Raw genomic sequence first — 57,671 nt, 5'->3', positions numbered from 1 at the left:
CTTAATTCCATTTTTCATGAGCATCTATTATTCATTCACTGAATGGAACGGCGTCACGACGAACGTGAAATTCAATGGCTTGGATAATTTTAAACAAATTTTGTTTGAAGATAAAGATTATCGCAATGCGTTCTGGTTTACTACACGTATGACAGTAACGAACGTAGTTCTCACGAATGTTGTTGGTTTTTTACTGGCTTTGTTGCTGACACAATCATTGAAAAGCCGAAATGTTCTGCGTACCATCTTCTTTATGCCTAACGTCATTGGCGGATTGCTGCTTGGTTTCATTTGGCAATTCATCTTCGTTAAAGGCTTTGCAACGCTCGGAAGCTTGACGCATATCGGATTTTTTGAGCTTCCATGGCTGGGGGATGCAACAACTTCCTTCTGGGCGATCGTCATTGTGAGCGTCTGGCAAGGAGCTGGGTACCTCATGATTATCTATATTGCCGCATTGTCCAATGTACCTAAGGATATGATCGAAGCCGCCTATATTGATGGTGCGAGTCGTGTGCAAGTGCTGCGCAGCATCATAGTTCCTCTGATCATGCCAGCTGTAACCGTTTGTCTGTTCTTGACGATCTCGTGGTCATTCAAAATGTTTGACTTGAACTTCTCCTTGACTAGAGGGGGCCCGTTCAACTCAACGGAATCGCTGGCCATCAATATTTATCAAGAAGCGTTCCGTAATAATCGGTATGGTCTAGGAACTGCGAAAGCGTTCATCTTCTTCATTGTCGTCGCCATTATTTCGACCATCCAAGTGATGTATACGAAACGCAAGGAGGTTGAAGTATAATGGATTCTGTCAAAAAATACACCGGACGCCTGTTTACGCTGGAAGTACTGGGCATTATCATTGCCCTGTTGTTCTTGGTTCCGTTCTACTTCGTTATCGTGAACTCGCTCAAAACGTTCCCTGAGCTGGCTGCAAATACCGCGAAATTGCCAAAAAGCTTATACTTGGATAACTATACAAAAGTATGGACGATTATGAAGTTCCCTACGGCATTTCTGAACTCTCTAATCATAACCGTACTTAGCAATATTGGACTTGTGATTATCAGCTCCATGGCAGCCTATCGCATGGTCCGCAAAGCAAGCAAATTTAATAATCTGGTCTTTCTTGCTTTCGTAGCGGCGATGGTTATTCCATTCCAGTCCATCATGATCCCACTAGTTCGCGTGGCTAGTCAAGTTGGGCTTATGGATAGCAAGCTTGGTTTGGTCGTTTGTTACTTTGGTTTCGGTGTTTCGCTCAACGTATTCTTATATCATGGTTTCATCAAATCGATTCCGCTCGAAATCGAAGAGTCGGCAACGGTAGATGGCTGTTCACCTTACGGTGTTTTCTGGCGGATTGTATTCCCGCTTTTGAAACCGATGTCCACAACCATTATTATTCTAAATAGCTTATGGATTTGGAACGATTATCTGCTGCCTTCGCTTGTGCTGAATAATCCGGATTTGAGAACGATCCCGCTGGCGACTTTCTCCTTCTTCGGACAGTATACGAAGCAATGGGATTTGGCTCTGGCAGGTTTGACACTAGGCGTACTGCCTATCGTTCTTTTCTTCTTGGCGATGCAGAAACATATTGTGGAAGGAATTACAGCAGGTTCCGTAAAAGGTTAACAGATCTGCTATTAAGTTCAAAATCTTCCACCTTTATGTTCAATATTGTCCGTGTTAAGGGTTTAAGAAAGTGTTTACAATACAAATATAAGCTGATAACGAGCTAATAAAACCTTCGTCATCAGGGTAAGCTGAGTACACACAAAAAAGGGAGGCTTTACCTCAATGAAAAAATTAACGATGATCAGTATGGCTGCTGTATTATCACTTTCCGTCGTTGTTGCAGGCTGTGGCAAGAAAACAGAAACTACACCTTCGCCATCTGCATCCACGGGTGCTGCTGCAACTACAACTCCAGCTGCTGGCAAACCAGTAACTATTAAAATGTTCCAATTTAAAGTAGAAATCGCTGACCAATTGGGCAAATTAGTGCAAGAATATCAAAAATTAAACCCTAACGTGAAAATTCAAGTTGACACTGTTGGCGGTGGCGCGGATTATGGCGCAGCTTTGCTGGCGAAGTTCAACTCCGGCGACAAACCGGATATTTTCAACAACGGCGGATTTAGCGATCTTGACAAATGGATTGACAACCTGGAAGATCTTTCCGATCAACCATGGGTGAAGGATCTTGTAGATGTTGCGAAAGAGCCAATGACCAAAAACGGTAAATTGTATGGTCAACCGCTGAACCTCGAAGGTTATGGCTTCCAATACAATAAAGACTTGTTCGCACAAGCTGGCATCACTGAGCTGCCAAAAACGATAACACAACTGGAAGATGCTGCTAAAAAGCTGCAAGCGAAAGGAATCACTCCTTTTGAAACAGGCTATGGCGAGTGGTGGGTACTTGGCAATCACTTCGTAAACCTTCCGTTTGCTTATCAGAAAGATCCAAATGCTTTCATTGACGGCTTAAACAAAGGCACAGCAAAAATTCCTGGCAACGAAGTATTTAACCAATGGGTCAACCTGTTTGATCTGCAATTGAAATATGGCAACAAAAACCCGCTGCAAACCGATTACAATACACAAGTTACTGATTTTGCAACAGGCAAAGCGGCTATGACGCAACAAGGCAACTGGACACAAGTTCAAATTTCCAAAACAAATCCAGATATCAAAATTGGCTTCTTGCCAATGCCGATCAACGATGATGCTGCATCCAATGATAAATTGTTCGTAGGTGTTCCAAACAACTGGGTTATCAACAAAAACTCGGCTGTAAAAGACGAAGCGAAAAAGTTCTTGAACTGGATGGTTAGCTCCGATGTAGGTAAAAAATACATTACAGATGAATTCAAATTCATCCCAGCGTTCAAAACGATTCCTGCTGACGAAAAAGTTCTTGGACCTTTAGCAGCAGACATTATCACTTACAGCAAAGCTGGCAAAACACTTAGCTGGAACTGGTTCAAATTCCCAGGCGGCGAAGCTTCCAGTAAAAAATTCGGCGATATCATGCAAGGTTATGTCGCGAAGAAGTATACAAAAGATCAAATGCTGGATGAATTCCAGAAAACTTGGGATAGTCTTAAGAAGTAAGCCTCTAATGAGCGGTAACAAAGCCTCAGCGCCAATGCTGAGGCTTTTTGCTGTTTAACAGGAACGGCAATGGCTGTTACAATAAAGAGAACGACTGGGGGTCTACGACTACGATGAATATTCGAATAAGGAATTGGCTGCAAAGCAGAGGAAATTCTCTTCCGCGTGAGAAACAGTTATCTTCAGAGGCAGTTATTTCACTTATTATCCATTCTACCTTTCAATTCGGCGCTTCGATGTCGGGGGTTTTTTTGAATTTGTATTTATGGCGGTTGACGCATAGTGTTGTTGTGAATGGTACATACAGTATGATTGTTTACATCTTAACCCCGATCGGTTTTGCGATTGGCGGGTGGATGATCAAGAAGAAAGACCGCATGGTTTCCTATCGGCTTGGCATTATGCTGGTCGGTTTATTTTACCTGAGCGTTATTATTGCCCAAGAGCGATTAGTCGAATATTATGTGTTGTTTGCTATTTTTAACGGTTTGGCAAGCGCTTTCTACTGGGTCGGCTATTTAACCTTGATGTACGATGTGTCAACCGAGCAGAACCGGATCCGGTATCTCGCTTTTAATATGATTTTTTTCACAGTGGCGACTTTGGCAGGGCCTGCGCTTGCAGGGTTCATTATCCGTTTAAAAGAGGGGCTAAGCGGGTATACCATTGTATTCGGTATTGCTTTTGTCATGTTCTTACTGGCTGCATTGATTTCTTTGAAAATAAAAGCCTCTGGCGGGCATCATCGCGTATATTATTTGAAGCTGACAGGCCTTCTCATGAAAAAAGAACGGGCATGGCTCAAAGCTTTGCTTGGTTTCTTCGGGATTGGATTGCTGCAAGGTACGATGCTTTTCCTGCCCAATATTCTTCTATTTAAAGTGATGCCGAGAGAAGATATCGTAGGTTACTTGGGCGTGCTTTACTCCAGCTTAAGCATCGTAACGGGCATTTTCATATCGAAATACGCGAATGCGAGCAAAGCTCGTTTTTACTTAATCATTTCGACCGTAGGCTACTTGATTGGTGTCTCTTTGCTGATGGGAAGTATTAACGTGTGGTCGGTAGTTGGCTTTATGATCTTATACTCGATTTTCTCCCCTCTGCAAGGGAATACGATGACCGGATATTACTACGGTCTGATCGCTAAGCTTCCGCTGAAAGGAGAATTAAAGGTCGAAAGTGTCGTTGTTCGCGAGTTTTTCCTGAATGTCGGTCGTGTCATTTCGATTATTTGCTTGATTTCTTTTGGCAGCAATTTGGATGGCGGTTTAATTCCTTGGATTCTAATGATCGCGGCGATGACGCAGATCGGGTTAGTGTGGTCGATTAATAAATAGCCAAGAGCATGAAAGCGTCATAACACGGATATCCTAGGTAAGAGTATAGGAGAAGAGGGACGCAGATATGGAACAATACGACAGTCTGATTGTTGGCGGCGGCATAGCAGGACTTCAAGCAGCTATTCAGCTGGGCAGGTATGAACATCGTGTTCTTGTTCTTGACGCCGGTTATGGGCGTTCTACGCTTTGCAAAAGCTATCATAACTTATTAGGTTGGCCGGACGGCGTATCCGGAGACGAGCTTCGCCGGCTGGGAAAGCTTCAAGCCGAGAAGCTGGGAGTCTCGTTCGTTATAGATGAAGTCGTTCAGGCCGTGAATAAAGGAAAGCCTGGCGATGGTTTTGAGCTTTGGGGCAAGTCGGGCAAGAGCTATGAAGCCCCAACTGTGCTTCTCGCAACAGGCTTAATGGATCGAATGCCGGAGCTGTCCAAGCTGAAGGCATGTCTTGGTTTGACCGTCTATGTATGTCCGGACTGCGACGGCTATGAAATTAGAAATAGGCAAACGATTGTGATGGGTTCAGGAGATGCCGGAGCGGGAATGGCTGTGAAGCTTAGCGATCGTACGGACAAGCTGATTTATGTGAATCATGGGCATCGTGTCATCAGCAAAGAGCTGCTTGAACAGCTGAGGCAAAAGAGAATTACCTATGTTCTAGAAGATATTCAAGAAGTTATTGCTGAGGAAGGTCAAGGTGCTTTCCGCGGAGTACTGCTGACAAATGGCGAACGAATCGAAGCTGAGCGAGGCTTCATTGCTTTCGGCGGGAATGAAGTGAAATCGGATTTGGCGCGGCAGCTTGGCGCGGAGCGCATGGAGAATCGCCACATCATGACCGATCCCCGGAGCAAAATGACAAGTGTGCCATTCCTCTGGGCTGCCGGCGATGTGGGCGTTCATGCGGAGCAAGTGACCATCGCCATGGGCGAAGGCGCACAAGCTGCTATCTGGATGAATAAGGCACTGACGATGCTGAAAGAAGAAGCGAATGTAAATCGGGTTATTGTCCGCTCTTAGAGCGTCGGACGGATGGCCGAGTCACCCGTTGCTGCCGAATAAGCTGCAACAACATGCGCATATTCGTTTAAGGCTTTCTCACCTGCTGGCGTAATATGATAGATGCCGCGGCTTTGGCGGATAAACCAGCGGTAGTAGTTTTTTTGAAGCAGCGAGCTTACGGCTTTATTACTCGTGAAATCGCGTAATTGACGGGGACTTAAAGGGCCGTGCTCGCGCATCAGATAGGCACAGTGGAGGGACTTTTCACGGTAGGCGGTCATCAGCTTCTGCTTCGAGCTGCCGCCGACATTGTAGTCGCCGCTGCGTTCATGAAACTCCGTAACGACACGCAAAGCCGCCCGCTTATTGTGGCGCAGCATATAGGGACTAGGCTCGCAGACGAGGTCAACTGCGGGCTTTTTGCGTTTGTAGAATTGAACGGTCAGAACGCCTAAGCCGAGCATTCGGCACAGACGCCTTACATCCTCCCATTGCAGACGATGAGGGGCGCGGCCTTTGTTGGGCAGCTCAAAAGCGACATACACTTGCTCTGTCAGACGCAAGCGGTCAATGCCTTGCACAAGAAGCGGGATATTGAAGCTTTTTTTGAGTTCTACAACGATTGGCGGCTCGTCCCCGCGTATCGCGACTAAATCGCAGTGCTTGATCTCAGCCCGAACCGTATAGCCCTGCTGTTCGAAATATTGTTTAATCGGAGCATATAGCTCCGTTTCTGTTTGTATGGGCATCTAGCTACTCTCCTCTCACTGCTAGTTTGGCAGTCAGAATGTGTATCATTATAGCATGGAATTTGCTAGAATAGGGGGTAGATTTGGTTGTACGTACATGTTGGAGAAGGCTCGGGACTTTTCAAATGTTCAGGTGGAAGGAAAGTGTGCAGATGAGTGAGATTTTAAACACGTGGCTGGGAAGAAAGATAGATTGCGAATGTGGGCAGCAGCATGAGATTTCGATACGACGTATCGTGATAGAACGTGATGCCATGAAACAGGTGGCTCATTATTTGAACGAAAACGGCTATCGTGAAGTTACGCTCGTTGCGGATGCTAGAACGTATGAGGTTGCAGGCGGGAAGCTGCGGGAATGGCTGGAGCATGCGCAGATCAAGGTTAGCCTCAGCGTGATTCGTCAGAACGCGATGGGGGAAGTCGCTGCGGATGAAGAAGCGATCGTCCAGACATTGCTGGATACGCCGCTCTCATCAGAGGTATTGATCGCCGTAGGATCGGGGACCCTCCACGATATTGTGCGTTTCGTTGCCCATCGGACGAAGCGGCCGTTCTTGTCCGTCCCGACGGCTCCTTCCGTCGATGGCTTCGCGTCTGTAGGGGCGCCGCTGATCGTTCGCGGCTTCAAGATGACGATACCCGCAGGCGCGCCAGAGGCGATCTTCGCCGATCTCGCGCTGCTGGCGCAGGCGCCGCAGGCGATGATCGCGGCCGGCTTCGGCGATATGCTCGGCAAGCACACCTCGCTAGCCGATTGGTCGCTTGGCCGCGTTTTGCTTGACGAGCACTACTGCGAGCTGAGCGCTCGTTTAACTCGGGAAGCCGTCGAGCTGTGCACGGCTCACGTGGAAGAGATCGCGCAGCGCACCGATCTCGGCTTGTTAAAGCTGATGGAAGGCCTGATCCTATCCGGCCTTTCCATGCTCCTGGTCGGCCACTCCCGGCCGGCCTCGGGGGCTGAGCACCATCTCTCCCATTATTGGGAGATGGTGCTTCTGCAGCAGCGGCGCCGGGCGCTGCTGCATGGCGCGAAGGTCGGCGTCGCGACCGTGCTGATGGCGCAGCGCTACGAAGCGCTGCTGGACATCACGGCGAGCGAAGCCGCCGCGCGCCTAGCGCAAAGCCAGGCCCCCAGCGAGCTTACGGATGCGGAGCGCATCCGGCAAGCCTATGGGGCCATGGCCGAGCAAGTCATCGCCGAGAATTTCCCGGCGAATGGCAAAGGCGTTGATGCGGCAGCGCTGAAGGCGCGCATCGTCCAGAAGTGGGGCGATGTGCAAGCCATCGCCCAAGCGGTCCCAGCCTCCGAGCAGCTGAGTGTTTGGCTCGAGGCTGTGCAGGGACCAGTGACGACCGAGCAGCTCGGCGTAGAACCCGAGCTCGTAGAGGCGTCACTGCAGGATGCGCTGTTCGTGCGCAACCGATTTACAATTCTACGCTTACTGCGTTTGTTGTAGCGTTCGTTCATTTTTCCGGCTCCAGCCCCCACCGTATTGGCAAAGAGTAGTCTCGAGCGAAGGCCTAGGGTTAAACTTGCCTTTCTGTTTATTCACACTTTCATGGTAGGGTGGCTTGAGTCGCTTGAGTGGCTTGATTGGCTCGATTCTGCTCATGCTGGCAGATTGCCTCGGGCTCGTCCGCATATTTCGCATAATTCCTGCAAATATGCATCCTTTTCGTCTTGGGAATCAGCAAAACAGTGAAAAGCCTGCAAATATGCATCCTTTCGAGGCCATTTTTCGATTCTAGGAGGGGAAAACATCGAAAAGCCTGCATAATCGCAGGCTTTTCGATGTTTTCACACGATTTGATCGAGAAAGCCTGCACTTTTGCAGGTTTTCAAAATCGGTGAGGCGCGGATGGTGGTTTTGGGGGTGTACTGTTAGTTGGGACGCGTTCAGTTCATGTGTGGATCCCCCTGTGGAACAGTCCCTACACCAGCATCATCATCATCAGCACCCCATCAACACCATTACCAGCTATCCCCATCATCATCAGCACCATCACCACGCATCACTTGCATCACCAGCATCACCAGCATCATCACTAGCAGTATCACCACCACCATCATCATCATCAGCACCCCATCAACACCATTACCAGCTATCCCCATCATCATCAGCACCATCACCACGCATCACTTGCATCACCAGCATCATCACTAGCAGTATCACCACCATCATCATCATCAGCACCCCATCACCACCATTACCAGCTATCACCATCATCATCATCAGCACCCCAGCAGCACGATTACCAGCTATCACCAGCATCATCCCCCCCCACCACCATCACCATCATCAGCATCATCATCACCAGCATCATCACTAGCAGTATCACCACCATCACCACGCACCACGCACCATCACACCATCATCATCATCATCACCATCACCATCATCATCACCACCACCAGCCCACCCGAGTGCTGGTTCTGTAAGTGTTTCTACACGTGCGACTCATTCATAGACTAATCCCCTTTCATGACAACCCTATGGCCCCGCAACCCGCATCTTTCTTCGCAAATAAACCGCCGCCCCAGTTGTTGAAAAAAGCTCTCCCGCTTGGTGAAAAGTGTAAAAAACCACAACCTCACTTAATTTTTGCCATGCCGTATTGTGGAATTGTTTTCTATACTGAGAACGTATGCATGCAAAATGATCCAGCCAAGATGAGAAATGGGAAGTCAATGAGGAGGGCAACATGAAATTTTCGAATGAGAAGGTCAGCGAAATTCAGATCGCTTATATTGGTGGCGGCTCGATGTATTGGGCCAAAAATTTGATTGCCGATCTGGCGCTTGATGATCAACTGTCCGGTACGATTCGTTTGTATGACCTTGACTATCACAAGGCCAAAAATAATGAGAAATTGGGCAACTCGGTTTCTGACTACCCAGAAACGAAGTCCAAATGGACGTATAAGGCGTATCCGACGCTCCAAGAGGCGCTGAGCGGATGTGACTTTGTGTTCATTTCGATCCTTCCTGGAACGTTCCGCGAAATGGAGTCGGATGTTCATGAACCGGAGAAATATGGGATTTATCAAGCCGTGGGGGATACAACCGGTCCCGGTGGACTGGTCAGAGCGCTGCGGACGATTCCCATGTATGTGGAAATTGCCCAAGCCATTGAGCGATTCTCGCCGGATGCCTGGGTGTTCAACTATACGAATCCGATGACGCTGTGTACGCGCACACTGTTTGAGGTATTTCCTAAAATTAAAGCGCTTGGGTGCTGCCATGAAATTTTTGGAACGCAAGGATTGTTGATTCGCATGCTGCGCGATATGGAAGGGATAGAAGGCGTACATCGCGATGACGTGAAAGTGAATGTGCTAGGCATTAATCATTTTACATGGATCGATCAAGCGACTTATCAGAATATGGACTTAATTCCCATGTATCGGAAGTTTGTAGATAAGTATTTTGAATCGGGGTTCGAACACAACAAAGATGCGTGGATGACGAACACCTATACAGCCGCGAACCGCGTGAAATTTGATTTGTTTCGGCGTTATGGTGTCATTGCAGCGGCAGGAGACCGTCACTTGGCGGAGTTCATGCCTCCTTGGTATATGAAAGATGCGGAGACGGTTCGCGCATGGAAGTTCGGATTAACGACGGTTCAAAGCCGTGTCGAAAAGCATGCTGCAACAGAGCTATTTTATGGCAAGCTGCTTAGCGGCGAAGAAAAGCTTCCACTTAAGGCATCAGGAGAGGAAGAAGTTAGACAGCTGAAAGGTCTGATCGGCTTGCAGCGTTTTGTTACCAATATCAACGTTCCTAATGTGGGGCAAATGAAAAATATGCCGTTGGGCGTTGTTGTAGAAACGAATGCTGAGTTCTCCGCGAACAGTTTGCGCCCTGTTTATGCAGGTGAGCTTCCGATGGAAGTGAATAATCTGGTGCTTCATCATGCGATGAATCAGGAGCTTATTCTGAAGGCTGCTCTCCAAAAGGACAAAGGGCTGGCGTTTCATGCATTCATGAATGATCCCTTGGTGAATATTGATGTGAATCAGGCTGAGGTGCTGTTCGATCAGATGCTGCGCAATACGAAAGCTTACTTGCCTGGATGGAGCATCTAATGGCGGGTCGGCCATGAGTTCAGGGTTAAAGTTCGATAAGAGCGAAGCCGTTACGATTGATCCACAAGATGAAAAAGCTGTTCGTCGGATCATTTTTGGGCTGGCGGGTCCATCTTTGGCAGAGATGCTGCTAATAAATATTACGCAAATGGTGATGATGATTCTGGTTGGTCACTTGGGAGCGACTGCTGTTGCGGCAGTTGGCTTAACGAGCCAGCCTTATTTATTAATGACTGTCGTTTTTGCGGCGCTCAATACGGGGACGACGGTTATTGTTGCCCGTTCCACTGGAGCGGGACATAGGACGGATGCGAACCGAGCTGCTGGGCAATCGCTCCTGCTCGGTTCCCTACTGTCTATTGTCATCGTACTGCTTGGCGTAACTTATGCGGAGGATATGCTGCGCTTGATGGGAGCGAATGCGGAGGTTGTCCAATATGGATTGACGTATGCCAGGTTGATGTTTCTATCCATTGGCTTTTCTTCGATCTCATCCGCTTTGTCCGCTATCTTACGAGGGGCTGGGGATACCCGGACTCCGATGAAAATTAATGTACTATCGGGCTGCCTTTCCATTTCTCTCGGATTTGTGCTGATTTATGGGCACCTTGGAGCATCGGAAATGGGCGTCACCGGGGCTGCTATCGCCACTTTACTGGTGCAGGCCGGGGCTATGGTCTGTTTCATAGCTGTCATGTTCAGCGGGAAATTTGCCGTCCGTATCGGTTTGGCAGATATTAGCCGTTTGGATACCGAGATGGTTCTCCGTATGTTGAAGATTGGCATCCCGACGAGCCTTGAGCAGCTTATTATGCGTCTGGGCATTATGACCTTTGTCAAAATTTGCGCAGGACTGGGGACGGTTGCGGTTGCAGCGTCACAAATTGTGACGAGCATCATCGGCATCTCTTTCATGCCGGGGGCCGCATTTGCTATAGCGGCTTCCACATTAGTTGGGCAAACGCTTGGCGTGGGCAAGCCTGATCTTGCCGAGCGGTATGTATGGCAAGTCAGGAAGTACGGCATGATACTGGGCGGCATCATGGGAGCTGCATTTATCATCTTCGCTCCTCATATATTTAGACTTTATACGAGTGACGAAACGATCATTCGTGAAGGATCGTGGGCACTGCGGATTGTCGGCTTCATTCAAGTTTCTCAAATCTCGCAGTTTGTTCTGGGTGGAGCGTTGCGAGGAGCCGGAGATACGCGTTATCCCTTGTATTCCACTTTAATTGGCGTATGGGGAGTAAGGGTCTTACTCAGCTACTTGTTTGTTTATATCTTTGAGTGGGGCATGTTCGGCTTATGGAGTGCTGTGGCTTGCGATCAATATCTGCGTTCAAATTTGATTTATTTTAGGTTTAAACGCATGGCTTGGAAACATGTGAAAATTTAACAGATACGAAGGAGATTGGGGTATGGGGATTGTCTTCGATGCGGCTTCACAAACTTTCCATCTTCAAGGAAAGTCATCCAGCTATATCATGCAATTGATGAAATCCAAATATCTTGCTCACGTTCATTGGGGACGCGGGGTAAGGGGAAGCCATTTGGGAGGCTTGCTGGCTATACGCCGCCGCTGTTCATTCTCGCCTTCGACCGACCCGAATGATCTAACGCTGTCGCTGGACACGCTGCCGCAGGAATTTCCAGCATATGGTGGCAGTGATTTTCGTGTTCCCGCCTATCAAGTTCAGTTGGACGACGGAACGACCGTCAGCGAACTCCTCTACGAGTCCCACCGGATTTACGCTGGCAAGCCACAACTGGAAGGATTGCCGGCAACCTATGTAGAAGATGAACGAGAAGCGGAGAGTATGGATATCACTCTGATTGATCAAGCGATTGGCTTGAAAGTAATTCTTACGTACACCGTTTTTCGCGATTTCGATGCAATAACACGTTCTGTAAGGTTTGTAAATGTGGGGAGTCGGCCGATCAAGCTGCTCAGAGCCTTAAGTTTCGGCATGGATCTATCTCATTGCGACTTGGATATGCTTCACTTGTCAGGCACATGGGCACGCGAGCGTCATATCGAGCGCCGCCCCATTGTAACGGGCGGGTCGGTGATTGAGAGCCGCCGGGGGAGCAGCAGCCATTCTCTGAATCCCTTTATGGCGCTGCTTTCTAAGCAAGCGGATGAAGACCATGGCGATGTCTACGGCTTCAGTCTGGTGTATAGCGGCAGCTTTGTTGCCCAAGCTGAGGTGGATCCCTACGGAACAACGCGCGTTGTCATGGGAATTAACTCGTTTGATTTTGCGTGGCTCCTTGAAGCGGAGCAAGCCTTTCAAACGCCTGAGGCTGTTCTCGTTTATTCAGCGGAAGGCATAGGCGGGATGTCGCGCACCTATCATAAGCTGTACCGCACACGATTATGCCGAGGGGAATTCCGTGATCGTCACAGACCGATTCTCATTAACAACTGGGAAGCGACTTATTTTAACTTTCATGCGGCTAAAATCGAGGAGCTTGCCAAGGTTGGCAAGGAGCTTGGTCTTGAGCTTCTCGTACTGGATGATGGCTGGTTCGGCCAACGAGACAATGATAAGAGCTCGCTTGGTGATTGGTTCGTTGATCACAACAAGCTTCCAGAGGGGCTGACGGATTTGGCGAACCGCGTGAATGGTCAAGATTTGGCATTCGGTCTATGGTTTGAGCCAGAGATGGTATCCCCAGACAGCGATTTGTATCGCGCACATCCAGACTGGTGCCTACATGTGCCTGGCCGGCGCAGAACGGAAGCGAGACAGCAGCTCGTCCTGGATTATTCGCGTCAAGATGTAAGGGATTACATCGTAACGGTTATGACCGATATCCTGGCAAGCAGCCGCATTACTTATGTCAAATGGGACATGAACCGAAACATGACGGAAATCGGCTCCGCTCAGCTCCCGCCGGAGCGGCAGCGCGAGACTGCCCACCGTTATATGCTTGGGCTTTATGAGGTCATGGAGCGGGTAACCTCCGCTTTCCCGAATGTGCTGTTCGAAAGCTGCTCCGGCGGCGGCGGTCGATTCGACCCTGGCATGCTCTACTATATGCCGCAGACGTGGACGAGCGATAATACGGATGCCGTAGAACGGTTGAAAATTCAATATGGAACGAGCATCGTTTATCCGATCAGCACGATGGGCGCCCACGTTTCCGCAGTGCCTAACCATCAAGTGCATCGCACGACGCCGCTGGATATAAGGGGACATGTGGCCATGTCGGGCAATTTCGGCTACGAGTTGGATCTGACCACTTTGACAGAGGCAGAAAAGGAAGCCGTGAAGCGGCAAGTTGCGCTTTATAAAGAACTGCGGCCATTGATCCAATTCGGAGAGTTTTACCGATTGAGTTCTCCCTTTCAAGGAGTCGATGCTGCGTGGATGTTTGTTTCAGAAGATCGGAAGGAAGCTTTGGTTGCATATTTTCAAGTGCTGTCAGAACCCAACGCACCGCTTAAAAAGCTGCGGCTTAAGGGCTTGGAAGCAGGAAGCAATTATCAGTTGTTCGATGCAGATGCTGTGGATGAGACAGTAGAATGCTTCGGCGGCGACGAATTGATGCATATAGGTCTTAATTTGCCAATCTGGAAAGGCGATTTCCGAAGCCGCCTTTACCGTTTGAAAATGGAGGAATGACCCATGAAAAAACTGCGTTTAAGTGATTTGCAGGAGAAGAGGAACGGCCATATTTTGCAGGATGTTTTGCCAGGCTCCTATTTATCTTCAGGCGGTCTTTCTTTCGCGAAGCGAGGAGAACGCAGTCATACGAATGACGGGCCGGATGGAAGGGACTATCATGTCCATGGAGATTGTGAAGCGTTCGTCATTATGCAAGGAACCGGAACGATGGAGATTAACGGCGAGCATATTGTGGTGACTACCGGCGATATCATCATTGTTGAGCCTGGAGAGGATCATCACCTCCATTCAAGCGAGGATGATCCGATTGTCACGATATGGTGCCATGCAGGCCCGAACCGTCATAAGAATCAACAGCATGGGGAAACGGTTTGAGTCTGGTCTTCCGCATTCGGTGCTGCAAGGGAGCTCGTCTATTTCTGGGAGGTAAATCGAATGAACTATTTGGCTAATGAAAATCGCTATACGGAAATGCCGTACAATCGCACGGGACGAAGCGGCCTTAAGCTGCCGCCAATATCCTTCGGGTTATGGCATAATTTCGGGGGCGTCGATGTGTTCGAGAACAGCAGAGCTTTGGCGCGGCATGCGTTTGATCTGGGCATCACGCATTTTGATCTTGCGAATAATTATGGACCGCCGACAGGCTCGGCTGAAGAGACCTTTGGGCAAATTATGAAAAAGGATCTTCTTCCGTACCGCGATGAGCTGATCATTGCGACCAAAGCCGGCTACCGCATGTGGGACGGCCCTTATGGGGAGCGCGGCTCTCGTAAAAGCATGCTCGCCAGCCTCGACCAAAGCTTGAAAAGACTAGGCCTGGACTATGTCGATATTTATTATTCGCACCGCTTTGACGCCGAAACGCCATTGGAAGAAACGATGAGTGCCTTGGATCAGGCTGTTCGTCAGGGAAAGGCGCTTTACGTTGGGGTGTCCAACTATAATGCGGAGCAAACGGAGGAAGCCGTTCGTCTATTGAAGAACCAAGGGACCCCTTTCATTATTCACCAAGTTCACTATTCGATGTTCGAACGACGTTTGGAGCAAGGCCTGCAAGAGCTGTTGGCTAGAGAAGGTGTTGGGTCGATCGCTTACAGTCCGCTAGCTCGGGGGCTTCTGACGGATCGGTATTTGGATAACATTCCGGCGGACTCCCGTGCAGCGGGGGGAAGTGTCTTCTTAAGACCAGAGGATATTACCGAAGAAAAGATAGCCAAGTCGCGTCTTCTTAACAAATTAGCTCAAGAACGAGGGCAAAGTCTGGCTCAAATGGCATTGGCCTGGGTTCTTCGCAAGGGGCATGTGACTTCTGCGTTAATCGGAGCAAGCAAAGTGAAGCAATTGGATGATAATGTAGCGGCATTGAAGCAGCCGAATTTTACCCAAGAAGAATTGAACCTCATTGATCAAATTCTTGCAGGGTGACGATAGCCAATCAGAGAACACCAATCGGACTTGATGTCCTATTGGTGTTTTTTTGTTTTCGCCCTTTTACACCACCAACACCATAAAAAATCACAACCCTGCGGAAGTTAGCCCATGGTACAGATAATGCCCTCATTGTACCATCAGGTAATAGTTGTAATTAGAGGAGGCAAAGGAATGAGTAACGGGATAAAAACGAGTAAAGAAACGTTCGCGGAGCATATCATGGGACTGCCTGTTTTGGATACACACACTCATCTCGTGGGGGATCGGCTCTGTGCTGCAGATTTTTGGGAGATTGCCCACTATTTCTGGCTCTTTCGGGAGATGCAGGCCGCAGGCTATCCGGATGACCCGATGGAGCTTCCCGAGGAAACGCGGATAGCAGCATTTTTGGAAGCTTACCATGGAACACGAAACACTTTGATGAATATAGCATTCACCCATATTTTCAAAGATTTGTACGGGATTGTAATCCGGGACGCAGCCTCCATTCGGGAAGCCGACGCTGCTGTTCAGAAGTCCGCACGAAGCGCCAGCTGGGCGCAAGAGGTGGCAGATCGCATGCATGCGCGCAGATTCGTTGTGAACATCCCAGAGCATGCGGAGTTCCAGGGAATGAAGCAGAATGCCATTCTGATCCCGCGCATTGATGGGAAAATAGGCGGCTGGGTCAAAGAGATCGCAGCGTCAGATGATCCAGCAGCGGCATTCACGCGTGCGCGTGAGAAGCTGGCGGAACTGTTGGACAAGTACAAAGATGACGGCTGCAAGGGCATCATGACGACGCTGCCTGGATATGAAGCGAGTGCCAATCGCAAAGTAGTCATTGAGCAAGGCAGCACCAAAGACGAGATTTTAATGATGCTTCTGCACGAGGTATGCGCGGCTGTCGAGCAAAGAGGCATGCTGCTTCAATTGTTTCTTGGGGTTGAGCGCTCGTGGTGTGGAACTGCTGTTCCAGCGAATGACCCGTCTCGTATTCTGAAGCTGTCGGCCTTATTTGAAACGTATGCCTGCACGTTTGAGCTAGTGGTAGCCACTGAGCTGAACAATCTGGATATCGTGCAGGCGGCATGGAATTTCCCGAATGTGCATGTCGGCGGTCATTGGTGGTTTAACTTCCGGGCAAGCACATACAGGGACAGCATGCAGTACAGGCTAGAAGCGCTTCCAGCCATCAAAAGCTCGCTGATCGTGTCCGATGCCCGCTCGATAGAGTGGAGCTACGGCAAAATTGCGGTGATCAAACGGCTGGTGGCCGAATTCCTCTGGAAGCAAATCGAAGCAGGTTGGATTGATCAAGACACAGCCTATCCTATTGCGGAGGATTGGCTGTATCGAAGTGCTGCCAAGCGTTATGGCATCGAGGATTAATGCCTTGTTTCAATCGTAAAAAAACACAAAGCGCAGTAAGTTTCACCATCGCTACCTGCTTACAACCCTTGTAAGATAAAGATGTACATTTGATGCAGCATGCATGAAGGGGAGGAAAACATGGCCAGTAAAATTCAGCCATCCGATCGAACGATTTACAATTTCTCATCGCGGAGTCAGAAGTGGGCTTTTATGCGAAAACATTGGCCGATATACGTGATTTCATTGCCGGGAATTATTTATTTTTTGCTGTTTAAATATGTCCCGTTAATGGGTTCGGTGATCGCCTTCCAAAACTACAATATTTTCAAAGGGATAAAGGGGAGTCCGTGGGTTGGCCTGGATAATTTCCAGCGAATGTTCACGTATACGGAATTCCTGCAGATTTTAAAAAATACGATATTAATCGGTTTGTACGATATGGTTTTCGCCTTTCCGGTTCCTATTATTTTGGCTCTACTGATCAATGAAGTGAGGATGATGGCGTATAAGAGGATTGTTCAAACCGTCGTTTACATGCCGCACTTTTTGTCGTGGGTCATCGTCGGCGGGGTTGTTGTAGGCGTACTGTCGCCTTCGACGGGAATCGTCAATCATCTACTCTCTTTATTTGGCATCGAACCGATTTACTTCATGGGGGAAAATAGTTACATTCGTACGATTATGATTACATCCGGGATTTGGAAGGACAGCGGTTGGGGAACCATTATCTATTTGGCAGCTATTGCAGGGATTAACCCCGATCTGTATGAAGCCGCCCAAATTGACGGGGCAAGCCGCGTTCGGCAAGTATTTTCCATCACCGTTCCAAGTATTTTACCAACGATTGTGATTTTGTTCCTGCTTCATATCGGCAACTTCCTCGATTTTGGTTTTGAGCGCGTTTTCGTTTTTCTTAACCCGCTTAACAATGAGAATGGAGAAATTATTGATACGTTTGTATACCGGTCTGGACTGGTTGACCGTCAGTATAGCTACACGACGGCCATTGGATTGTTCAAATCGGTTGTAGGTCTAGCCTTGATTACGCTCAGCAACACATTCAGCAAAAAGATGACCGGCGAAGGTTTGTATTGATCCGGAAGGAGACAGGAGGCAATTCACGATGATTATGACAAAAGGTCATAAAATGTTTAATATATTCAACATCATATTGTTAGCGGCTCTCGGACTCAGTATGATACTTCCTCTTATTCATATTATTGCGCAATCCTTAAGCAATAACGTTGCGATTAATGCGGGGAAGGTTGCACTTTGGCCGGTTGGCTTCACACTCGGAAGCTATAAGCTAATTCTTCAGGATCCAACCATATGGATTGGTTTTCGGAATAGTGTCATCATTACCGTATTTGGAACATTGATCAATCTGTTTATGACAACAACGCTTGCTTACCCTTTATCCAGACAAGAGTATTTGTTTCGCAAATCCATTCTGATCATGGTGCTGTTTACACTTATTTTCAGCGCTCCGTTAATTCCGAATTATTTGCTGGTGAAGCAGCTCGGACTGCTCAATACCCTCTGGGCTTTGATGCTTCCTATGGCGATTAGCGCTTTTAATCTATTCGTTATGCGATCCTTTTTTCTCAACTTGCCGTCGGAATTATTGGATTCAGCTAGAATTGATGGCTGCGGGGAGTTTAGAATATTGTGGAACATTGTACTGCCGCTGTCTAAACCCGCTATGGCGACAATGGGCATCATGTATGCCGTAGGTCATTGGAATCGTTATGCGGAAGCTGTTTTCTATATCGACCATCGAAACTGGATACCGCTGCAGGTACGATTAAGAGAAATTGTATTTACAGACCAGTTTGGCCAATCGGATGTTTCTTCAGAATTAATGCTTGTTCTTTCTCCGGAAGGGATTAAGATGGCGGTCATTGTTGTGGCGACGATCCCAATCCTGCTTGTCTATCCGTTCTTGCAAAGACACTTTATTCAAGGGATGATGGTCGGATCGGTGAAATCTTAATTCAATTTCATCATAAAAGCAAAAATCAGCTACCTCGCGTGTATAAGCGGGGTGGCTTTTTTCGCTTCTGCATTTATACCATTTCATGAAGATTAAGGTAGAAATACAAAAAAAAGCATCCGATTAGGCTCTATCCGATACTAGAAAAGGCTTGTATAATGATGAGTACATCAAAACAATAAAGCTTATTGCAATATATAAAAGGTTTCTGATGTGTCATTACTTTGCATTCTTATTTGTGGTAGTATTCCTAACATGGACTTAAATTCATTTGAAGCAAAGAATGAAATGGGGTGTACATCATATATAGAATCATAATCGTGGACGATGAAATTGAGGTAAGAGAAGGAATCAAAGAGAGTATCGAGTGGGAAAGGCATGGTTTTGAATGCATCGGAGGCTATAGGAATGGCAAAGAAGCTTTGGAAGCGGTTTCTGAGTTCAGGCCGGATCTGGTTTTGTCCGATATTTGCATGCCGTTTATGGACGGAATTGAACTGACCAAGCAAATTCAAATGAAATACCCGTATATCAAGGTGATTATTCTCACCGGCCATGATGAGTTTGATTACGCTCAGAAAGCGCTGCGTTTGAAAGTTCACGATTTTGTCGTCAAACCGATTACAGCCAATGAAATTCGCAATCTGCTGGATAAAGTGAAAGCAGAGATGGACAAGGAAGCAGAAAGCCGCGAAAATCTCTCCCATTTGAAAATGCAGCTCCATCAAAGCCTGCCTTTATTAAGAGAACGATTCTTGGAGCAGCTGATGAGCGGCACCCTAAGTGAAAGAAAGATTCTGGAAAGGTTCCAATATTTCGGACTTCCGTTAATTGAACCGCCTTATCTTGTTGTCGCCATTGACATTGATAACCTGGACGAAGTCAAAAAAGAAAGATGGCAGAACGACCCGGAGCTTTTCCGATCGGCTGCCTACAATATTGTGCAGGAAGTAGTGGAAAATAAAGAAGCCATTGTGTTCCGGACGAGAGAAGAGCGGATGATCGTCCTCTTCTACGGAGAATCGGGGGACGAACTCGATGAAGCGGCGCTCAACATGTCTGAAGTCATGCGCTTCTGCATGGAGAAATATTTGAAATGCACGGTTACCGTTGGTGTCGGCACGATGTGCAGAGCGCTGCATGAGCTCCCGCTCTCTTACAAAGGGGCGATCTCGGCGCTGGATTACAGGTTTATGCTCGGCAACAACAGGGTTATCTCCATTCAGGATATGGAGGGCGCCAACAGACCTGCGCAGCAGCTGGATATGGAATGGAACCGAAAGTTCTCCACCCTGATCAAGACGGGAACGTTCGGAGAAACGCAAGCGCTGATCGAACAATTAATCAGCCGTCTCAAGGCTTCATTAATGCCAATAGGGGGCTGTTATTTACAAATACAGTCGATCATTATTTCCATTATGAATACGCTTCATGAATTCGAAGGCAATTACAGCGCTCATTTCAAAGGCTATGATGTCGCTCAAAAAGAGATCAATCATTTCAGAACATTGGAAGAAATTGAAGATTGGCTCAAAATGATTTGCAAAGAAGCGATTTTATTTGTAGCGGAGCAGCGAAGCGATCAAACGAAAATGCAGGTTCTGAGTGTGATTGATTACATCGAAACGCATTATGCGAACGAGGACCTTACCGTTGATGAGCTTTGCCGCCATGTCCATTTAAGCAAAAGCTATTTCAGCTCTGTGTTTAAACAGAATAAGGAACAAACGATTATGGAGTACGTGACGCGCGTGCGGATTGATAAAGCCAAAGATTTGCTGAATCAGACGTCTTTGAAATCCTATGAAGTGGCGTCAAAAGTCGGCTACAGCGACCCTCAATATTTCAGTGTGTTATTTAAAAAGCATACGGGAACGACACCTACGGAATACCGAGAAAAGTTGTTGAGGGAGAAATGAATATGAGAAAAGGATGGAATATCGGATCATTTCTATTCAAATTCAGAAGCATTCAATCCAGTATTTCTGTCGTCTTCTCGTGCCTGATTCTGTTTCTGATCGTGATCACAAGCTATATCTCTTATCGTTTGTCGGCTGACGCGGTAGAAATGAATTCCAAACATTATATCGCTGAAATTGTCCAGCAGGTGAATATTAATCTTCAATCCTACATCACCAATATGGAAGATATTTCTCTGCTGGCATCGACGAACAAGGATGTGAAATATTATATTACGGGGACGAGCTTCATTAGCGATGAAGAGCGCAGGCCGTATGAGAAACGGATATCCGATTTATTTCAATCCATTTTGATTACCCGCAAAGATATTGCCTCGATCATGGTGTTTGGCTACAACAACCGATTTGTCTCAGACCACAGAATTACAAGCCTGAATTTGAACGCCAACTTCGAGGAACAACCATGGTACAAAAATGCGAAAGCGGAGGGAGGAAGATCCGTCATTTCCGCTCCGCATGTCCAGAACATGATTCAGAATGAGTATCGGTGGGTTGTTTCACTAAGCCGTGAGCTGAAAAGCGCAGACGGCATTACGGGGGAAGGTATCTTCCTCGTCGATTTAAACTTGAGTGTTATTAACGAAATTTGCAATCATATCAACCTCGGCAAAAGAGGATATGTTTTCATCGTCGATAAGGATGGCAGCATCGTGTATCATCCGCAGCAGAAGCTGATCAACAGCAACCTGAAAACGGAGATGATTGATCAAGTCAAACAATCCGGCAGCGGCAGCTTCACGACAGGAGAAGGCAATAAAAAAAGGATGTATACGATTCAGGAGACGCATTTCGGCTGGAAAATCGTCGGGGTCGCCTATGCGAATGAACTCATTGCCAACCAGTATCAAATTAATGTTTCGTATTTCCTATGGACCATATTAGCTTTAGTCATCGCTTTATGCCTCTCATTTTATCTTTCCCGTCACCTTTCACAACCGATCAAACAGCTGCAAAGAAATATGAAACTAGTAGAAAAAGGAGACTTCACGATTCGCTCGGACTTTCAAAGCAAGAATGAAATCGGGCAGTTAAGCCACACGTTCACGATTATGGTTGGCCGTATTCGAGAATTGATGAATCAAATTATTCAGAATGAAGAAAGCAAACGCCAGGGCGAAATGAAGCTGCTGGAAGCGCAAATCAATCCTCATTTTTTGTATAACACGCTGGATTCCATCATCTGGATGGCAGAGCGTAAAAAGCATGATGAAGTTGTGCTGATGACGTCGTCTCTGGCCAAGCTGTTTCGCGCCATTATTCATAAGAATAATGAAACGGTTCCCGTACGGGTCGAGATTGAGCATATTACCAACTATCTCCAGATTCAAGCGATGCGCTATCAGGATAAGCTTGATTTTCGAATCGAGGTGGATCCTGGGATTCTGGATGTGCATATTCCCAAAATTATTTTGCAGCCTATTGTGGAAAATGCGATTTACCATGGGATCAAGAATAGTCTAGAGCCTGGACAGGTAACGATAACGGGGACAGAAGAAGGGGATGCGATTGTATTTGTCGTTGCAGATAACGGCGTTGGCATGGAGCCGGAGAAGCTGGAGCACATTCTGAAGTCGAGAGATGGCATTGTGAAGGGAATTGGCGTCAGCAATGTGAACGAACGCATCCAACTATTCGGAAATGAGTTCGGTCTGTCCTACAAGAGCGAAAAGTGGGTAGGCACGGAAGTCAGGATTGTTCTCCCCAAATGCTTCCAGAAAGGAGCCGATCATGCACCTTAAAAAGCCGGTTATCTGGGCAGTGCTGCTCGTGATTACGCTTGGTTTCGTCGTAGTTATCGGTATGGAGATGCTGCGAATCACGAATCCTAAGAAACTGGAGATTGCAATTGTGTTGAAAACGAACAATATTCGCTCGGACTACTGGCAAATGGTTCGTTCAGGCGCAGAAGAAGCTGCCAAGGAGTACGCAGTAAACCTCGACATTAGGGGTCCGTTATCGGAAAGCGACACGGCTGGGCAAATTCGCAGCGTGGATGAAGCGCTGGCGAAGAAGCCGGACGCGATCGTTCTTGCTGCCGCCGACTACGATGGGCTTTCATCCGCCGCCGAGAAAATAACCAAATCCGGCACGAAGCTTATTTTGATCGATTCGCCGGTTCGCTCCCATCCGGAGGCAAGCCTGATTATGACTGACAATACCGAAGCCGGGAGGCAAGCCGGCATGATTTTGGCGGAAGGACACAATGACTCATTATTTCGCGTAATGACGCTTAGCAGTGGCAAGGAATCGCTCACAGAGAAGGAACGTCAGGACGGATGCAAAGAAGCGTTTGCGAGTTTTCCTAATGTTGCCTATGCAGGAAATTTCGAACTTGAAGGAACAGAGGATGCGGTTTATATTCAAGTGAAAAACCTGCTGGCTATGTATCCAGACATCCAAGGGATTGCCGCTCTCAATGAAACGGCCACATTAGGTGCTGCCAGGGCTGTTAAAGAAATGAAAGGCGGAGACCGCATCCAAGTTGTTGGCTTTGACAGTTCCATTTATCAAATCAAGCTTCTGGAAGAAGGTATTTTAAAGGCTGAAATCGTCCAAAAACCATTCAATATTGGCTATGTAGCTGTTGAAACTGCTGTTCAAGCCTCCTCGGGGATCAAAGTGGACCCTCAGATCAATATCGAATCCCGTGCTATCACCAGAGAAAATATGTATACCCAAGAAAATCAGGAACTTCTCTTCCCAATGGTAGAAAAGTAGTCCTATGACTAAAGGGGGTCAAACCATGAGCCAATTCGCTCGAAGAAAAAAGGGTTTGTTGATTATACTACTCCAGCTTGCTGCCGTGTTGTTCACCGGATGTATTCGGGATGACGGCCATGGATCGGCTTCCACCAATCCCGACGTGAAAGCAACGATTACCTTCGTGGCAGCAGAGTATAGCTCTTCTACCAAGCCTTATTTTGAGAAACTGGTGAAAGATTTCGAGACGAAGTATCCGAACATCAAGGTCGAACTGCAGGTCATTAACTGGGACATTCTGGATAGTGCCTACAATACGATGATTAGCCGCAACGAGCCTCCCGATTTGCTGCTCACGAACATTTATGCGCATTTTGCCAAGGACGGGTTGCTCAACAGTATGGACGATATTTTGTCCAAAGAGTTGAAGGATGACATTTACCCCTATTTGATGGAGAGCAATAGAATGGAAGGCACGCAATACACGGTTCCTTACGTCGCTACGATCCGGCAATTGTACTATAACAAAGATATTTTCAACGAAGTCGGGCTTACAGACCCACCTAAAGATTGGAAATCCTTAGAGGCAGACGCGCGCAAAATCAAGGAAACCAAACAAGTGGACGGCTTCGGTGTCGATTTGACGGATAACGAGATTTGGGCGTATCTCTCCTATTTCTTTTATGGAGCTGGCGGCGGCTGGATGAAAAATGGCGAATGGTCGATCAATTCACCTGAGAATGTGGAAGGTATCACGTTTCTGAAAGATTTGTATGAAAAAGGGTTAACCGATTCGGAGCCGACCGTAACGACACGCGACGAGAAGCAGCGCATCCTTGGCAACGGCAAGCTGGGCATGCTGATCTCCGGCAATTATTTTGAGACGGTCGTTCCGCATGAGTACCCGGGATTAAAATGGGGAAAAGGGCCAATCCCGGTCAAAGAGGGGCAGACTCCGTTGGTGCTGGGCGTACAGGACGTTCTGATGTCGTTCAAAACCGATCATACGAATAAGGAGGCGTTATCCAAGTTCCTCGATTTTATGTATGAGAATGCGCGTTACGAGGAGTTTGTTCTGCGGGAAGGGTTTCTTCCAACCATTCAAACGGTTGGCAGCAAACTCGCGAAGGATGATCCGGCCATGAAGCAAAATTTGGACGCGCTTAAAACTGCAAAGTTTTACCCCATTCAGGACCCGGCTTGGTCCGCTGTTCTTAATGCAACCAGAAATATGGGGCAAACCGTGCTGCTCGGTCAGACAAGTCCTAAACAGGCGCTGGATCGGCTGCAGCAAATTGCTTTGAACAAAAGTCATTGAGTTGTGCATGAGAACAAGCCAGGAAATGATTCCTGGCTTGTTTTGTGTTTTTATACAATGCGCGCCTAAAGACAATACATTTTTAACTATTTACAGTGTTTTAATCAATGGTTGCAAACGGTGAAATTCACTATGATTAAGGTGTAAGGACGGATCAACAAAACGCTGGGGAGGTCATTTCGAATGTTAAAATCCAAAAAAGTAATGGCATGGGGTATGGTACTGTCGACAGTTATGTTAACACTGAGTGGTTGTGGAAGCAACAATGCGAGTACGACTTCGCCGACAACGAAGCCTGTTGAAAGCGCTAAAGCAACGGACGGCGCAAAGGCGGAGGGAACAAAGCTTGCCGGAGATTTCGAAATCCAATATTTTGTCGGGGGATACGGAGACGTGTGGTGGAAACAAGCGATTGCCGATTTCCAAAAGCAGAATCCTGATCTCAAAATTAAAGAGTCCGCTGGAGCAAAAATTAACGATCAAATGAAACCTCGCTGGCTGCAAGGAAATCCACCTGATTTTGTATACATTGACGGAGCTGGCTCCAACACAAGGCAAATGGTAACGGACGATCAATTGATGGATATTACGGATTGGCTAAAAGATGCCAAAAATGTCGATGGGAAAAAAATTCTCGATCTGCTAATCGCTCCTCCTGAGGAGTACAAGCCAGGCAAAGCATTTGCCGTTCCGTTAGTTTTCGGATCCTGGGGCACGTTCTACGATAAAGCGTTATTCAAAAGCAAAGGGTGGGAAGCGCCTGTAGATTTCCAAAGTTTCATGGCTTTAGGGGAGAAAATTAAAGCGGATGGCAAGATGAGCGATTACATCCATACAGGGGTTTATCCCTATTACATCAATGGTGCCTTGCTCGATCCGACCATCATTGCGATGAACAACTACGATACGTCCATTTCCAAGAAAATTAATACGCTCGAGAAAGGTGTTTGGAAAAGCGAGCCGGTGATGAAAGCGCTGGATAAAATTGTGCAAATAAGAGACAAGGGTCTTATCGATAAAGCGTCTCCGGCGCTGAATCACACGGATTCCCAATCCCAATGGCTGCAGCATAAAGCGGCCTTCATCCCGACCGGCATTTGGGTGGAAAGTGAAATGGCGAAGGACATTCCGGCTGGCTTCGAATTTGGCTTCTTGCCTTCCATCGGTCAGGACAAAGGCGGCAAGTTTGTAGCGAATCCTTACACATCCACTGTGGGTATTGCCAAGAAAGCAAAAAACCCTGAGGCAGCCAAAGCGTTTATGCAATTTATTTTCACTGAAAAACAAAGCAAACTATGGGCGGAGCTTTCCAAAGCCCCTTCGAACATTAAGGCTGATCTCGAAGGAACGAATGCGCCGGCTCTGACGAAAGAAGCAGCTAAATTCTATAACTCGCCGAATACGGTTGTCGCGCCTGAAATCGTCATTCCAGAGGAGCTTGTCACAGCGAGGAACAACGCAACGATCGCGCTTACCAAAGGCGAAATTACACCACAGCAGTGGGCGGACCGCATGGAAGAAGCGACGGACAAAATTCGCGCCAAAGAAAAGAAATAATTCCGTTCATGTGATGAACGGTAGTGAGGGAACTAAGCTTCCCTTGCTATCGCTCAGACATTTAGATTGGAGGAAATTATGAAAGAGAGACAGTCGGCTGCAGCCGCCATGAACGACAGGAAAACGAGTGTTAGAAGAACCGGCACTGCAAAGATGAAGCGGAATGTGTTCATTCTTTCCTTTATCCTACCAACATTGCTTTTGTATCTTGTTTTTACCGTTTATCCCTTGTTTAAAGGTATTTATCTGAGTTTGTTTGATTGGTCGGGCGGTTCTGAAACGTATAACTTTATCGGTCTTGGGAATTTCAAGGACCTGCTGCATGACGATGTCATTCTAAAAACAATTCGCAACGACTACATTCTGGTTATCGGCAAAGTCATTGGTTTTATGCTCTTATCCATGTTCCTTGCGTTGGCGCTAACCCGTTTCAATATGAAAGGTTCAAGCTTCTATCGGATCATTTTCTTTCTGCCAAATGTGCTTTCCGTTGTAGTGGTCGGAGTTCTCTGGCGCTATGTGTATAATCCGAACCTCGGATTTTTAAATTCTTTCATCTCTTTATTTACCGAGAAAAAGTTCGATTTCGCCTGGTTAGGTGACAAATGGTCGATCTTCGCACTCTTGCCACCTGCCATTTGGGCGGGCGTAGGGTTCACGATCATTCTGCTGGTTGCCGGCATTCTGAGCATTCCCTCATCGTTATACGAATCGGCGGATATTGACGGCGCGTCGCAGTGGCATCAATTTTGGCAGATTACCCTTCCCTTGTCGTGGGAGCAGATTCAGACTGCGGTTCTCTGGATTGTCATGACAACGCTTAATGGATCATTCGTCATCGTCACGATCATGACTTTTGAAGGCGGAGTGGATAATGCGACACAGGTCATGGGCTCCTATCTGTATTTGAATGCCTTCAAGTTCGGCAAATTCAGTTATGCGTCTGCGATTGGCGTTCTCATTCTGGTGCTTTCTTTGATCACGACAGCAACGCTTCAAAGGCTGATGAAGAAAGAAACCATTGAATTAACGTAGAGGGGTAATGAGTATGAGTCAAGCAACGGTTCATCCCGCATTTCGTTTGTTTTTCAAATTGTGCCTTATCGCCTGGTCTGTATGTATTCTTTATCCACTGATCTGGACAGTTCTAAGTTCTTTGAAGGATAATCAGCAGTTTTTTCTAGGCAAGCCTTGGGATCTGCCTAAGCTTCCCTTGCTTTGGTCCAATTTTACATTTGTCTGGGAAAAGTACAATTTCGCCTCCAACTTTGTGAACTCACTCGTTGTGACCGTGGTCAGCACGGCTGCTGCTGTGCTTTTATCGGCTACGACAGCCTATGTCATTGCAAGGTTTACGTTCAGAGGAAATGGCTTGCTGTATTATTCGTACCTTTCTTACATGATGATTCCCACATTTCTGGGCATTATTCCTTTGTTTTTCCTATTGAACGATCTGCATCTCACGAACAATTTATTTGGCTTAACCTTGGTTTATACCGTAACGGCAGTGCCGTTCGCTGTGTTCGTATTAGTCAGTTTTTTCAAATCTTTGCCCGGAGAATTGGAAGAAGCAGCTTCCATTGACGGCGCTTCCCATTATGGCATCTTCTTTCGCGTGATGCTTCCTCTAGCCAAGCCGGGATTAATATCCGTTGCTATCATTACTGTGCTCAACACTTGGAATGAATATGTTTTTGCGCTAGTGCTGATTAGCGACCCTACGAAATATACGATACCGGTTGCAATTGCGGTTATGCAGGGAGAGATGCAGTACAGGACAGAATGGGGACCGCTCTTCGCTGCGCTGATCATCTCGATGGGTCCGCCGATCGTGTTTTACGTTATTTTTCAAAAGCAAATTACAGGAGGCATTACCGCTGGGGCCTTAAAGGGTTAACAAGACAAGGATAAAACGGAGGAATTCAACATGAGATATTCTTTTATGAAAAGAAAATCAGTTATGGCGCTAATGGTAATTTCCTTATTCGTTTCTCTGTTTCAACTGCCATCCGTATCCTATGCAGCAAACGCAGCTCCGAGTGTGGTTCCCAGTTTACGGGAATGGACGGGCGGAGCAGGCGCTTTTCAATTAAAAGATACATCACGAATTGTTATTGATTCTTCTTACAGTGCTGAGCTTGCGGAAACGGCTGCGGCCTTCAAAGAAGATGTCGCACTGGTTGCTGGCAAAGCAATGACGGTTGTTCAGGCCAATGCAGCGAACGCGGGCGATATTTTCTTGACACTCAATACCGATGACACAGGCATCGGCAATGAAGGCTACGTGCTGGAAGCGGCAGCAGCTCTCTCGATCAAAGGACATTCGACCGCTGGCGTCTTTTACGGCACTCGGACTGTACTGCAAATTTTGCAGCAGGACCCTTCCCGTTCCTATATACCCAAAGGAACTGCCAAGGACTACCCGCAATTTGCTCAGCGGGGAGTGATGCTCGATGTCGGGCGCAGATATTATTCGATGGCGTATCTCGAAGATACGATCAAACGGTTGGCGTGGAATAAGCTGAATACGTTTCAAATCCATTTTAGCGAATGGAGCGGATTCCGCTTGCAAAGCGACACCTATCCAGGCCTGGCTTCGGTCAAATCGTACAGCAAAGCGGATATCGTACGGTTGACCGAAATCGCCGATCGCTATCATGTTATGATCATCCCTGAACTGGAAATGCCCGGCCATGCGGCCATTCTTAACAAATATAAACCGGCGATGAAATTCAGTTGTTCATCCATGGATAAAGACACGACGGGCTGGGACATTCCGCAGTTTACGGTTGATTATACGAAGAGCGAAACACGCACTTTCATTAAAGGTTTGCTCGACGAGTTCGTTCCGTTGTTCAAAGGGCCCTACTTCCATATCGGCTCCGATGAAATTCAAACAGAGTCCAAAATGAACGCTTGTCCGGAGCTTGTCGCTTATAAAAACAGCAAGGGCTTGCCAAAGGTTGGAGACAGCTTTATCGAGTTCATCAATGAGATGAGTCAGCATGTCAAGCAGCTTGGAAAAACGCCGATGAACTGGAACGGATTTGAAGACTACCATCCGAGCATTCCGCTGAATACGGATAATGTGATTACCGTTTGGAGCGATGAGAAAAGTTCTTCCAAGCAGGCTAGTGCATTTGCCAACGAGGGATATAAAGTATACGCATCCCCAGGTGACGTGCTTTATGTAACGCCAGGGAAATCTCTTCTGCCGGATACAAGTTACATGTATGAGAGTTGGAATCCTTCCGTGCATGCCAATATGATGGGCTACTTTCTATCGATCTGGTCTGACTATTGGGATCAAGTCAAGACACCGGATGGCAGAATCGGATATGAAAGCGGAAGTTCGTTTAAAGGCGTAGAAGTTGGGGATGGCGAATACGTGATTCCGGAATCCAATTTCGAAGATGCTTCCCGAAAACCGCGTCAGGCGCTTTCCGAAAGAATGTGGGGAGGCCCTCGTTCCGCCAGTGCTGCGGATTTCTTTAACCGGGTCAGTTTAATCGGAGACGAGCCGTCGGTCAGCAACCCTGCGCCTACCGAGCCGCTAGGGATAACGCTGATCAAAAATAGCGAGCAAGGAACAGATATCAATCGAATTCATTACTCCAAAATCGGCACGAGCGGAAGCAACGGTTGGATCGTTTCATCCGATAGTTATACAAGCTTGACTGACGCTTACTTCGATATCAAATTTGTTGGCACACAAATCAAGCTTGTTGGCGGGATAGCTCCGGGGCATGGTATTGCGGCCGTATCTCTCGATGGCGGCAGCGAGGTTGATGCGGATCTATATGCCCCATCGCGCCAAAATGCGACGGCTTGGTATACATCACCTGTTCTGCCGTATGGCGAGCATACCGTCAAGGCCAGAGTAGCGGGAAGAAAGAACAGCTCTGCCAGCGGTACTTTTCTTTCTTTGGAACGCGTTGAAGTTTTGAATCGCACTGTTGTTGAGAACACGGTAACAGGGACGGACAATCATCAATTTAATTACACGGGAACATGGAATGTCGGAGCTGAAAGCGCCAGCGCAGCAACGAATGATGCTTATGAGATGAAATTTACAGGCAAGCAGATCATTCTGATCGGGACGAAAGCGCCAGGAGCAGGAATTGCAGGCATTTCGGTCGACGGCGGCGCTGAGAAAATGATTGATTTGTATGCTTCTTCTTCCCAAAGCGGCGCGAACTTGTTCGTTTCCCCGATTTTAAGTTCCGGTGCGCATACGATCAAGGTCAGAGTAACGGGAACTAAAAACAGCCAAGCGACAGGTGTGGGTATTTCCGTTGACCGTGCGGAAATCGTACTTGCCCAGCAGATTAACGTCACCGGCGTACAGGTGGATAAGGACGCGCTGCATCTGAATGTCGGAGCAACGAGCGAGATTGAAGCTGTCGTTTCGCCGATCAATGCAACGAATAAGAACGTGACGTGGACAAGCAGCAACGAAAGCGTAGCAACGGTCTCAGACAGCGGTAACGGCAAGGCTGTCATAACGGCGCTCAAAGCAGGCAGCGCAACAATCACGGCTGCTACGGCAGAAGGCAGCTTTACGAGTGTGAGCCAAGTAACGGTCGACAATAAGGCTCCGACCGCACCTGGCACCTCGCTTAACGCTTCTGCCAGTACTGTGCAGTCAGGAGGCCAACTAACCGTAAACTTCGGAGTCTATAATGTGATCACAAACGTATACGGCCAGGATATTAAACTGAGCTATGATTCGAACCTGTTGGAATTCGTCTCGGCGGCATCCATGAAAGATGGCGTCAGCGTCGTCCAAACAAAGGATCAGGCAGGCCAGCTGCGCCTTATCTTGGCCAGCCAAGGTGCGGCCCACGCTGTCACAGGCACGGCCGATATCGTGCAAATTGTGTTTAAAGCAAAGAACGTACAGCAAGCGGCAACGGGGCTAATCACAGTGGCGGCAGCTATTCTTGCCGATGCACAAGGCAATGAAACGAGCGCGACCGCTTCGTCGATCAGCGTGCAAGTGACACCGGTACCGGTCGGCGTTCCGGGCGATTTGAATCACGATAACAAAGTCAGCATCGGCGATCTTGGATTCGCTGCAGCCAACTATGGCAAAACTTCGTCCAGTCCGGACTGGGATCAAGTGAAAGCCGCCGACATGAACAATGATAACATCATTGATATTCTCGATCTTGCGGCATTGGCGAACAGAATGATGGAGTAATCACGGAGACTGATCAATAAGGAAGGGGAGGGCCCAGGCCACCCCCTTCTTCCCGCATAAGAGAGGATGGTTTAGGATGAAACGTAACATCATATATGCCGCATTTGCACTCCAGCTTTGCTGCTCTTTGGCCTTGCTGGCTCCTGCTTATGCGGAGGAAGCATCCCAATTCGTGATGAAAACCTCGGATGCCGAATCGACGGGGGAATTTACCGTAATTTTGCAAGGAACAAATGTGCAGGATTTATATGCGTACGAGGCCAAATTCAGCTTCGATGCCAGCAAGCTGGATGTTGTCAAAGCCGATACCCAAATAGAAGGCTTCTCTGTTTCGCCCATTGTGAAGAACAATGAAGTGATCTTTGCGCATACGAAAATGGGCAAAGTAGAAGGTGAAAAGGGAAATCTCGACATAGGCTCGATCACCTTTAAGGCTAAAAAAGCAGGATCGACAACGGTGAAGTGGACCTCCATGAAAATTGTCGATCACAATTTACAAAATCAATCGATTTCGCTCAATGAAGCTGCGGAATTCACCAAAATTTTTGGCGATTTGAAAGGGCATTGGGCCGAATCTGATATTATGCTGATGGTGAACAAGAACATCGTGGAAGGGATGGATGACGATCATTTCGCACCGGATACGAACGTGACGAGAGCGCAGTTCGCAACCTTGCTTACCAAAGCATTGGACTTAAAGAGTAGTCCTATACAGAACCCCTTCGATGACGTAACCGCTGGCTCCTGGTATGAGGATACGGTGAAGAAAGCGTATGCGGCAGGGCTTGTCAATGGCGTTGCAGACCGGGAGTTTGCGCCGGCGAAGAACATTACGCGTGAAGAAATGACAGCGATGCTGCTGCGAGCGAAGGGGCATGCCACAGGGATGAGAGTGGAAGATATGACCGCGGGCGCAACGATCCGATTCAGCGATGAGGGCGCAGTCAGTGATTGGGCCAAAAAGGTTGTTGCTCTTGCAGCGGACTCTGGCCTGATGAATGGCCGAACCGCGGAAGAGTTTGCTCCGCAGGAGCAAGCGACGAGGGCAGAATCAGTGGTCGTGCTGAAGAGATTGTTAGCTGGATTAGGTGCAAAATAGGTGCATTAAAGTACTCAACTTGCGAGAAAACAAGCGGCTGCCGCAAAAGGACCGTCAGGATATTTTATCCTGACGGTTTTTTTGTCATTCAAATGTTAAAAAAAACCATGTGATCGTAATTTTTTCCATCTGCGGAAATAAGTTCGTGCCTTACAATGAGTAAATTGTGGAAGGAGGGAGATGATCCTAGGCCTATTAGGTAGCGGCTTCAAATCAACATTCTTGGTAGCGCATTCATTTTATTTCGTGTATCACTCGATTAGCAGCTGATGTCTTGACTCCCTCATTTAAATGCATCGTAATTGACTCAAGGAGGCTTGAAGATGTTCTTTAAGATGTTTAGGCAAGAAGCATTAAGAAAGGCAGCAAGCATTGTTCTTTCATTTTCACTTGTGCTTTCGCTGATGACGAGCGTTATCCCAGCGTCAACGGTTCTAGCAGCGCCGGGAGACAGCTTAGGTCTACTGGAAATAGAAGTGAACAAGCCAGCCAATGCTGTAGTTGATCTTAATCAGGCAAGCATCCATATTTCATTGCCCTACGGCACCTTATACCAAATGCTGAATGTTACGACAAACTCAGGGGCTGCTGCCACACTTTATAGAAGCAATGAAACAACAGCGATTTCTTTTGCGGCAAGCGGGATCAACCAAGGCGATGCCAAAATGGATCAATTTTCAGAAAGCGGGACTACGTTGTATTATTTGGTAGTTACGGATAAGAATAATAGCAGCAATAGCCGAAAATATACGATAACGACTACGGTAGAAAGTCAGTTGCCCCCAATCGCAGGTACTGTGGGAGATAACGAGAAATTTTTGCCGCTCAATATTAGGGCGGGCGAAGACGCGTGGGATGTGATGGGCGCATCTCCAATTGGCAATGGCAGCACAACAGGTTCTATTGAAGGCCCCGGTGCTCCTTCCTCTTATAGTGGAAAGGCATGGTCGGAATCTGTCTATGATCGATCAGGAGACTACCCGGTGGCTTCTACCGTGAATGAATCTTGGCTAGGAGACAATATGTATCTGCAGACCATAGGCAAAGATGATTTGAATGCGCTTGCAAAATATGGCATTGCCAATGTTCCAGGCACGGACAAACTCAATTCAGACATTTTGCGCTACCATGAATTTAAGCCTTTTGTTACGCCTGACGGCGTGAGCCGAGACGATGGTGACCGTGGTGCAGTGGGCAGCGACCGCCAGCGGCTGGAAATTAAAAGCAACACGGCAGCATCCAATCAGGATGCCAACAGCGTAGGCGGCGATATTATGACCCATCATTGGAGACTTATGCTTCCATCGGAAACGTTAAAGTTCCAGCAAGATGTTGGTGACAAGCATGCGGGCGATTTTATTGATCCCCACCGATTTTGGCACATTTTTCAATTGAAAGAAGTGGCGGGCAACGCTGCCGGCCAGCCCGTGGCTACGCTTACGCTGGTTTCAAGTGAAGGCAAAGGCCAACTGGAATTCAGGAATAATCCGGACGCCAACTATGCGGATAGAATAAAGCCATTGTTTACGATTCCATTTGATAAGGTGGTGGATCGCTGGCTTGATTTGCAAGTAACCATTTTGACAGCTGATAAAGGGTATATCTACGGCAAGCTTGTCGACCTTGCCACCGGCGATGTGCTGTTCCAAGGGGGAATGACGGCCGAAACATTCAGACGCCCCGAAGTTGTAAATCCGACCACGGGCAGGTCCGAACGAGTTGATTTACCCGCTGAGACGGGGCAGCAAAACCGTTCCAAATGGGGCCTTTATCATGGGTTGTATAACGGCGCAGGAGATGCGGCTTATGCAGACGAATTCCAAGCTTCAACCATGTATCTATCTGATATTTACTTAATCAAAAGGGATAAAAACAGCTACATTTTTCCGGATGGCTGGAACCCAAATGCACAACCTAAAGACATTGCAGCTTGGGCAAGGCCCAAAGAAGCTGCGGCTTCTCTAGGTACTTCTTTCAGCCAATTATCCTTGCCATCACAGCTGGATGTTACCCTGAGCACAGGGAATATAGAAAAGGTGAATGTGACATGGAGCCCGGAAGGCTATAAGCCTGATAGTAAGGGGAAATCCAAGATCTATGGCGATTTTAACGGCACAGGGGTTACGAATAGCAAGAACATCAGGCCTTTCATTGAAGTGAACCTTTCCGATTATCGAAACTGGGCGGTAACTCCTGAAGCTCAAATAAAAGCTGTCTCCAAAGGCAGCACTGGAAATATGAGAGAATCTTTTATTGATAACGATGCCACCACCTATTGGCAGGCTAACAGCTCTCTAATAACCACAGACGCTGGCAATCATCAATATTGGGCGGCTGTAAAGCTGGGGAAGAAAATTAATGTCAGCAAAATTCAAATCGAATGGACGAATAACAGCAGCTACTTGAAAAATTATCAGGTGTACTATACCAATGACGCAGCTGCTTATGATGAACTTGTGGAGGGAAATAATTTCTCGACCAGCACGGTTGGCACGGAAAAACCGCTGGAGACTGCCCATGGAGCATCTTGGACAATGATCCCTGGAGCGGGGAAATCCACACCGCTTAGCAATAACCAAAAGGCAGATCACAACTTGGCCGTGCCTGTTCAAGCGCAATATGTCCTGCTTGTATCCGATGTTAATAACACGCTGGCCAGCGGTAAAGGTGCGGGGATACGCAGCAATGCTTTCAACATTTTCGGAGAACCCTCCGTGACTTCCCCAGATCCTGTTCTGGTAAATCTGTTGTCCCCATCCCGTTTTACACCCGTAGCAGGACAGAATCTCAAGGTAAGCTCGGAAGATCCCAATCATCCAGGCATAGATGCTTTGCGCTCAGGTGGCAGCGGTTATTGGCGCAATTCAAGCTCAAATGTCTATATGGGCAGCTACGCGCCATCTTCCTTGGCAATAGCCCTTGACTTGGGATCTCCCAAAACGATTGATAAACTGCACCTTGAAATACCTAATACGATCGCAAATATCCAAAGTAACGCGACAAGATTTGAGGTCTATTACTCCAGCAGCCCAAGCTCATGGGCAAGTGCGCCTACGGCTTCCGATACGGCAAAGAATTACGATTGGAAGGCGAACGGCTGGACGCTGGCGGGCGGTACAGAAACGGAAGGCTTGTGGTCCTATGTCACTTACGCAGGGCAACAATGGGGTTTTGATAACAAAACATTCCTCTATCCGTTTACAGCCCGATATGTGATGATCAACACGGTATTGGTCGGCCCTCGCGATAAGAAGACGGATGAAGCCGCATCGATGATGGGGATATCCGGTTTGACGATTTCCGGCAAAGATGCCATATCTAATACAACGGCATTAGTACCGGCTAGGGATACCTACAGCACATGGGATCAAGCTGCACCTGTTTCAACAACGATAAATCTTGCTGGCGGGCAGACGCTTACCAGCATTGCCAAAGGCGGTACTCTGCTTCGTCCGACTATCGATTATTCGTTGTCTGGCAGCAAGGTTGTATTTGCAGCCTCCTACTTGGCGAAATTACCGCTCGGCACCAATGAATTTACGTTCAATTTCAACAACGGAAGTCCATCTATTTTCGCCTTGGACGTAACAGCTCGCGGTACTGGCGCTAATTCCAAAACCATCAAGATGAACGCTATTGAAGGCGTATCTCCTTATCATGTTCTGGGCGGTGCCATGGGAACTGACGAACCTGTAGAAGGCGTGACCAAGCGGATCAGAGACGCTTACCACGAGTATTATGGCGATCAGCCTCGGGCTAATGCTGCTGACGACCATGTGGTAAACGCATGGGATAGCGTGCTGAACACAAATGTGTTTAAGGTCTTTGAGTACGGAAGAGGCGTGAATAATGAATTCGTGGATAAAGTCCGCGATGGCGAGTACGGCCACAAAGGTGTTTTTGACTGGGAGAAAGGCTATGTGGTTGGCGGCGCAGCAATCAATGACAGGCAAAGAGTTGAAATTCGCCCAAGTGAAGATTCAGGCGGCGATTATGTAGCCTATAATGGCGATCTGGTTTCTTACAAGTGGAAATGGCATATTTCCGACGGCAACCAGTGGAATCAAGCCAACTTTAGGCATATTTTTCAGTTGAAGGCTGTGAATGCTCAGAAGGCTAATACTTTGCCGGGCGGCAACAGCGGCGGTGAGAATGGCGCCTATCTCCTTGCATTCTCGATTTCAGGTACGACCAGCAGAAATCTGGTTTTGAATCATAACCGATCCGACGGCGATAAGACCGCGATGAGCATTCCGTTAAAAGAAATCGACGGCCACTGGATTCAGGTTGAGCTTAACGCGCTTATTTCGGATTCCGGCTGGTTCACGGTCAAAATAACGGATATGGTGACAGGCAAGGTTTACAACGTTGACAGTCCGGATGTGTATCAAGCTTTTGTGAATCAAGGCGCGACGGACGGCACCAAGGATTTATGGAGAAGACCGGAAAAAGGCAGCAATTTCGAGACGGAGTATCCGGCGGCTTTTGACCAATATGAACGACCGAAGTGGGGAATTTACCGCAGCTCCAATGGCGGCAATAATTCAGCATTTGACGCAGAGCTGCAGCTTGCTGATATCACGATAACCAAAGTGGCTTCTGGCCTATCATCCGTTAACCTTGCGCTTAATAAACATGTGTACAACGTAGGTCCGGCAGCAAATGCCAATTCGATCCAGCTCCAATCGGCTGCGGGCGTAAACGGGAATGCCAACAAACTAACTACTGGCGTACTCCAAGACCCGACATTATGGGCTGTGACCGATGTGACCAGCTTGGATCAAATCGGAAATTATTCATGGCTGGGAACCGATGGGGGAAGAAAAGGCAGCTTCGTTCTCGACCTTGGCCAGGCCATGGATGTAAGCCAAATCCGATTGTTTGCCAAATCGACGAGATTAAAAGGCGCAACCGTCTATGTATCGAATGAGGTTGGAGATCATACATCGGCTGCTGAGTTTGATGCAATGAGCTTTACGCAAGTCGACAAACAGACAGCTCAAGGATATACGTACGCAACCGGCAACAATAGCGGTGGCGCAGATACGGCAGACAGCTCATACCCCATCGACCTTGGCAAAACTTATCATGCCAGATATATCAAGGTAACGGTGGAGAATGCTTCTGGCGGCAATACAGGGACGGATCTTACGGGTCCTCCTCGCCTTACACAAGTTCAAGTGTTTAATGCGCCTACACCTCCACAGAATCTTCATGTCGAGGCTAACGGATCTGCGAAAGTTCTGAAGTGGGATGCCAATGCTTTGAGCGAAGGGTATACGGTTTATAATGACAAAGCGGTGTTTGCTGAGTTACCGGCAGGTACAACAAGCTATACGCTGCCAAGCATTGCGAGCGATCTGTCCAAAGTAACGGTTAGATCAAAGGGGACGGACATATATTCCCGCATGTTTATGATCTCGGCGCCTGCTCAACCGACAGAGCTTGTTCCGCCGGACAATCAGGCGCAAATTGCCAGCATTACGCCAGTCAGCATCCTAACACCTGTAGGAACAGCGCCAGTAATGCCAACGGTTGTCACAGCAGTTTACAGCGACAAATCGACTCGTCTTGTTGGTGTCATTTGGAACAACATAGACGCCTCCCAATATGCAACGGTGGGAAACTTTAGCGTTCAAGGGACCGTTACGGGTACAACCTATAAGGCAGTGGCTGCTATTACGGTCACACAGCTGACATGGCCAAGCACATTCAAGCTGTCTGTGTCAGACGTGGGGACAAGATCAGCGACGCTGCAATGGACAGCTGCTGAAGCAAGCATAGGCGTAGCCGGCTATAAGATTTATAGCGTTACAGGCAGCACCTACACGGAAGTTGCATCGCTAGGCAATGTTCTTACGTATGCATTGACAGGCTTGACACCAGGGAACGATTATTCCTTTACGGTTCAAGCCGTTGACACGGACGGAGCCCAGAGTGTATACGGAACCGCGGTGGCCTTTCGAACGCTGAATGATTCTTCAGGATCAGGATCAGGCTCAAGCTCAGGTACGGGATCAGTCAACGGCAGCACGACGGCACCGGCAACAACGGGTTCAACTGGCAATTCCGGCATCTTGGATCTTGAGAAAGACGCGAAGGTAACGAAAGAAACGATGGCCGATGGAAGGACGGTAACCAAGGTCATCGTGGATGCGGATAAGCTGGAGAAAGCCTTGGCAGCTCCGATTGTTCTGATTGAGGTGAAGGGCAGCGAACCTACTGTCAATGTGGAGCTGCCAGGCAACGCCATCCTTAGCATGATCAGCAAGCAAAGCCATGCGGTGATTCAGATCCAGGCGAATGGCGACATGTATGAATTGCCTGTAAATTTGTTTGCAGATATTCCGAAGAATGCGACCGTTAGCATCTCGATTTCCAAAGTTTCCGGTAAAGCGGGGAACGATGTAAATGAAGCAGTGAACAAGATGAATGCGAAGCAAGTGATTTCGAACCCGATAGAATTCACAATCACAATTAATGGGATAGAAAAAAGTGATTTCGGCGGCATGTATGTCAATCGTACGATTAGCTTGGGGGCCTTGACCGTTGATTCCAGCAAGGTAACAGCGGTATGGGTGGACTCGAGCAACCAGATCCATTTCGTACCAGCGATAATCACAACGAAGAATGGCTCTTCCGTGATTACGATTCGTTCTCCGCATAACAGCCTATATACGGTTATTCAATCCGATAAATCGTTTAAGGATTTACAGGGGCATTGGGCAAAAGCGGATGTGGAGCTGCTGGCGAATAAATGGCTTGTAGACGGGAAAAAGAATCAGCAATTTGCCCCAGAGGTCACTGTAACACGTGCCGAATTTGCGGCTATGCTGGTTCGTGCGCTAGGATTGGTCGACATGAAGGCAAATGTATTTAAAGACGTACAACCGGGCGACTGGTTCCTCGGAGCCGTAAGTACAGCGTATAAAGCTGGATTGATAAACGGATATGAGGACGGTACCTTTAGACCAAACGCCAACATTACCCGCGAACAAATGGTAGCGATGATGATGCGGGCAATGAAATTGGGCGGCAAGGAAATTCAGGCCAATAACGCTTTATTGAATCGATTCTCTGATCGTACGCAGATCGGCGACTGGTCGAGTGCGGCTATCTCGCAAGCGTTGGCTGGCGGCCTCATTCAAGGCATGTCGTATAATGCCTTTGCGCCGAATGAACCTGCTACGCGTGCGCAAGCAGCCGTGATGCTGAAGCGCATGCTGCAATCCTTACAATTTATTAATTGATATAAGACGAGACCGCCAAGCAGCTTGGCGGTCTTTCTGCAATCGTATAAATTCACAGGGCAGCTTAAATTAATACATACAAGAAGTTCCCGATATTCAATATGATATAGGCAGTGGATGAAATCGTTTACAGTATATTAAAGGAAGAAGGGGTTTAAATGAAAAAAACGTTTAGTCTTAGTTTGGCTGTCCTGTTGACAGCTTCTGCATTAACCGCGTGTTCGACGGATGGGAAAGTAGCGGATAAGGCAACGCCGCAGTCTTCCGCAGCCAACGGGAAGAAAGAACCGACGAAGTTCTCTATCCTTTATCCAACGACGGTCAATACTGGGTATCACACTACCGTGCCGGATCTGAACAAGGACAAGTGGATCTTGAAGCTGGAGGAATTGACGAATACGGATATGAACGTAAAGGTCATGGAGGATTCCAAGTTCGGCCTTATGTTCGCAAGCAACGAAATTCCTGATGTGGTTGGCAGCATTGGCGGTCCTGGCAGCAAGTCGATGTCAGGTTCCGTAGAGAACGGTGTGTTTATGCCCTTGGACGAGCTGCTGAAGCAAAATGCGCCGAATTTGATGAAACTGATCCCCAAAGCAGCTTGGGATAGTGTTTCATATAATGGAAAAATTTATGGCGTGCCCGAATTTCTGAGTAATCCTTCCCGCCGCTCCACCTATATTCGTACAGATCTGCTGGAAAAAACAGGCCTTCAGGCACCGAAAACCGTAGACGAGTTTCTGAATGTACTGCGTGCGTTCAAGAAGCTGGGAGTCGAGAATCCGTATCAAATGAGAGAAAACTTCAAGTATGCGGACGTTATTCTGGGCGCTTTCGATGTTCTTCCTTATAAGGATCAATTTGAGCTTGTGAACGGTCAAGTAGTCCCGAAATTTTTCGATGTCGAGAATGTTCAGAAAGCGCTCGCTACCTACAAAACGATGTATGACGAGGGCCTGATCCCTAAGGAATTCGCTACCATTAGTTCAACCGATTTTACGAAAAGCATCGAGGCGGGCAAAGCGGGCATCTGGTCGCAAAACGCTTCTGGCTTGCCGGGCTATCGCACCAAGGCGCAACAAGCGGTTCCAGGCTCCAAAGTTGACATCATTGCTTCGCCAAAAGGACCGGAAGGGAAAGGCGGCTATTTCTATTACGCACCCGTCATCCGTACATTCTATATTAATAAAAATGTGAAGCCGGAAACAGCTGCCAACATTATTAAAATGTTCGAATGGATGATTTCACCGGAAGCCGAAACCTTCTTCACCTTCGGCATTGAAGGGGATACTTACACGAAGGACAGCAGCGGTAAAATCAATTATAAATTTCCAACGACGAAGGAACAGACGGATGAAGAAGGGTTCCGCAGTGGAACCATGTGGGCCGTGCACGATTCCACTTACAACAAACCAAGACTGCTGCTGAATGAGGATGGCAAAGCCACCTTGAAAGCATTCGACGAGGTACTTACGAAGGAAGGCTTGCCAGGCATCGGATTTTATCCGGATTTGAGCAGCTTCGCTAAATTTCCTGATCTTGCCGCGCCTCAACCCGACGTAGGTCCGAAGCTTATCATCGACCATATGATTAAAATGATTTACGGCAAAGAGCCGATCTCGGATTGGCCGAAAGTCATTGAAGAGTATAAGTCCAAAGGCGGCAACGAGATTATTAAAGAAGCAACAGATCGCTGGAACAAGAAGCAAGGAGCGATTATGCTAGATAATAAATAAGCTGCTGAAAGTGCTGTTTCCGGATGGGGGCGGCATGGAATCTGCGCTGAGCCTGCCGAAAATGCTGTCTCCGGATGGAGGCGGCATGGAATCCGCGTGAGCCTGCCGAAAAAAGGGGGCTGTCCCAGACAGCCTTATTGATAGGCATTCGGAGAGGCTCAATCGTGCCTATACCAAACTTACTTTTACTTTTTGATTACCGGCAGCTCGGATTTGTACATTATAACCTGACATAAACTGGTGGCTGTTCTGCGTATGATCTTCTTTCATGCGTATGAATATAGTTGTCCGGATTTCACTATAGCTTTTACGGGTTCTGATAATTTCTTGATGAGCCTCCTACTTTCTCTGAATCTAGTTCCAGTTGCTATCTCTAAACCTGCAATTATGCATCTTTTTTGCTCTTGGAATAGCCTCAACGATCAAATTCCTGCGTTTGTGCAGGCTTTTGAGGCTTTTTCTGGATGAGAGGCTGAAAAAGATAAAAATGCCTGCACAATTGCAGGCATTTCCACTTTTTAACCGAATTTGCCCGGAAATTCCTGCATTTTCGCAGGCTTTTACACTCGGGTGAACCGAACTGATCGGGAAGCCCTTCATCCCACATGGAATTATAGAGTAATCAATCCGATCATCTATCGGCGCTTACCTACTCAATTTGGCTTAAGGGACAGCCTCACCGAACTCGCTCTGAGCCTGCCGAAAAGGCAGTCTTAACAGGCAAAGCAGGCAGCCTCCCCTGGGAAAGCAAGCTGAGCTTAAAAGAAAGAGGTATCCGTCCAGCAGAGCGATCTGCTGGACGGATATCTCTTTGGCATTGAATGATATCGTAAAAAAAGACATATCACCTTAAATTTTATCCTTCCTGCTTAGCGAATAATTCCTATAATGAAGGTAATAAGGCATGAAGGTGAAAATTTAGGGGGTCGTGATCCATGAAGGCGATATTGGTTGGTTTGGGATCAGCAGGGTTCAGTTGGTATAAGCGTCTGAGAGATCGTGGCTTATTAGCAGCCGTTGTCGAGGTCGACAGCACGATGAAGGCGAAGATGAATGAGGATCCGTTCCCTTTCTACACTTCGCTTGAAGAAGCTTTACAGTGTGAACAAGCTGATTTTCTTGTAAACGTAACTTCGCCAATGATGCACACCGTGGTGAATAACGCGGCATTTGATCATAAGCTGGCTGTGTTGTGCGAGAAGCCGATCTCTTTTGACTATGAGGAATCAATTGAGGTTGTTGCTAGAGCTGAAAGGGAAAAGCTGCCTTTTATGATCGCAGAGAATTATCGCAGAATGGCTTGTATACGTAAAATGAAACAGCTTTTGGATGAGGGCGTTATCGGAAGGCTATCGTCTTTGGATATCCAGTTTTATAGATACCACCACGTTCAGCGGAGATATACGGTTAGTATTCTTGATGACATTGGTGTCCATCACTTTGATCTGATTCGCTATTTGAGCGGAAAAGAAGGGAAGACGGTCCAAGCTAAGCTGTACAATCCCGTGAACGCTTGGGAAGAAGACGGGGCCGTCATAAATGCTTACGCTTTCCTTGAATTGGAGGGTGGCATAACGGCTGCTTATAACGCATCCATCGCTTCTCGTGGGAGCGAAACGCCTTGGATCGGCAATTGGAGACTTGAAGGCACTGAGGGTGCAATGGAAGTCGTGAATATGCAAATTCGTGTGATACGGGACGGGGAAGTCCAACTATTCGAGGATTACAGCGGCGTGGATGAAACGGATACGTTGACTGAGTTTTTGGCGTCCCTTCAGGAGGGCCGCGAAGCAGAAACCAGCGGCAGCGATTATTTGAAAACTGGGGCGCTTGTTCACTACGCCAAGCTCGCTAGCGAAACCGGGCAGACGCAAGAGATTAAGGTTCCGACTTTATAAAAATAAGGAATGGAGACTCTGCATGAATACAAACAATTGGCAATTATCAGCACTGGGCGTATGGCGTCTGACGATTAGAGAACCGAAGGCGATCACCCCGCTATCATGGATGGAAGTTTCACCGAAAGAGGAGGCTTTGCAGCAAATGCCGCAAGTGAAGCCACCATTTGATTGGGACAGCATTCAGCTTGAGGAAGCAGGGGACAGTCTCATTTTGTCCTTTCCGCTGGATCGAACCGAGAAGCTGTATGGGACAGGTCTTCAGTTATTGCGGATGAATCAGCGGGGAAGAAACCGTTATCTGCGTGTGAACAGCGACCCCAAGCAGGATACCGGAGAAACGCATGCTCCAGTGCCTTTTTATGTCAGCGACCTTGGCTACGGCGTATGGGTGGATACTTCGCGAATCGTAACGATTTATTGCGGATCAACTCTAAAGCAGGAGGACACGCATAGCGAAGCGATTCGAGATCGCAATACCGATCGGGGATGGATAGCAACGCCGGTCGCTTCGCGTGTAGAAATTCGTATTCCTGCCGAAGGCGCACACGTCTATTTATTTGGGGGGCCTACTCTTGCGGATGTCGTGTCTAGATATAATTTATTTGGCGGTGGCGGCGTGCTGCCTCCGAAGTGGGGCCTTGGCTTCTGGCACCGCGTTCCGACGATGTATAATGAGCAGCAGGTACTGGAGGAAGCGGAGCAGTTCCGTCTCCATGATGTCCCGTGCGATGTAATCGGACTGGAACCAGGCTGGCACAGCCACAGCTATCCAGTCACGTATGAATGGGAGAAAAGCAGATTCCCGGAGCCTGGGCAATTCGTGGAAAAGCTAGCGCAAAAGGGCTTTCGCGTGAACCTGTGGGAGCATCCCTTTGTATCGCCGAACAGCGAAATGTATGCGGATCTGCAGCCGCTTTCGGGCAGTCATACCGTATGGGGAGGGCTGGCGCCTGATTATTCGTTAACAGAGGCCGCTAGTTTGTACAAAAAGCAGCATGAAGAGCAGCATGTAGATATCGGCGTCTCCGGTTATAAGCTGGATGAATGCGATGGCAGCGAATTGACCAACAATTCCTGGATGTTTCCGGGACATGCGAAGTTTCCTTCCGGGCTGGACGGCGAACAGATGAGACAGATGTATGGGTTGATGTTTCAAAAAATGACAGCCGATCTGTTTCGCAGCAAAAACCGCAGAACGTACGGGCTTGTCAGAGCTTCGAACGCTGCGGCATCCACAATGCCTTATGTGCTGTACTCGGATCTATATGATCATAAGCAATTTATTCGCGCGCTTTGCAACTCTTCCTTTAGCGGTCTGCTGTGGACGCCTGAGGTGCGTAGAGCTAGAAATGCGGAAGATTGGGTGCGTCGTATGCAAACCGTTTGCTTCTCTCCCTTAGCGATGCTGAATGCATGGGGAGATGGTACGAAGCCGTGGTCTTTCCCAGAGGTAGAGGAGGTTGTTCGCCACTATATCAAGCTGCGGATGAGACTGCTGCCTTATTTGTATACTGCTTTCGCCAAATATCGCGAGCAAGGAATTCCGCCTTTCCAAGCCATGCCTTTCGTGATGTCCCCGTCTGAGATCGCTGCAGCAGAAGCGAAGCTTGTCGAAGCGGAGCAGCAGATGTTGAACACGACAGACGCGGCTTACGGCAAGAAAAAAGTGAGAGAATGGGACGACCAGTTTATGATCGGGGATGCGCTTTTAATCGCACCGCTGGTTGAAGGAGAAACAGAACGAGAGGTTCTATTGCCAGTAGGCATCTGGTATGGCCTAGAGACCGGAGAACGCTATACCGGGGGCTGCATCGTTCGAGTTCAAGCCGGCTTAGAACGAATTCCTGTATTTGTTAAAAGTGGAGCTGTCATCCCGATGATGCCATCTTTGCCGCATGTTCCGGCATCCGGAACACAGGTCCCGCTGGAACTTGTCCACTTCGGCACTGAGCCTGGCGAAGGACTTTTGTACGACGATGACGGCGAAACCTTTAATTATGAGGACGGGACATGCAGCTGGCGGAAGCTGACGGTCACCCAACATGCAGATGGCCAATATGCCGGAGAGCTGACTGGGAACAGCGAGGAGTGGACGTCGTATCGGGGCGTTACTTGGCGGTTCTCTCAAACTCGGTTGGCGTAAGAAATCATAATTGAATCAGCGATTTTGAGAAGCGTGAGGGGGTCTGGACATGCATGTATTGATCGTAGATGATGAACCCGTCATTCGCAGAGGATTGATGAAGATGGCGGAATTGTATGCACCCGCGTTCTCCAAAATTCAGACGGCCGAGAATGGCGAGGCTGCGTTAGAGCGAATTCGGGCTTCAGAACCAGATCTTGTGTTGACGGATGTGCGCATGCCCAAAATGGACGGACTGGAACTATGCAGAATTATTTATGAGGAATTCCCTCATATTAAGACCGTTGTGATATCCGGCTACAGTGACTTTGAATATGCACAAAAAAGTGTGAATTATGGTGTTCGACATTATTTGTTGAAGCCGGTCACGAAATCCGATGTCCATGATATGCTGAATCAATTGATTAGAAAGCCAGCGCGCAGCTATATACCGCCATCTCGTTATATCGAGTGGATTGATCAGATGGAACAGCAAATATGGGCTTTGCAAATCGAAGAATTAACTAGCCTCATGGTTCGCTGGCGTGACTACTGCATGTCCGCGAATGTTTCGCTTGCCCAGTTGAAAGAACTATTGGATGATTGTAACGGTATTCTTGTAAAACGCTTTCAGTCACGCAGTTATTCGCCTGATTCCGTTCCTGCCCACTTGCAGGCAGATAGCGTGAAAGAAGCGCTTGATGCTTTCGAGAAAGGTCTTCACCATATGGTAAAAGGCTTGCTGGCCGTCCGAAGCGGCAATTTCAAGGATCCCATGGAAGAGGCCAAAGCGTTTATCGACAGCAAGCTGTCAGAAGAGATTACGCTGGACCAAGTCGCTGCGATGGTCGGATTAACGCCGACCTATTTCAGCGCACTATTTAAGAAAATAACGCATGAAACCTTTGTCCAGTATCGCATCAACAAGCGAATGACGAAAGCGAAAGAAATGCTGGCAATCCCGCATGTCCGAATCGTGGATGTAGCCGCAGATGTAGGATATGACGACTACCCTCATTTTACGAAAACCTTCAAGAAAATCGTTGGCGTTTCACCGTCTGAATATCGTGCTCGATTAGGTATTAAATGAAGATTCGAGGATTTACGAAGAAAATATTCGTTTATTTTATGATTGTTATTATTCTTTCATTGGGCAGCGTCGGCATTTTTTCCTATGTGATTACCTCCGGTGAGCTGGATGAAATGGTAGAGAACCAAATGAATCAAATCGTTGGAAACGCGGTTCACCATACGGATATATATTTGAAGGATTATGAGCGTTCTATCGTCTCGATTTTAACAAATAGGCAAGTGATGGAATTCATAGATTTGCCCTCTACTCGGGAAGCGTATGACTTCTATACGTATCGCAATACCATTCGCGAGACTAGCGTGGATCCTTTATTTATACGAAATCCGAAACTAGCTTCTGTCTATTTAATTAGCGATAAGCAAAATGCGGTGTACTATTATAATGGTGTAACGGAGCAATCCTTCAATGCGGAGGATATTCGCAAACAGAGGGACTATTTCCTGGCGAATACAACGGCTGATGGGCAATTAAGCATTCTAAATCATACGATTATTGCCGGGCAAGAGAATCAGATGTTAACCTTGGTTCGCCGCATTCGTGGATTCACCTCCCCTGAGCTGAGCGGCTTGCTCGCCATTGAAATGCGCTCTGCCGATTTATCTGCTTTATGGAAAGGGATAGATCTCGGGAAATACGGGTACCTATTTATCATTGATGACAAAGGCAACTATGTGTACCACCCTGATGGAGCAAAAGTTGGCACGACTGTACCCGCGGAGTTTGTCGACAAGCTGAAGCAAGCAGATTCTCGTTCATTTATTGATGCAAGTGAAGTCGATCAACGGATGTATGTAAGCCGCGACTCCGATTATTCAGGCTGGCAGCTTGTCGTTTCGATGCCGCTTCGCGAATTGCGCAAGCCGCTGTCCAATATCCGATCGACGACACTGGTCGTTGGGTTATTTACGTTAGTTTTGGCGATTTTGCTTGCCTATCGCTTCGGCACATCCATTGCCAAACCGATTCGAGTGCTTAAATCCGGCATGCGGGAAACGGAAAAGGGGAATTGGGCGACGATTCCACTCCCTCCCCACCGGGATGAAATTGTTGAGCTGATGGTGCGCTACAACTTAATGGTCAAGCGGCTATCTGAAGCCGTTGATCGCGTGGTGCAGGTCGAATTAAACAATTCGGAAATTCGCATGGAGCGCCAAAAGGCTGAATTTCAATCTCTTCAGTTGCAAATTAATCCTCATTTTATGTATAACACTTTGGAGACGATTGTTTGCTATGCCACGATTCAGGATTCGGAGGAGATTTCCGAAATCGTGAAGGCTTTAGCTTATATGCTGAGGTATTCTGTTCAGACGAATCTAGAAGAAATTACTGTAGCCAATGAGTTGAAACATGTTCTTTATTATCTGGTTGTACTTAAGCATCGAATAGGTCGAGAATTCGAGATCGATGTGGCGATTAAGCCTGAATATCTGCTTCATGTCATGGTACGCCTGACCCTGCAGCCGCTGATCGAAAATGTGTTTCAACACGCTTTCCCGGAGGGCTTGGAGGATTATCACTTCATTCGAATTGATGGAGGTATAAATGAAGGAATTTTTTGGATAAGTGTGGAGGATAATGGATCTGGCATGTCAGAGACGAAGCTGACACAGCTGCAAGAGAAATTGAATGCCAACCGATTGGCAGACGGTGAAATCGATGAGACAGGTATCAAAGGCGGGATCGGCGTTCTGAACGTCCACCGGAGGATCCAAATGGTCTATGGGGAGACTTATGGACTCCGAATAGAAAGCAAATTGGAAGTGGGCACCAAAATGATCATGATGATGCCCGCATCTGCTTAAATCCAATTCTCATAAAAATTTCGGGCAAGTTATGCTCCGTGAGTGCATAGGATTGTAGTACACAATTCACCATCACGAGCTGACCTATTAGTGAAGGGCAGCAGTGAAAGGAGGTACCCATGGACATATTCAAGAGAATTTCGGAGCATCGTACGGAGAAGGATTCATTGAGCTGGACCGGTACGTTCGCGGAGTACATAGAATTGCTTCGCAAAAATCCTGGACTTGCGAGAACAGCGCATTCAAGAGTCTATGATATGATTGCATCGCAAGGTATCAATGACCAATCTGGGCACAAATCCTACAGCTTTTTCAACCAAGAAATCTTCGGTTTGGATCGTGCTATTGAGAAGCTTGTGGAAGAATATTTCCATTCCGCAGCCCGTCGATTGGATGTTCGCAAGCGTATTTTGCTGCTAATGGGTCCTGTAAGCGGTGGGAAATCAACCATTGTGACCATGCTGAAGCGTGGGTTAGAGCAGTTTGCCAAAACAGATCTAGGGGCTGTCTATGCGATTAAAGGATGTCCAATGCATGAAGAACCGCTACATCTCATTCCGCTCGAGCTGCGTCCCGAAATTGAACGCGAGTTAGGCGTGAAGATTGAAGGCAGTTTATGTCCTTCCTGCCAAATGCGTTTAAAAACAGAGTACAATGGCTGCATTGAAGATGTCTTGATCGAACGAGTCTTTATTTCAGAAGAAGGACGTGTAGGGATTGGAACATTCAGCCCATCCGATCCGAAATCACAGGATATTGCCGACCTGACGGGCAGCATTGATTTCTCTACCATTACGGAATTTGGGTCCGAGTCCGACCCGCGCGCCTATCGCTTTGACGGTGAGCTGAATAAAGCGAATCGCGGTATCATGGAGTTTCAAGAGATGTTGAAATGCGATGAAAAGTTCCTCTGGAACTTGTTGTCACTCACGCAAGAGGGCAACTTCAAAGCAGGCAGGTTCGCTTTAATTAGCGCGGATGAGCTGATCATTGCTCATACCAACGAAACCGAGTATAAGTCATTTATTTCAAATAAGAAAAATGAGGCGCTGCAATCCCGGATGATCGTCATGCCAATTCCTTATAATTTACGGGTATCGGATGAAGAGAAAATCTATGCCAAACTGATCAGTCAAAGCGATATGTCGCACATTCATATTGCTCCGCACGCTTTAAGAGATGCGGCCATTTTCTCTATCCTTACACGGTTGAAAGAAACGAAGAAACAAGGCATGGATTTGGTCAAAAAAATGAGAATGTATGACGGAGAAGTCGTCGAAGGCTACAAAGAGGCAGATCTCAAAGAAATGCAAAATGAATTCCAGGAAGAAGGCATGAGCGGCATTGATCCGCGGTACGTCATCAACCGGATTTCGAGTGCATTGATCCGTCAAGATCTTCAGTGCATTAACGCATTAGATGTCCTGCGCGCACTCAAAGACGGGTTAGACCAACATCCATCGATTACCAAAGATGAGCGGGAGCGTTATTTGAACTTCATTTCTGTGGCGCGCAAAGAGTATGATGATATTGCAAAGAAAGAAGTGCAGAAAGCCTTCGTCTATTCCTTCGAGGAGTCAGCCAGAACGATTTTCGACAACTATCTCGATAATATTGAGGCTTACTGTAATTGGGGGAAAATCAAAGACCCGCTGACCGGTGAGGAAATGGATCCCGATGAGCGTCTGATGCGTTCGATTGAGGAGCAAATCGGAATTTCAGAAAATGCCAAAAAAGCATTCCGCGAAGAAATTCTGATCCGGATATCTTCGTATTCCCGCAAGGGGCGGAAATTTGACTACAGCAGCCACGAAAGACTGCGCGAAGCGATTGAGAAGAAGCTTTTTGCGGATTTGAAGGATATCGTGAAAATTACAACCTCCTCCAAAACACCGGATGAAAAGCAGTTGAAGAAAATTAATGATGTGACAAAGCAATTGATCGACGAGCACGGGTATTGCCCGGTATGTGCGAATGAATTACTGCGTTATGTGGGTAGCTTGCTGAATAGATAATGGCGCTAAGGACTTGAGAGGGACGCCTCTTAAGTCCTCTTTTGCATGAATTGAGCAATGCCTCGTCTGCACCAAATCTATCAATCTCTCATATCCTATACCATCAGCGAATAAGGAGGTGGAGTAGATTATGATAGGAAACTCGATGAAAAAAACAGCTTCCTTTCTCGCATTTCTAGTGAGTTTTCTAGCTTTAATCATGACATGGGAGATGAAGCTGCTGTCCAATATGGGGGGATTATTCGTAGCTGGCTTAAGCTTTGTTGTAGCCATTCTGATGTGGCTGGACGCCCATGATTCGTTGCAAGGAGTTGGCCAAAAGGATGCAAGACGAACAAAAGCCGATCAATGATCGGCCCGAGGACAACTCCCCCCAGAATAAATCCAAAGAATCTTCAAGATGGTCAGACATTCTAGGATTCGGCAAAATGATGGACAAACTTCCTCTATACAAACTATCAGCTCGCATGGCCTACTGCATGTTTTTTGATTTGGTTCTTCTCCTGTTCGTGCTAGTGCTCCGCGCATCTGGAACTCAGATGAATGATTTTCCGAACGCCTGGGATTTTCGCTTTATTGTGATCACCACGATTTTAGTTTTTTGGGTAGGTCTTAGTGATGTCTGGAAAGGGAAAAAATAGCAAGAAGTCTTGAAACAAGCCCATTTTCTCAAAACCATTCACCAACTAGGCACTCGCACACATACAGTGTACTAGGCAAATAACCTATACAAGAATGTGAGTGATTCCAACAATGACGAATGCAAATGAGCAAGAATTTCGTCCGCCAGTAGGCGGCTTTCACGGTGGAGGCATCGGACATGGCGGTTTTGGCGGCGGGCTAGGGCATGGCTTTCATGGTGGTCCGGGATTTGGTCCGGGGTTTGGCCATGGGCATGGAGCAGGATTTTTTCCTGGTTTCGGTGGCGTAGGTGTATTGCCGTGGGTTGCAGCTCCTTATGTGTATGATGCGACACTACCTTATTATTCTTATCCATACCCGTATCCGTACCCGTACCCGTACTATCCGCCATATCCGGGTTATCCTGGCATCTAGATCAATAGCATAGTGACACATAGAAACCGAGAAAATCTGCTGATGCAGAAAATTTCTCGGTATTTTCTATTTACTGCCTAAAATTAGCTGGAAAGTGTAAAAAAATTTATCAAATCTTTATCTAATCTTAATCTAAGTATAGGAATTGCCAGAAATTCATGCTACAATTTTAGGTAGATAGCGTTTACATTCTATGACATTTTGTTAACTTATCCCCCCTATTTTCCCTATATTAAGTAAAAAAATATCCAGGATTTAATGATTTATATATACATCTGGGAATTGTGATTAAAGTATTGTTGCTTCATATTCATAACTCAAGTAGGGGGAATGGCTTTGAGCAGTCGCCCATTAAGGATATTGCATCAAATTAGTCATATGAATCAGGATAGTGCACAAAGCTTTATTATGAAGGTATATCGGAATATGGATCGATCCAAGGTGCAATTCGATTTTGTCGTGCATACCCAGAATCCTTCCGATTTTGACGAAGAAATACGCGCATTGGGCGGACGGATCTTTCATCTTGGGAAACCCTATCACGCAGGCCGGTTCGGATACTTGTATGACTTGAAAACGATTATTCAACAAGAAGGACCTTTTCAAGCGATACATAGTCATAATGTGGATGCAAGTGGATTCACTTTATTGATCGCCAGATTTCTTGGCATTCCCATTCGCATTGCTCATAGTCACAGTTTAAGGGAAGCTACTTTTTCGGTTTCACCAAATAAGATGTCCCGTTGGTTTAAGAAGAATATGATTCGACGTCTGGCTACAAGTTGGGTTGGAAGCTCGCAGACGGCTAGCCAAGCACTATTTGGATTCCAATGGATGAACGATAAACGAGGTAAAATGCTGCGCAATGGCATTGATCTTAGTCTCTATACCAACCGAATAACAAAGTGTGTCTCGCTTCGTGAGCAGCTGAAGATTCCGCTGGATGAGCCGATTGTTGGTCATATTGGGCGTTTTAGTGCTGTGAAGAATCACCGATATCTGATTGAAATTTTTGAAGAGCTGCTGTACCGGCTCCCGAATGCGCGGCTGATTTTGATCGGTGATGGGGCTTTGCGTCCGCAAATTGAGGCGATTCTTGAGCAAAAGGGAATTCAGAACCGCGTCCATTTACTTGGCATACGGGAAGATATTGCAGAGCTTCTTCAGGAGATTGATGTGCTCGCGCTGCCCTCTTTTGAAGATGGGCTGCCGATGATTTTAATTGAAGCACAAGCGGCAGGTGTTCCATGTGTGGTTTCGGATGCTTTGCCTGATGAGGCTAATCTGAAGGCCGGTTTTTTCGCTTTCTTGAGTTTGGAGCAAGACGCAGCTATATGGGCCCAGTGGTTAATGAAGGCGATTCGCAGTGACAGGGTTTCAGATGAGATCAGGATTCGAGCGGTCCAACAAGCCGGATATGATATTAAAGAGGCTGCAACCGAGTTAGAGGACGTATATATGGCTCGAATTGGTTAGGTAAAGCTAAAGTTTAAGGCTCAGCTGCATACATAAAAAGAAGTGAAACCCTTCAGCTCCAGAGGAATCGTGGGGGTTGGAGGATTTTTTTTGATCTCTTTTTAAAACAAATAATCTATAGTAATCTTCTAGGAGGAATCATGTTGCAACAGCTCTTTAACGATATGATTAAGCAGGACGTAAAGCCGTTCCTTTCCAAGCGTGGCTTCGCAAAGAAGAGTTTGAATTTCAATAAGATAACAGAAAGCCTCATCTACATGTTCAATTTCCAAAAAGCCTCTGGCAATTCAGCGGACAATGTCATGTTCTATGTGAACTGCGGTATTTATGCAGCGGATTTGGCACAGATACAATCGAGAGAGATTCTGACAGCACCCCAAGAAGCGGAGTGTCACTTCAGAGCAAGAATTGGGCAAATTGTTGAGTCTGTTCCAGATCGATTTTCAATCACTCCTGATACGAATATGGATGATTTAAGAAAAACGCTGCTAAGTGGATTAGAAGAGGTTATTCATTTCTATGATACTATGACCAGTGCCAGATCCCTTGTTGATTATTACACTTCAGGTCCATTTTTACACTTGGGTGAAGAGAGCTTTCATTTGTTATTACAATCCAATGATGTAGCAGCGGCTAAACATTATTGGAAGGCTTTGCAGGAAAAGTACGGAACAGAAAAGCGATGGACCATATTCGAAAATGAATACAAGGCCATCTTCAATAAATACGGAGTGGAATTTGATAAGCTATAAGTCAGCATAGTGAACGTTAACCTAACGGAAACTATAGCACAACAAAAAAAGACTGCCGGCAGCAGCTATTTGAGCAGACTTGGTGTAGACAAATCGGAAACGGGAGAGATAAGGGATATTGAAAAAAAAATTTTCGGTTGGCAAGGCGGAGTGGTCAGATACAAGAGAAGAACAGTATAGAAAAGATAGCCTAGATATCGCTTTTGGATTTGGCGATACTATGAATACTAGAGATGGTAAAGTTTATATAATTAAAAACGATGTTGAGATAGAGATTTCGAAACCCGATAAAGTGAAAACCTTTTGGTTCGAGACATGGCAAAAGTTAAAAGATTTCTATGGAGTCTAACACGATTTAACTTAACGGGGAACGTTAGTGAAATAACCAGGGAGCAGATCGCCGCGACCGGCATCTGCTTCCTTTTTCTATTGAAGTAACGGGCAGATTAGCGTAATAAAATGTAAAAAATAAGCATTATATTTATGGTATTATTAGATGAATCCCCCTGATAAATGAGGTTGAAGATTGGTTAGCGAAGGATATAGAGAGCACTCTTTTGAAAAGAGTTGAGAATATGAGAATTAATGAGTTATGGCAATATTTTATAAGTAAACTTGCTGCTTCTGGACTTACTTTATTCAGTTTTTGCGCTATATTTTCGATAATTAACGGTTTGAATTTTTATAGTGTCTTTGGATTAATGAAGGAAGTCTCATTGTATAATATCCTTTATTTATACAGCATTCCTTGTTCGTTACTCATAGATCTAATCGTGAGGTTTATTCCTTCTAAAAAACGCTTATTTGAAATTCTCCTATATATGGCTTGTGGCTACGCCTACTTCCCGGGGCTTGCTTACATTCGTAGCGGATCTAGTTTATCTTCTGAAGAGTTGCTTTCTAGTTTCCTCTTTGCAGGAACCTTTGGTGCAATATTTGCTATGATTTTCTATACGGGGACAAGAATTGGAAGAGAAAAGTGGACTTTTCAATATCTCTTTGGTGTAGGTATTCCTCTGCTTTTGTTAATCTCTATGACTATCATTAACAATCTAAAATTAAATTGGGTTGAAACATACACTTCAACGACTTATGAAGCTACTTTTGACTTGTTTAATGGATCGAAGGAAGTACCAGTTAACGTTCGAAAAGGACAGACACTTATTTTTGAAATTAATTGGGATACTCGTGGTGGTTCATCAACGGGTCAGCATGTAATAAAGTCGAATGGAACTTACGCAGGTATGAAAGACACAATTGAACATAAGTCATCAGTTAATATTGATGAGGATGGAATATATAAAATTGTTGCAGTCGGTGACGGAGGCTTAAAGGGAGGATTTAAAGTGACATGGGAAATAATTGACTAAGAAGATAGCTAAGCTCTAACGGATAACGATACTTGAACGGCTGCTGCTGGCAGTCGTTATTACGTTAACGAACAGATCATTGCAATTTTAATGAGTATAACGGGGGGAATAGAAAGAACGGAGTGAGGACTTGGATAAAGATGTAATATGGGGAATTTTTGTTTCTGAAGATATTAAACGTTTTCCAAACTTCTTTCCGGTCGGTTTATATACAACTCGTGAAAAAGCAGTCGAAGTAATTCAAGGGTTACCAAAAGATGTAAATTATGATTTACTCAAGCTACCTTTGAACCTCAATTTTGCTTATTTTCATAAGAAAACCGGTAAGTTGGTAGGTATGAATGGTATTTACCACGAGCACTTTCATTTTAAGGGTGAATATGAAAGTGACTGACTGGGAACGACAGCTTCAATAAATAAGACACTGGAGTTGACTTTATGACTATTAGTAAAAAGGGAACAAGAAAGATTACTGTCGGGCAAGACTTGTACAGATGGGTAATCACTCCTTCAGCAAAGGGTATTCTCACCTTAACCGTTCAGCATAATGAAGTTAACGGCCAATTACTCAGTGTTAATATAGAATCAGACATTAATGAGTTCTGGGTGGAGTTTCCGCATGTTGAAACACTTAATAACAAAATTGTAATGCCTGCTGAAGTGGCCCTAATAATTCCTGAAGCAATTAATCGGGGATGGAAACCAAAGGAAAAGGGTGACTTATTAAGCTTCAAACTGACCGCGGGAAAGCTCGAAACGTTAACCTAACGGGGAACGATAGCTTAATAACGGCATCCGGTGGGAGTCCTCTAGCCGTTAAGGCCTTTCTATACAAGCAAAAATTAAATCGATTGCATGGAACATTATGTAAATATTCCTCGTCATATAAGCATATGAATGACAGGGGGTTCCGAAATGAAAGATAATTTTAGAAAAAGTAAACTTCTTGCGGCTGGTATACTGCTGGTACTGATTGTGACTGCGTGTGATAATCCTTCTGGAAATTCAATTTCAATGGAAAAACGACAAGTCGCGGCGGCCGGAGTTGATGTGCGTATCGTCAAAGCAAGCAACGAGTTCGGCATGCAGCTCCATCGGCAACTGGTCCAAACGGAGCAGAACAAGAAGAAAAACATATTCATTTCGCCGACCAGCATTTCTTTGGCGCTCGCCATGACTTACAACGGAAGCAAGGGGGAAACGCAAGTCTCATTGGCCAAGACGTTGGGCTGGCAAGGCATGTCCCTGGATGAAATGAATCGGGGCAACGAGACGCTTATCTCCCTTTTGCAGCAGCCGGGCAGCGACGTTCAAGTGCGTATTGCCAACTCGCTTTGGACACGTAAAGGAAAACCGTTTCACAGTGATTTCACGAAAACCAATCAAGCGTTTTACGACGCGAAAATAACTGAGCTCGATTTCAACAGTCCCAAAGCTCCTGGCACGATCAATGACTGGGTAAATAAGAATACCAATGGAAAAATTCCCAGGATGATCGAATCCATCGATCCTATGGAAGTTTTGATCCTGATGAATGCGGTCTATTTCAATGGCGGTTGGAAAAAGGAATTCCAACCTTCTGCAACGAAAGAAGAAAGCTTCAAACTGCAGGACGGTTCCACCAAGCAAGTGCAGATGATGACGCAGTCAGGCTCTTATGAATATTTGCAGGAAGAGGAATTTCAAGCAATCCGCTTACCTTACGGAGAGGGACAGATGGACATGCTGATCATTCTTCCGGATGAATCTTCTTCACTGGATGCTCTCCATGACAAGCTTTGGGCGGATCCCAACCGCTGGCACGAATCGTTCCAGTCGAACCGGGGTGAAATTAAGCTTCCCCATTTGAAGATCGAATACAGCGAAAAGTTGAAAGAACCGCTCAAGGCCATGGGTATGACGCTGCCCTTTGACGAAGTCCATGCAGATTTTTCCGGCATGGCCCCTGTTCCGCCCAATCTTTTCATCAGTGCGGTAACACACAAAACGTTCATCGAGGTCAATGAAAATGGAACGGAGGCAGCTGCGGTCACTTCGGTACAAATGGCAGGGGCTTCGGCACCAATCGATGAACCGTTCAAGGTGACGATAAACCGGCCGTTCTTCTTCGCAATTGAAGACCGCCAGACCGACGCATGGCTTTTTGTAGGATCCGTGGTCGAACCATAAACGCCCGTACTTAAACTGCAACGTGTTACTCCACATCAACTGAGGAAAGTGTCTGTTTTTGCTTGGTAGATAAGGTGTTTATTAAGCTAAAGTTCGTTAGCTGAATAAATGTAACAATAATGAAATCTTATTTTCATATAGCTTTAATGAATCAAGCCTATAATAAAACAGCCCCCCTTTAAAATATAAATAATTATGACCCACAGCCCGTTGCTGTGGGTCACTTTTTTTCATTGAACTACCATGAAAATTAGAAAGCTGGCAGTCGAAGAAAAAGACATCACTAAATAAGACGCGGCTCAGTCTCTTTTAAAAAAATTGCAGCGCATAGGATTTGCGTAATCCGTAGATCAG

At 46.8% G+C, this 57,671-nt stretch carries 43 protein-coding genes (1 of these 43 running past the window's edge); 40 read left to right on the top strand and 3 right to left on the bottom strand.

Annotation, left to right across the window (positions count from 1 at the left end; all coding sequences use genetic code 11):
* The 5 genes from HQN90_RS30220 to HQN90_RS30200 form a co-directional block, all read left to right on the top strand.
* A protein-coding gene (locus tag HQN90_RS30220) for a carbohydrate ABC transporter permease (protein ID WP_173226118.1) crosses the window boundary here: on the top strand, window positions 1-802 show its 3' portion. 83 nt of this gene lie to the left of the window's left edge; the window shows 802 of its 885 coding nt (coding positions 84-885); the start codon falls outside the window, past its left edge; the stop codon is at window positions 800-802.
* Entirely contained in the window at window positions 802-1,638 is an 837-nt protein-coding gene (locus HQN90_RS30215; RefSeq protein ID WP_173226116.1) for a carbohydrate ABC transporter permease, read from the top strand. The genes HQN90_RS30220 and HQN90_RS30215 overlap by 1 nt, the downstream gene beginning before the upstream one ends.
* Before the next feature lie 165 nt (window positions 1,639-1,803).
* Complete coding sequence (locus tag HQN90_RS30210) at window positions 1,804-3,123, top strand: ABC transporter substrate-binding protein (protein ID WP_173226114.1); 1,320 nt, start codon at window positions 1,804-1,806, stop codon at window positions 3,121-3,123.
* A gap of 113 nt (window positions 3,124-3,236) precedes the next feature.
* Window positions 3,237-4,463: an MFS transporter gene (locus HQN90_RS30205; RefSeq protein ID WP_173226112.1), complete on the top strand. Its 1,227-nt coding sequence runs from the start codon at window positions 3,237-3,239 to the stop codon at window positions 4,461-4,463.
* Window positions 4,464-4,530: 67 nt separating this feature from the next.
* Window positions 4,531-5,484: an NAD(P)/FAD-dependent oxidoreductase gene (locus tag HQN90_RS30200; RefSeq protein ID WP_173226110.1), complete on the top strand. Its 954-nt coding sequence runs from the start codon at window positions 4,531-4,533 to the stop codon at window positions 5,482-5,484.
* Here HQN90_RS30200 and HQN90_RS30195 read toward each other — a convergent pair.
* On the bottom strand, window positions 5,481-6,215 hold the full coding sequence (locus HQN90_RS30195) for a DUF2161 domain-containing phosphodiesterase (protein ID WP_173226108.1): 735 nt from the start codon (window positions 6,213-6,215) through the stop codon (window positions 5,481-5,483). The genes HQN90_RS30200 and HQN90_RS30195 overlap by 4 nt on opposite strands.
* Before the next feature lie 152 nt (window positions 6,216-6,367).
* Here HQN90_RS30195 and HQN90_RS30190 point away from each other — a divergent pair, with 152 nt between their 5' ends.
* Window positions 6,368-7,672: a sn-glycerol-1-phosphate dehydrogenase gene (locus HQN90_RS30190; protein ID WP_173226106.1), complete on the top strand. Its 1,305-nt coding sequence runs from the start codon at window positions 6,368-6,370 to the stop codon at window positions 7,670-7,672.
* A gap of 515 nt (window positions 7,673-8,187) precedes the next feature.
* Here HQN90_RS30190 and HQN90_RS30185 read toward each other — a convergent pair.
* Window positions 8,188-8,334 carry a hypothetical protein gene (locus tag HQN90_RS30185; RefSeq protein WP_173226105.1) on the bottom strand — a complete coding sequence of 49 codons (147 nt, stop codon included), beginning with the start codon at window positions 8,332-8,334 and terminating at the stop codon, window positions 8,188-8,190.
* A complete protein-coding gene (locus HQN90_RS30180) occupies window positions 8,312-8,491 on the bottom strand; it encodes a hypothetical protein (RefSeq protein ID WP_173226103.1) in 180 nt (59 codons plus the stop codon). The genes HQN90_RS30185 and HQN90_RS30180 overlap by 23 nt, the downstream gene beginning before the upstream one ends.
* Window positions 8,492-8,918: 427 nt before the next feature.
* Between HQN90_RS30180 and HQN90_RS30175 the strand changes: the two genes are divergently transcribed.
* The 34 genes from HQN90_RS30175 (at window position 8,919) to HQN90_RS30010 (ending at window position 57,317) form a co-directional block, all read left to right on the top strand.
* Complete coding sequence (locus tag HQN90_RS30175) at window positions 8,919-10,304, top strand: family 4 glycosyl hydrolase (RefSeq protein ID WP_173226101.1); 1,386 nt, start codon at window positions 8,919-8,921, stop codon at window positions 10,302-10,304.
* Between the two features lie 13 nt (window positions 10,305-10,317).
* Window positions 10,318-11,703, top strand: a complete 1,386-nt coding sequence (locus HQN90_RS30170; protein WP_173226099.1) for an MATE family efflux transporter — start codon at window positions 10,318-10,320, stop codon at window positions 11,701-11,703.
* Window positions 11,704-11,725: 22 nt separating this feature from the next.
* On the top strand, window positions 11,726-13,936 hold the full coding sequence (locus HQN90_RS30165; RefSeq protein ID WP_173226097.1) for an alpha-galactosidase: 2,211 nt from the start codon (window positions 11,726-11,728) through the stop codon (window positions 13,934-13,936).
* A 3-nt stretch (window positions 13,937-13,939) separates the two neighbouring features.
* The gene (locus tag HQN90_RS30160) at window positions 13,940-14,314 is read left to right on the top strand and encodes a cupin domain-containing protein (protein WP_173226095.1); all 375 of its coding nucleotides are present in this window, start codon (window positions 13,940-13,942) and stop codon (window positions 14,312-14,314) included.
* A 60-nt stretch (window positions 14,315-14,374) separates the two neighbouring features.
* Window positions 14,375-15,367, top strand: coding sequence for an aldo/keto reductase (locus HQN90_RS30155; protein ID WP_173226093.1), 993 nt, complete (start codon window positions 14,375-14,377; stop codon window positions 15,365-15,367).
* A 177-nt stretch (window positions 15,368-15,544) separates the two neighbouring features.
* A complete protein-coding gene (locus tag HQN90_RS30150) occupies window positions 15,545-16,744 on the top strand; it encodes a glucuronate isomerase (protein ID WP_173226090.1) in 1,200 nt (399 codons plus the stop codon).
* Window positions 16,745-16,864: 120 nt separating this feature from the next.
* Entirely contained in the window at window positions 16,865-17,821 is a 957-nt protein-coding gene (locus HQN90_RS30145) for an ABC transporter permease (protein WP_173226088.1), read from the top strand.
* Between the two features lie 34 nt (window positions 17,822-17,855).
* Complete coding sequence (locus HQN90_RS30140; RefSeq protein WP_411830237.1) at window positions 17,856-18,719, top strand: carbohydrate ABC transporter permease; 864 nt, start codon at window positions 17,856-17,858, stop codon at window positions 18,717-18,719.
* Window positions 18,720-19,012: 293 nt separating this feature from the next.
* Window positions 19,013-20,638, top strand: a complete 1,626-nt coding sequence (locus HQN90_RS30135; RefSeq protein WP_338042407.1) for a response regulator — start codon at window positions 19,013-19,015, stop codon at window positions 20,636-20,638.
* 2 nt (window positions 20,639-20,640) lie between these two features.
* Window positions 20,641-22,437, top strand: a complete 1,797-nt coding sequence (locus HQN90_RS30130; RefSeq protein WP_173226086.1) for a cache domain-containing sensor histidine kinase — start codon at window positions 20,641-20,643, stop codon at window positions 22,435-22,437.
* Entirely contained in the window at window positions 22,427-23,416 is a 990-nt protein-coding gene (locus HQN90_RS30125; RefSeq protein ID WP_173226084.1) for a substrate-binding domain-containing protein, read from the top strand. Before HQN90_RS30130 ends, HQN90_RS30125 begins: the two co-directional genes overlap by 11 nt.
* 25 nt (window positions 23,417-23,441) lie before the next feature.
* The gene (locus HQN90_RS30120) at window positions 23,442-24,716 is read left to right on the top strand and encodes an extracellular solute-binding protein (protein ID WP_173226082.1); all 1,275 of its coding nucleotides are present in this window, start codon (window positions 23,442-23,444) and stop codon (window positions 24,714-24,716) included.
* Window positions 24,717-24,899: 183 nt separating this feature from the next.
* Window positions 24,900-26,273, top strand: coding sequence for an ABC transporter substrate-binding protein (locus tag HQN90_RS30115; RefSeq protein ID WP_246362912.1), 1,374 nt, complete (start codon window positions 24,900-24,902; stop codon window positions 26,271-26,273).
* A gap of 108 nt (window positions 26,274-26,381) precedes the next feature.
* Window positions 26,382-27,308 carry a carbohydrate ABC transporter permease gene (locus HQN90_RS30110; protein WP_173226148.1) on the top strand — a complete coding sequence of 309 codons (927 nt, stop codon included), beginning with the start codon at window positions 26,382-26,384 and terminating at the stop codon, window positions 27,306-27,308.
* A 13-nt stretch (window positions 27,309-27,321) separates the two neighbouring features.
* Entirely contained in the window at window positions 27,322-28,170 is an 849-nt protein-coding gene (locus HQN90_RS30105) for a carbohydrate ABC transporter permease (RefSeq protein WP_173226079.1), read from the top strand.
* A gap of 30 nt (window positions 28,171-28,200) precedes the next feature.
* The gene (locus HQN90_RS30100) at window positions 28,201-31,476 is read left to right on the top strand and encodes a family 20 glycosylhydrolase (protein WP_173226077.1); all 3,276 of its coding nucleotides are present in this window, start codon (window positions 28,201-28,203) and stop codon (window positions 31,474-31,476) included.
* Window positions 31,477-31,552: 76 nt separating this feature from the next.
* Window positions 31,553-32,575: an S-layer homology domain-containing protein gene (locus HQN90_RS30095; RefSeq protein ID WP_173226075.1), complete on the top strand. Its 1,023-nt coding sequence runs from the start codon at window positions 31,553-31,555 to the stop codon at window positions 32,573-32,575.
* Window positions 32,576-32,898: 323 nt separating this feature from the next.
* Window positions 32,899-39,825, top strand: coding sequence for an S-layer homology domain-containing protein (locus HQN90_RS30090; protein WP_173226073.1), 6,927 nt, complete (start codon window positions 32,899-32,901; stop codon window positions 39,823-39,825).
* Between the two features lie 158 nt (window positions 39,826-39,983).
* Complete coding sequence (locus tag HQN90_RS30085; protein WP_173226071.1) at window positions 39,984-41,561, top strand: extracellular solute-binding protein; 1,578 nt, start codon at window positions 39,984-39,986, stop codon at window positions 41,559-41,561.
* A 935-nt stretch (window positions 41,562-42,496) separates the two neighbouring features.
* Window positions 42,497-43,459 (top strand): Gfo/Idh/MocA family protein, encoded by a 963-nt coding sequence (locus HQN90_RS30080; protein ID WP_173226069.1) that lies wholly within the window; start codon window positions 42,497-42,499, stop codon window positions 43,457-43,459.
* A gap of 22 nt (window positions 43,460-43,481) precedes the next feature.
* On the top strand, window positions 43,482-45,605 hold the full coding sequence (locus HQN90_RS30075; protein WP_173226067.1) for a glycoside hydrolase family 31 protein: 2,124 nt from the start codon (window positions 43,482-43,484) through the stop codon (window positions 45,603-45,605).
* A 49-nt stretch (window positions 45,606-45,654) separates the two neighbouring features.
* Window positions 45,655-46,674, top strand: coding sequence for a response regulator transcription factor (locus HQN90_RS30070; RefSeq protein WP_173226065.1), 1,020 nt, complete (start codon window positions 45,655-45,657; stop codon window positions 46,672-46,674).
* Window positions 46,671-48,479 (top strand): cache domain-containing sensor histidine kinase, encoded by a 1,809-nt coding sequence (locus tag HQN90_RS30065; protein ID WP_173226063.1) that lies wholly within the window; start codon window positions 46,671-46,673, stop codon window positions 48,477-48,479. Before HQN90_RS30070 ends, HQN90_RS30065 begins: the two co-directional genes overlap by 4 nt.
* A 119-nt stretch (window positions 48,480-48,598) precedes the next feature.
* Window positions 48,599-50,494 carry a PrkA family serine protein kinase gene (locus HQN90_RS30060; RefSeq protein ID WP_079409254.1) on the top strand — a complete coding sequence of 632 codons (1,896 nt, stop codon included), beginning with the start codon at window positions 48,599-48,601 and terminating at the stop codon, window positions 50,492-50,494.
* Window positions 50,495-50,624: 130 nt separating this feature from the next.
* The gene (locus HQN90_RS30055) at window positions 50,625-50,846 is read left to right on the top strand and encodes a hypothetical protein (protein ID WP_173226061.1); all 222 of its coding nucleotides are present in this window, start codon (window positions 50,625-50,627) and stop codon (window positions 50,844-50,846) included.
* Window positions 50,818-51,135, top strand: coding sequence for a hypothetical protein (locus HQN90_RS30050; RefSeq protein ID WP_173226059.1), 318 nt, complete (start codon window positions 50,818-50,820; stop codon window positions 51,133-51,135). The genes HQN90_RS30055 and HQN90_RS30050 overlap by 29 nt, the downstream gene beginning before the upstream one ends.
* Window positions 51,136-51,247: 112 nt before the next feature.
* The gene (locus HQN90_RS30045; protein WP_173226057.1) at window positions 51,248-51,550 is read left to right on the top strand and encodes a hypothetical protein; all 303 of its coding nucleotides are present in this window, start codon (window positions 51,248-51,250) and stop codon (window positions 51,548-51,550) included.
* Window positions 51,551-51,886: 336 nt separating this feature from the next.
* Window positions 51,887-53,026 carry a glycosyltransferase gene (locus HQN90_RS30040; protein WP_173226055.1) on the top strand — a complete coding sequence of 380 codons (1,140 nt, stop codon included), beginning with the start codon at window positions 51,887-51,889 and terminating at the stop codon, window positions 53,024-53,026.
* A 140-nt stretch (window positions 53,027-53,166) separates the two neighbouring features.
* Complete coding sequence (locus HQN90_RS30035) at window positions 53,167-53,778, top strand: DUF4304 domain-containing protein (protein ID WP_173226053.1); 612 nt, start codon at window positions 53,167-53,169, stop codon at window positions 53,776-53,778.
* A gap of 118 nt (window positions 53,779-53,896) precedes the next feature.
* Window positions 53,897-54,127 (top strand): hypothetical protein, encoded by a 231-nt coding sequence (locus HQN90_RS30030; RefSeq protein WP_173226051.1) that lies wholly within the window; start codon window positions 53,897-53,899, stop codon window positions 54,125-54,127.
* A gap of 226 nt (window positions 54,128-54,353) precedes the next feature.
* Window positions 54,354-55,148, top strand: a complete 795-nt coding sequence (locus HQN90_RS30025; protein ID WP_173226049.1) for a hypothetical protein — start codon at window positions 54,354-54,356, stop codon at window positions 55,146-55,148.
* A 130-nt stretch (window positions 55,149-55,278) separates the two neighbouring features.
* The gene (locus tag HQN90_RS30020) at window positions 55,279-55,542 is read left to right on the top strand and encodes a hypothetical protein (RefSeq protein WP_173226047.1); all 264 of its coding nucleotides are present in this window, start codon (window positions 55,279-55,281) and stop codon (window positions 55,540-55,542) included.
* 44 nt (window positions 55,543-55,586) lie between these two features.
* On the top strand, window positions 55,587-55,916 hold the full coding sequence (locus HQN90_RS30015; protein WP_173226045.1) for a hypothetical protein: 330 nt from the start codon (window positions 55,587-55,589) through the stop codon (window positions 55,914-55,916).
* 147 nt (window positions 55,917-56,063) lie between these two features.
* Window positions 56,064-57,317, top strand: coding sequence for a serpin family protein (locus HQN90_RS30010; RefSeq protein ID WP_173226043.1), 1,254 nt, complete (start codon window positions 56,064-56,066; stop codon window positions 57,315-57,317).
* Window positions 57,318-57,671 lie beyond the last annotated feature (354 nt).

It is taken from the genome of Paenibacillus alba (assembly GCF_013204855.1).
Lineage (GTDB): Bacteria > Bacillota > Bacilli > Paenibacillales > NBRC-103111 > Paenibacillus_E > Paenibacillus_E alba.
This window is presented reverse-complemented; position numbering and strand designations above follow the sequence as displayed.

Coding starts and splice junctions, on each gene's coding strand:
- HQN90_RS30215 (WP_173226116.1), top strand. CDS start 802: ATGGATTCTGTCAAAAAATACACCGGACGCCTGTTTACGCTGGAAGTA.
- HQN90_RS30210 (WP_173226114.1), top strand. CDS start 1,804: ATGAAAAAATTAACGATGATCAGTATGGCTGCTGTATTATCACTTTCC.
- HQN90_RS30205 (WP_173226112.1), top strand. CDS start 3,237: ATGAATATTCGAATAAGGAATTGGCTGCAAAGCAGAGGAAATTCTCTT.
- HQN90_RS30200 (WP_173226110.1), top strand. CDS start 4,531: ATGGAACAATACGACAGTCTGATTGTTGGCGGCGGCATAGCAGGACTT.
- HQN90_RS30195 (WP_173226108.1), bottom strand. CDS start 6,215: ATGCCCATACAAACAGAAACGGAGCTATATGCTCCGATTAAACAATAT.
- HQN90_RS30190 (WP_173226106.1), top strand. CDS start 6,368: ATGAGTGAGATTTTAAACACGTGGCTGGGAAGAAAGATAGATTGCGAA.
- HQN90_RS30185 (WP_173226105.1), bottom strand. CDS start 8,334: ATGATGATGGGGATAGCTGGTAATGGTGTTGATGGGGTGCTGATGATG.
- HQN90_RS30180 (WP_173226103.1), bottom strand. CDS start 8,491: ATGATGCTGGTGATAGCTGGTAATCGTGCTGCTGGGGTGCTGATGATG.
- HQN90_RS30175 (WP_173226101.1), top strand. CDS start 8,919: ATGAAATTTTCGAATGAGAAGGTCAGCGAAATTCAGATCGCTTATATT.
- HQN90_RS30170 (WP_173226099.1), top strand. CDS start 10,318: ATGAGTTCAGGGTTAAAGTTCGATAAGAGCGAAGCCGTTACGATTGAT.
- HQN90_RS30165 (WP_173226097.1), top strand. CDS start 11,726: ATGGGGATTGTCTTCGATGCGGCTTCACAAACTTTCCATCTTCAAGGA.
- HQN90_RS30160 (WP_173226095.1), top strand. CDS start 13,940: ATGAAAAAACTGCGTTTAAGTGATTTGCAGGAGAAGAGGAACGGCCAT.
- HQN90_RS30155 (WP_173226093.1), top strand. CDS start 14,375: ATGAACTATTTGGCTAATGAAAATCGCTATACGGAAATGCCGTACAAT.
- HQN90_RS30150 (WP_173226090.1), top strand. CDS start 15,545: ATGAGTAACGGGATAAAAACGAGTAAAGAAACGTTCGCGGAGCATATC.
- HQN90_RS30145 (WP_173226088.1), top strand. CDS start 16,865: ATGGCCAGTAAAATTCAGCCATCCGATCGAACGATTTACAATTTCTCA.
- HQN90_RS30140 (WP_411830237.1), top strand. CDS start 17,856: ATGACAAAAGGTCATAAAATGTTTAATATATTCAACATCATATTGTTA.
- HQN90_RS30130 (WP_173226086.1), top strand. CDS start 20,641: ATGAGAAAAGGATGGAATATCGGATCATTTCTATTCAAATTCAGAAGC.
- HQN90_RS30125 (WP_173226084.1), top strand. CDS start 22,427: ATGCACCTTAAAAAGCCGGTTATCTGGGCAGTGCTGCTCGTGATTACG.
- HQN90_RS30120 (WP_173226082.1), top strand. CDS start 23,442: ATGAGCCAATTCGCTCGAAGAAAAAAGGGTTTGTTGATTATACTACTC.
- HQN90_RS30115 (WP_246362912.1), top strand. CDS start 24,900: ATGTTAAAATCCAAAAAAGTAATGGCATGGGGTATGGTACTGTCGACA.
- HQN90_RS30110 (WP_173226148.1), top strand. CDS start 26,382: ATGAACGACAGGAAAACGAGTGTTAGAAGAACCGGCACTGCAAAGATG.
- HQN90_RS30105 (WP_173226079.1), top strand. CDS start 27,322: ATGAGTCAAGCAACGGTTCATCCCGCATTTCGTTTGTTTTTCAAATTG.
- HQN90_RS30100 (WP_173226077.1), top strand. CDS start 28,201: ATGAGATATTCTTTTATGAAAAGAAAATCAGTTATGGCGCTAATGGTA.
- HQN90_RS30095 (WP_173226075.1), top strand. CDS start 31,553: ATGAAACGTAACATCATATATGCCGCATTTGCACTCCAGCTTTGCTGC.
- HQN90_RS30090 (WP_173226073.1), top strand. CDS start 32,899: ATGTTCTTTAAGATGTTTAGGCAAGAAGCATTAAGAAAGGCAGCAAGC.
- HQN90_RS30085 (WP_173226071.1), top strand. CDS start 39,984: ATGAAAAAAACGTTTAGTCTTAGTTTGGCTGTCCTGTTGACAGCTTCT.
- HQN90_RS30080 (WP_173226069.1), top strand. CDS start 42,497: ATGAAGGCGATATTGGTTGGTTTGGGATCAGCAGGGTTCAGTTGGTAT.
- HQN90_RS30075 (WP_173226067.1), top strand. CDS start 43,482: ATGAATACAAACAATTGGCAATTATCAGCACTGGGCGTATGGCGTCTG.
- HQN90_RS30070 (WP_173226065.1), top strand. CDS start 45,655: ATGCATGTATTGATCGTAGATGATGAACCCGTCATTCGCAGAGGATTG.
- HQN90_RS30065 (WP_173226063.1), top strand. CDS start 46,671: ATGAAGATTCGAGGATTTACGAAGAAAATATTCGTTTATTTTATGATT.
- HQN90_RS30060 (WP_079409254.1), top strand. CDS start 48,599: ATGGACATATTCAAGAGAATTTCGGAGCATCGTACGGAGAAGGATTCA.
- HQN90_RS30055 (WP_173226061.1), top strand. CDS start 50,625: ATGATAGGAAACTCGATGAAAAAAACAGCTTCCTTTCTCGCATTTCTA.
- HQN90_RS30050 (WP_173226059.1), top strand. CDS start 50,818: ATGCAAGACGAACAAAAGCCGATCAATGATCGGCCCGAGGACAACTCC.
- HQN90_RS30045 (WP_173226057.1), top strand. CDS start 51,248: ATGACGAATGCAAATGAGCAAGAATTTCGTCCGCCAGTAGGCGGCTTT.
- HQN90_RS30035 (WP_173226053.1), top strand. CDS start 53,167: ATGTTGCAACAGCTCTTTAACGATATGATTAAGCAGGACGTAAAGCCG.
- HQN90_RS30025 (WP_173226049.1), top strand. CDS start 54,354: ATGAGAATTAATGAGTTATGGCAATATTTTATAAGTAAACTTGCTGCT.
- HQN90_RS30015 (WP_173226045.1), top strand. CDS start 55,587: ATGACTATTAGTAAAAAGGGAACAAGAAAGATTACTGTCGGGCAAGAC.
- HQN90_RS30010 (WP_173226043.1), top strand. CDS start 56,064: ATGAAAGATAATTTTAGAAAAAGTAAACTTCTTGCGGCTGGTATACTG.